General features: G+C 50.4%; 48 protein-coding genes and 1 riboswitch (2 of these 49 cut by a window edge). Of the genes, 39 read left to right on the top strand and 9 right to left on the bottom strand.

Annotated features, from left to right (window positions below; genetic code table 11):
• The 8 genes from DWX59_RS13330 to DWX59_RS13295 all read left to right on the top strand — a co-directional run.
• Positions 1-337, top strand: the final stretch of a protein-coding gene (locus DWX59_RS13330) for an energy-coupling factor ABC transporter ATP-binding protein (protein ID WP_117559710.1). The gene continues 473 nt to the left of window position 1, outside the view; the window shows 337 of its 810 coding nt (coding positions 474-810); the start codon falls outside the window, past its left edge; the stop codon is at positions 335-337.
• A 42-nt stretch (positions 338-379) separates the two neighbouring features.
• Positions 380-1,078, top strand: a complete 699-nt coding sequence (locus tag DWX59_RS13325) for a phosphoribosylanthranilate isomerase (RefSeq protein ID WP_117559709.1) — start codon at positions 380-382, stop codon at positions 1,076-1,078.
• On the top strand, positions 1,071-2,036 hold the full coding sequence (locus tag DWX59_RS13320; protein ID WP_117559708.1) for a carbohydrate kinase family protein: 966 nt from the start codon (positions 1,071-1,073) through the stop codon (positions 2,034-2,036). Before DWX59_RS13325 ends, DWX59_RS13320 begins: the two co-directional genes overlap by 8 nt.
• The gene (locus tag DWX59_RS13315; RefSeq protein WP_117559707.1) at positions 2,033-3,013 is read left to right on the top strand and encodes a nucleoside hydrolase; all 981 of its coding nucleotides are present in this window, start codon (positions 2,033-2,035) and stop codon (positions 3,011-3,013) included. Before DWX59_RS13320 ends, DWX59_RS13315 begins: the two co-directional genes overlap by 4 nt.
• A gap of 42 nt (positions 3,014-3,055) precedes the next feature.
• Entirely contained in the window at positions 3,056-3,973 is a 918-nt protein-coding gene (locus DWX59_RS13310) for an EamA family transporter (protein ID WP_117559706.1), read from the top strand.
• The gene (locus tag DWX59_RS13305; RefSeq protein WP_117559705.1) at positions 3,970-4,656 is read left to right on the top strand and encodes an HAD family hydrolase; all 687 of its coding nucleotides are present in this window, start codon (positions 3,970-3,972) and stop codon (positions 4,654-4,656) included. The genes DWX59_RS13310 and DWX59_RS13305 overlap by 4 nt, the downstream gene beginning before the upstream one ends.
• 27 nt (positions 4,657-4,683) lie before the next feature.
• Positions 4,684-5,865, top strand: coding sequence for an iron-containing alcohol dehydrogenase (locus DWX59_RS13300; RefSeq protein WP_117559704.1), 1,182 nt, complete (start codon positions 4,684-4,686; stop codon positions 5,863-5,865).
• A gap of 135 nt (positions 5,866-6,000) precedes the next feature.
• Complete coding sequence (locus DWX59_RS13295) at positions 6,001-7,830, top strand: bifunctional metallophosphatase/5'-nucleotidase (protein WP_117559703.1); 1,830 nt, start codon at positions 6,001-6,003, stop codon at positions 7,828-7,830.
• A gap of 350 nt (positions 7,831-8,180) precedes the next feature.
• Here the strand turns inward: DWX59_RS13295 and DWX59_RS13290 are convergent, their stop codons facing one another.
• Complete coding sequence (locus tag DWX59_RS13290) at positions 8,181-9,107, bottom strand: LysR family transcriptional regulator (RefSeq protein WP_117559702.1); 927 nt, start codon at positions 9,105-9,107, stop codon at positions 8,181-8,183.
• A gap of 228 nt (positions 9,108-9,335) precedes the next feature.
• Between DWX59_RS13290 and DWX59_RS13285 the strand changes: the two genes are divergently transcribed.
• From DWX59_RS13285 to DWX59_RS13260, 6 genes are all read left to right on the top strand, one after another.
• Positions 9,336-10,169: an ABC transporter permease gene (locus tag DWX59_RS13285; RefSeq protein ID WP_117559701.1), complete on the top strand. Its 834-nt coding sequence runs from the start codon at positions 9,336-9,338 to the stop codon at positions 10,167-10,169.
• The gene (locus tag DWX59_RS13280) at positions 10,162-10,944 is read left to right on the top strand and encodes an ABC transporter permease (protein ID WP_117559700.1); all 783 of its coding nucleotides are present in this window, start codon (positions 10,162-10,164) and stop codon (positions 10,942-10,944) included. The genes DWX59_RS13285 and DWX59_RS13280 overlap by 8 nt, the downstream gene beginning before the upstream one ends.
• 13 nt (positions 10,945-10,957) lie before the next feature.
• Entirely contained in the window at positions 10,958-11,998 is a 1,041-nt protein-coding gene (locus DWX59_RS13275; RefSeq protein WP_117559699.1) for an ABC transporter ATP-binding protein, read from the top strand.
• Positions 11,999-12,040: 42 nt separating this feature from the next.
• Positions 12,041-13,099 (top strand): ABC transporter substrate-binding protein, encoded by a 1,059-nt coding sequence (locus tag DWX59_RS13270; protein ID WP_117559698.1) that lies wholly within the window; start codon positions 12,041-12,043, stop codon positions 13,097-13,099.
• 63 nt (positions 13,100-13,162) lie between these two features.
• Complete coding sequence (locus tag DWX59_RS13265; protein ID WP_117559697.1) at positions 13,163-14,989, top strand: adenine deaminase C-terminal domain-containing protein; 1,827 nt, start codon at positions 13,163-13,165, stop codon at positions 14,987-14,989.
• A 15-nt stretch (positions 14,990-15,004) separates the two neighbouring features.
• The gene (locus DWX59_RS13260) at positions 15,005-16,354 is read left to right on the top strand and encodes an amidohydrolase (RefSeq protein WP_117559696.1); all 1,350 of its coding nucleotides are present in this window, start codon (positions 15,005-15,007) and stop codon (positions 16,352-16,354) included.
• Here the strand turns inward: DWX59_RS13260 and DWX59_RS13255 are convergent.
• Together DWX59_RS13255 and DWX59_RS13250 are read right to left on the bottom strand one after the other, a co-directional pair.
• Positions 16,351-18,261 (bottom strand): hypothetical protein, encoded by a 1,911-nt coding sequence (locus DWX59_RS13255; protein WP_166460220.1) that lies wholly within the window; start codon positions 18,259-18,261, stop codon positions 16,351-16,353. The genes DWX59_RS13260 and DWX59_RS13255 overlap by 4 nt on opposite strands.
• On the bottom strand, positions 18,258-19,952 hold the full coding sequence (locus DWX59_RS13250) for a molecular chaperone HscC (protein ID WP_117559694.1): 1,695 nt from the start codon (positions 19,950-19,952) through the stop codon (positions 18,258-18,260). The genes DWX59_RS13255 and DWX59_RS13250 overlap by 4 nt, the downstream gene beginning before the upstream one ends.
• Before the next feature lie 175 nt (positions 19,953-20,127).
• A riboswitch (SAM riboswitch) is annotated at positions 20,128-20,279 on the top strand.
• Positions 20,280-20,406: 127 nt separating this feature from the next.
• On the opposite strand from DWX59_RS13250, the gene metK reads away from it, so the two are divergent.
• From metK to adhE, 15 genes are all read left to right on the top strand, one after another.
• Entirely contained in the window at positions 20,407-21,600 is a 1,194-nt protein-coding gene (gene metK, locus DWX59_RS13245) for a methionine adenosyltransferase (protein ID WP_117559747.1), read from the top strand.
• A 234-nt stretch (positions 21,601-21,834) separates the two neighbouring features.
• Positions 21,835-23,622 (top strand): cache domain-containing sensor histidine kinase, encoded by a 1,788-nt coding sequence (locus DWX59_RS13240; protein ID WP_227117034.1) that lies wholly within the window; start codon positions 21,835-21,837, stop codon positions 23,620-23,622.
• A 19-nt stretch (positions 23,623-23,641) separates the two neighbouring features.
• The gene (locus DWX59_RS13235; RefSeq protein WP_227117033.1) at positions 23,642-25,147 is read left to right on the top strand and encodes a response regulator transcription factor; all 1,506 of its coding nucleotides are present in this window, start codon (positions 23,642-23,644) and stop codon (positions 25,145-25,147) included.
• Between the two features lie 95 nt (positions 25,148-25,242).
• On the top strand, positions 25,243-26,529 hold the full coding sequence (locus DWX59_RS13230; protein ID WP_227117032.1) for a sugar ABC transporter substrate-binding protein: 1,287 nt from the start codon (positions 25,243-25,245) through the stop codon (positions 26,527-26,529).
• Positions 26,530-26,770: 241 nt separating this feature from the next.
• Positions 26,771-27,556: a carbohydrate ABC transporter permease gene (locus DWX59_RS13225; RefSeq protein WP_235845046.1), complete on the top strand. Its 786-nt coding sequence runs from the start codon at positions 26,771-26,773 to the stop codon at positions 27,554-27,556.
• A 1-nt stretch (position 27,557) separates the two neighbouring features.
• Positions 27,558-28,400 (top strand): carbohydrate ABC transporter permease, encoded by an 843-nt coding sequence (locus DWX59_RS13220; RefSeq protein WP_117559691.1) that lies wholly within the window; start codon positions 27,558-27,560, stop codon positions 28,398-28,400.
• Between the two features lie 30 nt (positions 28,401-28,430).
• A complete protein-coding gene (locus tag DWX59_RS13215; RefSeq protein WP_117559690.1) occupies positions 28,431-30,536 on the top strand; it encodes a glycoside hydrolase family 127 protein in 2,106 nt (701 codons plus the stop codon).
• Entirely contained in the window at positions 30,533-31,555 is a 1,023-nt protein-coding gene (locus DWX59_RS13210) for a zinc-dependent alcohol dehydrogenase (protein ID WP_117559689.1), read from the top strand. Before DWX59_RS13215 ends, DWX59_RS13210 begins: the two co-directional genes overlap by 4 nt.
• 17 nt (positions 31,556-31,572) lie before the next feature.
• The gene (locus DWX59_RS13205) at positions 31,573-32,457 is read left to right on the top strand and encodes a transketolase (protein ID WP_117559688.1); all 885 of its coding nucleotides are present in this window, start codon (positions 31,573-31,575) and stop codon (positions 32,455-32,457) included.
• On the top strand, positions 32,454-33,380 hold the full coding sequence (locus DWX59_RS13200; protein WP_117559687.1) for a transketolase family protein: 927 nt from the start codon (positions 32,454-32,456) through the stop codon (positions 33,378-33,380). The genes DWX59_RS13205 and DWX59_RS13200 overlap by 4 nt, the downstream gene beginning before the upstream one ends.
• Before the next feature lie 242 nt (positions 33,381-33,622).
• A complete protein-coding gene (locus DWX59_RS13195) occupies positions 33,623-34,381 on the top strand; it encodes an SDR family NAD(P)-dependent oxidoreductase (RefSeq protein WP_117559686.1) in 759 nt (252 codons plus the stop codon).
• A gap of 39 nt (positions 34,382-34,420) precedes the next feature.
• Positions 34,421-34,975 (top strand): DUF6783 domain-containing protein, encoded by a 555-nt coding sequence (locus DWX59_RS30350; RefSeq protein WP_117559685.1) that lies wholly within the window; start codon positions 34,421-34,423, stop codon positions 34,973-34,975.
• 631 nt (positions 34,976-35,606) lie between these two features.
• Positions 35,607-36,764: an iron-containing alcohol dehydrogenase gene (locus DWX59_RS13185; RefSeq protein ID WP_117559684.1), complete on the top strand. Its 1,158-nt coding sequence runs from the start codon at positions 35,607-35,609 to the stop codon at positions 36,762-36,764.
• A gap of 253 nt (positions 36,765-37,017) precedes the next feature.
• The gene (locus DWX59_RS13180; RefSeq protein ID WP_117559683.1) at positions 37,018-38,505 is read left to right on the top strand and encodes an aldehyde dehydrogenase family protein; all 1,488 of its coding nucleotides are present in this window, start codon (positions 37,018-37,020) and stop codon (positions 38,503-38,505) included.
• A gap of 290 nt (positions 38,506-38,795) precedes the next feature.
• Positions 38,796-41,408, top strand: a complete 2,613-nt coding sequence (adhE, locus tag DWX59_RS13175) for a bifunctional acetaldehyde-CoA/alcohol dehydrogenase (protein WP_117559744.1) — start codon at positions 38,796-38,798, stop codon at positions 41,406-41,408.
• Positions 41,409-41,504: 96 nt separating this feature from the next.
• Here adhE and DWX59_RS13170 read toward each other — a convergent pair whose 3' ends face one another.
• Positions 41,505-41,762, bottom strand: a complete 258-nt coding sequence (locus tag DWX59_RS13170; protein ID WP_117559682.1) for a helix-turn-helix domain-containing protein — start codon at positions 41,760-41,762, stop codon at positions 41,505-41,507.
• Positions 41,763-41,897: 135 nt separating this feature from the next.
• Between DWX59_RS13170 and DWX59_RS13165 the strand changes: the two genes are divergently transcribed.
• Positions 41,898-42,149, top strand: coding sequence for a hypothetical protein (locus DWX59_RS13165; protein WP_117559681.1), 252 nt, complete (start codon positions 41,898-41,900; stop codon positions 42,147-42,149).
• Between the two features lie 1,155 nt (positions 42,150-43,304).
• Here the strand turns inward: DWX59_RS13165 and DWX59_RS13155 are convergent.
• Positions 43,305-44,330, bottom strand: a complete 1,026-nt coding sequence (locus tag DWX59_RS13155; protein ID WP_117559679.1) for a WYL domain-containing protein — start codon at positions 44,328-44,330, stop codon at positions 43,305-43,307.
• A 45-nt stretch (positions 44,331-44,375) separates the two neighbouring features.
• The gene (locus DWX59_RS13150) at positions 44,376-45,623 is read right to left on the bottom strand and encodes a WYL domain-containing protein (RefSeq protein WP_117559678.1); all 1,248 of its coding nucleotides are present in this window, start codon (positions 45,621-45,623) and stop codon (positions 44,376-44,378) included.
• 236 nt (positions 45,624-45,859) lie between these two features.
• Here DWX59_RS13150 and DWX59_RS13145 point away from each other — a divergent pair, with 236 nt between their 5' ends.
• From DWX59_RS13145 to DWX59_RS13130, 4 genes are all read left to right on the top strand, one after another.
• Positions 45,860-47,095: an RtcB family protein gene (locus DWX59_RS13145; protein WP_117559677.1), complete on the top strand. Its 1,236-nt coding sequence runs from the start codon at positions 45,860-45,862 to the stop codon at positions 47,093-47,095.
• 535 nt (positions 47,096-47,630) lie between these two features.
• Complete coding sequence (locus tag DWX59_RS13140) at positions 47,631-48,749, top strand: slipin family protein (RefSeq protein ID WP_117559676.1); 1,119 nt, start codon at positions 47,631-47,633, stop codon at positions 48,747-48,749.
• 97 nt (positions 48,750-48,846) lie between these two features.
• Entirely contained in the window at positions 48,847-50,181 is a 1,335-nt protein-coding gene (gene gdhA, locus DWX59_RS13135; RefSeq protein WP_117559675.1) for an NADP-specific glutamate dehydrogenase, read from the top strand.
• Between the two features lie 162 nt (positions 50,182-50,343).
• On the top strand, positions 50,344-51,429 hold the full coding sequence (locus DWX59_RS13130; RefSeq protein WP_165641334.1) for an S-methyl thiohydantoin desulfurase domain-containing protein: 1,086 nt from the start codon (positions 50,344-50,346) through the stop codon (positions 51,427-51,429).
• 118 nt (positions 51,430-51,547) lie between these two features.
• On the opposite strand, the gene DWX59_RS13125 is transcribed toward DWX59_RS13130, so the two are convergent.
• The 3 genes from DWX59_RS13125 to DWX59_RS13115 are packed head-to-tail and all read right to left on the bottom strand — an operon-like array spanning position 51,548 to position 54,040.
• The gene (locus tag DWX59_RS13125; RefSeq protein ID WP_117559673.1) at positions 51,548-51,817 is read right to left on the bottom strand and encodes a DUF6092 family protein; all 270 of its coding nucleotides are present in this window, start codon (positions 51,815-51,817) and stop codon (positions 51,548-51,550) included.
• Positions 51,818-51,830: 13 nt separating this feature from the next.
• A complete protein-coding gene (locus DWX59_RS13120; RefSeq protein ID WP_117559672.1) occupies positions 51,831-52,346 on the bottom strand; it encodes a nitroreductase family protein in 516 nt (171 codons plus the stop codon).
• Positions 52,347-52,366: 20 nt separating this feature from the next.
• A complete protein-coding gene (locus DWX59_RS13115; protein WP_117559671.1) occupies positions 52,367-54,040 on the bottom strand; it encodes an OPT/YSL family transporter in 1,674 nt (557 codons plus the stop codon).
• Between the two features lie 216 nt (positions 54,041-54,256).
• Between DWX59_RS13115 and DWX59_RS13110 the strand changes: the two genes are divergently transcribed.
• The 5 genes from DWX59_RS13110 to DWX59_RS13090 all read left to right on the top strand — a co-directional run.
• Positions 54,257-55,198, top strand: a complete 942-nt coding sequence (locus tag DWX59_RS13110) for a DUF1177 domain-containing protein (protein ID WP_117559670.1) — start codon at positions 54,257-54,259, stop codon at positions 55,196-55,198.
• Between the two features lie 28 nt (positions 55,199-55,226).
• A complete protein-coding gene (locus DWX59_RS13105) occupies positions 55,227-55,367 on the top strand; it encodes a hypothetical protein (protein ID WP_166460219.1) in 141 nt (46 codons plus the stop codon).
• Positions 55,368-55,407: 40 nt separating this feature from the next.
• Entirely contained in the window at positions 55,408-56,085 is a 678-nt protein-coding gene (locus tag DWX59_RS13100; RefSeq protein ID WP_330665851.1) for an AroM family protein, read from the top strand.
• A 10-nt stretch (positions 56,086-56,095) separates the two neighbouring features.
• Entirely contained in the window at positions 56,096-57,037 is a 942-nt protein-coding gene (locus DWX59_RS13095) for an aminopeptidase (RefSeq protein ID WP_117559668.1), read from the top strand.
• 71 nt (positions 57,038-57,108) lie between these two features.
• Positions 57,109-57,671, top strand: the 5' portion of a protein-coding gene (locus tag DWX59_RS13090; RefSeq protein ID WP_117559667.1) for an aspartate/glutamate racemase family protein. It continues 109 nt past the right edge of the window; 563 of the gene's 672 nt are visible here — the first part of the coding sequence; it begins with the start codon at positions 57,109-57,111; the stop codon falls past the right edge of the window.

The raw sequence follows: 57,671 nt of genomic DNA, 5'->3' as shown, positions 1-57,671 counted from the left end.
GGTATTTGACGAACCCACCTGCGGACAGGACGTGGAGGGTAATAAACGGCTCCGGGACATTGTAACCGCCCTTAAGGAACGGGGTAAGCTGTGCATCACCATTTCCCATGACATGAAATTCGTGGTTGAGAACTTTGAACGGGTGGTCGTGATGTGCAGGGGCCGGGTTCTGGTGGACGGGCCTGCGGCAGAGGTATTTGCACAGACAGAGCTGTTAAAGCAGAGTTTTGTCTCCCCGCCTCCCATTGCCCGTGTGGCCCAGGGAGCGGGACTGGATACCGTGTTTACCGTGGATGTATTCATGAAGAGTTTTGAAAAGGCCGTAAAAAGGGCATAGAAGCATAGAGACATAAGACTGAGATTATGGAGGAGAATGAAAATGGCAGATGTAAAGATTCAGATTTATGGAATCCGTACGGTTGAGGATGCAAGGATGGTGATTGATATGGGAGCCCATCATATCGGCGTTTCCTATGGCAGGATTAAACGGACCCCGGGACAGCTGACGCTGGAAAAGGCAAAGGAAATCTTTATGGGGGTACAGCCGGAGGCGGTTAAGATTGGATTGACCATTGCAGAGGATATTGATGAGATAACAGAGAACCTGAAGGAAGTCCTTCCGGATGTCCTTCACCTGTCAGGCAATATTGAAGGCATCAGCCCGGATGAGGTGATGGAGCTGAAACGGCGTTTCCCGGGCCTTAAGATCATGCAGGCCATCCCTGTCCTTCAGAATGTACCCATTGAGGAGCAGAAAGCCCTGGAATACATAAAGCAGTATGAGGCGGTTTCCGATTTCTTCCTGATTGATACAAAGGCAGATACTGCCAACGATATAGGGGCAACCGGACTGACCCATGACAGAAGCATTGACCGGGCCATCATTGAGAGCACATCCGTGCCGTGTATCATTGCAGGCGGCCTGGACACGTCCAATGTGGCGGAGGCCATCCATGAAACCCATCCTTATGGGGTGGACTCCTTCAGCCTCACTAATTTCGACCAGGTGGAAGAAGGAAAGGGGTGCAAGGACCCTGAAAAAGTAAAAGCATTTATCGAGGCATCCCTCAATGCCTAAGGTTCTGGTGGCAGGGGACGCCAATGTGGACCTGATTGTTCCCTTTCCGCGCTTTTTAAATGACAGGAGGACATTGGTGGAATATCCCAATCCCTGTCTTGTGGGAGGGGGGACCTGTGCCAATACGGCTGTGGCTCTCAGCCGTCTGGGGGTCAGGACAGGTTTTGCAGGGACCATTGGATGCGACCAGTACGGCGCGTATATAAAAAAGGACTTTGAGAAGGAGGGCGTTGACACGGCCTGCCTGATTGAAGATGCCAGAAAAAATACCGTGTGTGTGTTTGCATTTATTGATGAACAGGGGGAGCGCTACCTGTGGGGATGGCCCAGGGTGGACCAGGCATTTAAGGAAATGGATCTGGAGCGGATGGGCAGCGCCTGGATAAAGGATACGGCCTGGCTCCACTCTTCCGGAATGGCGATTGTGGATGATACCTCGGCAAGGTCATCCATCATCCGCATGTTCCGGACTGCTTATGAAAATGGGATTCCCACCTCCTTTGACCTGAACCTGCGGGTGGATAACGGGGTACTGGATCCTTCCTACAGGGACGCTGTCATGGAAATCATTCAGTATTCAAACTATGTCCTTGGATCCGGCGCAGAGGAATTTTACTATCTGAATCCCCGGGACAGCTGGGAGGACAGTGTCCGCGGGCTGGTGCGGGCCGGCCATGTCATGGTAGCGCGCATGGGCAGGAACGGCTCAAAGGCATTTTCCATGGACGAAGAAGTGGAGCGCCCGGCGTTCCATGTTACGGTGGAGGACACCGTGGGGGCCGGGGACGTATACAACGCCGGTTTTATAGCAAAAAGACTGGAGGGCGGCACCTTGTCCCAATGCCTGGAATATGGCAATGCGGTCTCAGGTTATACCGTGGAGCGCAAGGGAGCCAGGTCCTGCCCATACAGGAATGACGTGGAAACATTTTTGGAAAGACACAGGGAGGAATCATGAGCGATAAAAGAAAAGTAATACTGGACTGCGACCCTGGACATGACGACGCGTTTGCCATCATGCTGGCCGCGGCCCATCTGAATCTGCTGGGTATCACCACGATTGGTGGGAACTGCAGCCTTCAAAACGTCACAAAGAATGCGCTGAAGGTCCTGGAGGTAATTGGACGGCAGGACATAAAAGTTTATCCAGGCCATAGCTGCCCGCTGGTAGCGCCCCTGGTGACAGCGCCCCAGTTCCACGGGCCCTCAGGCATGGACGGACCGGTGCTGCCTGAGCCGTCCATAAAAGCCCAGGAAAAACATGGGGTGGACTTTATCATTGATACGGTGATGGGTACAGACGATGTGACGCTGATTGCAACCGGTCCCCTGACCAATATCGCGGCGGCCATTAACAAAGAACCCGGGATTGTGGGACGCGTAAAGGAACTGAGCATCATGGGCGGGTCTGTTACATACGGGAACTGGACCCCGGCAGCGGAGTTTAATATATTCGTGGACCCGGAAGCAGCATACCGTGTGTTTAATTCCGGCATGCATGTGAAGATGTGCGGGGTGAACCTGACGCGCCAGTGTTTCCTGGTACAAAAGCATGTGGACCAGTTCTACCGGATCGGCACGCGCAGCGCGGTGTTTGCAGCCCAGCTGGTGGAGTATTTCATGGATGCCACGGAGAAGAACGCAAGCCTTGCAGGCGCCAACATCCATGACGCCTGCGCTGTGGCATGGCTGATTGATGAAAAGCTGATCCAGGCGGTTCCCATGCATATTACGGTGGAGCTGAAGGGGGAGTTTACAAGAGGGATGACTGTGTGCGATTACAGGCATCTGCGGGGACCGGAACCGGATATAGACCTGCACCGGAAACCCACCATGGATTTCAGGGGGGAAGAACCCAATGCAGAGGCTGCGCTGGAACTGGATTTTGAAGGTTTTACAGAATTGCTGGATAAAACCCTGGCCTGTTATCCGTAATAAGGCATGGTTGATTCTATAAAAGGATAATGAGGTGTGGGGATGGAGTCTAATAAATATACACTGCTTGGGATCATAACCATCATCATATGGGGCACAAGCGCAGCATTTACAAAAAATCTCAGCACGGGACTTGGGCCGTATACGGCGGCGGCAGTGGTGAACCTGATTGGAGGCGCGGTTGTGATTGTCCACCAGTTAGTGACCAACCACGGCATCAGACAGTACAGGGGGGCTCCCCCAAAGTATTGGATTATCTGCGGAAGCCTGTTTGTAATCTACACCGCTGCTTCTTATATCTCCATGGAAATGGTGAGCACCGAGGCAGAAATCATGACCATGGTCTTAATCCGTTTCCTATGGCCGCTGTTTACGCTTGTCCTTACCATCCCCATCTTAAAAAAGAGAGCCAGCGCATGGCTGACAGCCAGTGTGGCTGTCAGCCTGTGCGGCATCATCATTGCCAAAATGGGAGGAAGCATCCATAACGTGCAGGCTTTTTTCGGGGACATCCTGAGCGGGAACTGGATGGCATATATGATGGGATTCATTGTCTCCCTGTCCTGGGCCTTTTACACAAACCTGACAAAGAAGTATCTTGGGCAGAAACCAGTGGACGGAGTGGGAATCTACATGATAGTATCATCCGTCATCCTGGGCAGCATATCCCTGTTCCTGCCCGAACCCAGGAACTTTACCCCAAGACTGGTGGGGGAAATGCTGTATCAGGCCATTGCCGTGTCATGTATTGCCAATGTGCTGTGGACTGTTTCCATTAAGAAAGGAAATATGCTGGTGGTGGTCCTGGCTTCCAACTTCCTGCCAATCATATCCACGGTCATCACGGCCTGGATGCTGGGGCTTAATATTACGCTGCCGGTGATTGCGGGCGCATTACTGGTGGTAGCCGGGACCATGTGGAGCAAATGGTGTTTTGCTAAGAAGGAGAAGGTAAGATGATGGGAAAGGCAGATGCGGTAATCTTTGACTTTGACGGGGTCATAGCGGACACAAGGGAGGATGTGTGGGATTCCGTGGAATATGCGGCCAATGCAGTGGGAGGAGCCGTGGACAAGGAATTCATGGAGGATACATCCCATGTGGCCCTGCCTGAGGAGGAACTGTTCCGGCATATTAACCCCCTGCCGCCAGGGCATCTGTTTGATGTGTTCTGCTCCCATATAAAGACCCATTACAGGACCATGAATCAGTTTCATAAGACAAGGATGTATCCCGGGCTGGAGGAGATATTCAGATACCTGGCAGGGCAGGGTACGGTATGGGTTGTGGTCAGCTCCAAGCCGGAACCCGCCTTAAGGCGGCTGATGAAAGTGAAAGGCTGGGAGGGATTGATGCCGGTCTGTTATTCCCTGGACTCTGTTGCGGGTGCGGACACAAAACAGGCCGTCTATGGCTACCTTATGGAGCATGAGCTGAAAAACAGGCGTCCTGTCTGTATCGGGGATACATGGAGCGATATCGCGGCTGCCAGGATGTGCGGGTTTCCGGCCATTGCGGTTTTATATGGGGATGGGGACAGGAGGCTGCTGCTTCGGGAAAAGCCGGATTATACGGCTTCTGATGGATGGGAGCTGTTTGGGATCATAAAGGATTTGATAATGGATCAGGCTGTCCCGTGCTGATAAAGCAGAAAGGAATGCAGGATAATTATGATGAGGGATTTTGAGTTATGGCTGAATACAAGATTTTTATTTGGCAGGGATGTGCATAAGAAAGCAGGAAGCGTATTAAGGCAGATGGGGGTAAGCCGTGTACTGATCCATCATGACAGCGGGGCCTATCTGTATGACACAGGGCTTCTGGAGTCGGTCAGGCGTGATTTGGAAGACAATGGGATGGCTGTCCGGGAACTGCCGGGCGTAAAGCCAAATCCGCGCCTGGACCTGGTTTATGAGGGCATCCGCTGTGTAAAGGAGAACCAGATTGATTTCATACTTGCCATTGGGGGAGGGAGCGTCATTGACTCGTCAAAGGCCATTGGGGCAGGCGCCCTTTATGACGGGGATGTGTGGGATTTCTTCACAAAAGGAATCCGCGTCAGCCAATCCGTTCCGGTGGGAGTGATCCTTACGTGTCCTGCAACGGGCAGCGAGTCAGGGGATGTGAGCGTGATTAACAACACCCGGACAGGGCAGAAGCTTTTGACCAGTTCCCAGGCATTAAGGCCGGTGCTGGCCTTCATGAACCCGGAGCTTACCGTGTCCCTGCCTGCCTCCGTAACCGCATGTTCGGTGGCGGATATGTTTTCACATGTGTGCGAGCGGTATTTTACACCGGATGATGAAATCAGGGTAATTGACCGCATGGCGGAGGGCATCCTTAAAACCCTGGTGGAAATAGGACCAGCCCTTATAAAGGACCCGCACAACTACGGATACAGGGCACAGGTCATGTGGATTGCCTCCATTGCCCACAATGATACCGTGGGAATCGGCAGGATCCAGGACTGGGCCACCCATGAAATCGGCAATGAATTAAGCGCGCTTTATGATACGCCCCATGGCATGACACTGAGCGCGGTCATGGGTTCATGGATGAGATATGTGTACAGGAACCATATGGAACGGTTTGCCAGATACGCATATGAGGTATTTGGCGTATCAAGGCAAACAGGACCCGGGCAGGCTGCCCTTGAAGGGATTGCTGCCACCGAGGATTTCTTCCGGTCCATGGGACTTCCTGTCAGCATAAAGGAAGCAGGTATTACTGACTGCGATTTTGAAACAATGCTGGACCACATTAACTTCCGCAATGGGAACCAGACCATTGGAGGCATCACTGCGCTGGACCGCGAAGATGTGAGGAATATATTAATGATGTCAGCAGGCTGAACACAGAGCCGGCCCGGGAAGCGTTCCCGGGCCGGCTTTTCAGGAAAATATTTCCTGTTACCAGTGGCATGTACCAATGGTTTATGTTATAGTAAAATTAACTGTTAAAGGGTCAAATATGAGAGGAGGAAACCCATGAAAGAAAGAATGAAACAAAGGCTGCTGTCATTGCTGCTTGCCATGGCAATGGTATGTTCGCTGACAGCGGGGATGCCGGTCACTGCCTTTGGGGCGGACCAGGACATTGTGGTGCTTTATACCAATGATGTCCACTGCGGGGTAGATGACAACATCGGTTATGCCGGACTTGCCCTGTACAAGAAGCAGATGCAGCAGCAGACGCCGTATGTCACCCTTGTGGATGCCGGGGACGCCATACAGGGCGCGCCCATCGGTACGCTGTCAGAGGGCGGGTATCTGATTGATATCATGAACTACGTGGGGTATGACGTGGCTGTTCCGGGCAACCATGAATTTGACTATGGCATGTCCCGGTTCCTGGAACTGGCAGGCAGGCTCAACTGCGGTTACTATGCATGTAACTTCATGGATAAGGCAACAGGCGCCACTGTTTTTGCGCCCTATAAGATGATTGCATACGGCGATACGAAGATTGCCTATGTAGGCGTTTCCACGCCGGAGAGCTTTACCAAGTCCACACCCGCGTATTTCCAGGACAGTGCGGGCAATTATATCTATACGTTCTGTGAAGATGAGAGCGGACAGGGCCTTTACAACCAAATCCAGGCAAGCGTGGACGCGGCCAGGAATGAGGGCGCTGATTATGTGATACTGGTGGGCCATCTGGGGGAGACAGGGGTTACGGACAGATGGAGTTCCGTGAACGTCATTCAGAATACCACCGGGATTGACGTGTGCATTGACGGCCATTCCCATGAGACAACCCCATCCATGACAGTTAAGAGCAGGGATGGAAGGGATGTGATCATTACCCAGACAGGTACAAAACTAAATAATATCGGAAAGCTGACCATCAGGACCGATGGGACCATAGCGTCGGAACTGGTTTCAGAGGTACCGGCCGTGGGTACCGCAAGGGAATATGTGGTACAGAAAAATGACAGCCTCAGCCGGATTGCCAAGAGGGAGCTGGGTTCCTATGACAGATGGATTGATATCTACAACAACAACCTGGATAAGATAAAGGATGCCAATGTGCTGCAGCCAGGCATGCGCCTTGTGATTCCGGGAGACAGCCTGATAAATGAGGACGGCAGGGCAATGGATTACAATACGGACCGGTTCATCAAGGGCATCCAGGATCAGTACAACGAGACACTTAAGGTGGTTCTCGGTACCACCCCGTATCTTCTGACGGTCAATAACCCGGCTGACGGAAAGCGCAGGGTGAGAAGCGGGGAAACCAACCTGGGAGACCTGACAGCTGACGCTTACCGGGTACAGCTTGGAGCCGATATCGGCCTGAGTAACGGCGGCGGCATCAGGACCGACATACAGCCTGGCAGCATCACTTACAATGATACCCTGGCAGTATTCCCGTTCGGCAACATGGGCTGTGTCATCGAGGCCACAGGCCAGAAGATTAAGGACGCGCTGGAGATGGGGGCCAGGGATTATCCGGAGGAATGCGGCGGATTCCTTCAGGTGTCCGGGCTTACCTATACCATTGACACTTCTGTTAAGACCAGTGTGAAGCTGGATGATAAGGGGAATTTCATAAGCGTGGACGGACCATACAGGGTAAAGGATATCATGGTAAATGGCGGGCCCATTGACCTGAACAGGACCTATATGGTTGCATCCCATAACTATATGTTAAAGTCCGGCGGAGACGGCATGACCATGTTTAATGGATGCAATGTGATTAAAGATGATGTGATGGTGGATGTGGATGTCCTTTCCTCCTACATAAGGAGCCTGGGCGGCGCAGTGACCGCGGATTATGCGGACCCGCTGGGGCAGGGGAGGATTCAGGTTCAGTAGTGTGCGGGGAATCCTTTTCCATTTTTTAAAGAATGACCTTGACAAAAACAGGCGGCAGATATATCATAAGAATAGCAGAAAAAGGAAATTATGTGCATTGCGCCACATAAGGGGAATCCCCGGAGAGCCACTACTCTCCGGGGATTCTTTTTTCCTTAATGGGTAGAATAACCCAGGCTGACTGTTGTCCGTTATTTTCTGTCCAGCCATTTACTGATGTAATAGCATATCACACCAGCCATAACAGAAATAAAAAAGGAAATTATGTATTGCATTGCTCCACCTCCTCCCTACTGGAAAGAGTCAACAGCAATTCCATTATATCTTATATAACCCTATCCGCCTATAGTCTACAGTTTCCGCGCGCAATATTCCCGTATGATTTCCATATAATCCCGTGCATGCTGCGGCAGATACCGCCCCTTTGGATAGGCAGCAATGGTTGTTGTGACAATGGGGCATTTTCCTATGGACAGGCAGAGGGAGGGATGGCTGCCATGGGATGCGGCCATATGATAGTAGCTTTCCGGCGTAAATGCAATCCCAAGCCCTTCCATGGCCAGTTTGATGGACATCTCGCTGTTGCGTGTGTGCAGCAGCACGGGAGGGTCCATACCGTAATCCTTAAACAATTTAAGGGCAATGCCGCCTGTGTTCTGGTCCGGATAAAGCAGGATGAAGTTCTCCCTGGAAAACAGGCTTAAATCTATCCAGGGGTGTTTAAAGCCAGGTTTATCCACTGCCTTGGAGGCCAGAGGATGCCCTGCGGATAAAATTAATACAATTTCTTCCCTTTGCATGACCTCATAGTCCAATAATTTGGGGAATACATGGACATTATAAAAGGTGAGGTCAATGGAATTGTCTTTTAAGCTTGTCTCGGCTATGAAGTTAACGGCTTCCATCACATTGATGGTCACATGAGGGTAGCGGCTGTGAAATTCCATCAGGGTGGGCTGGATGATGGTGCTTCCCATCATGATGGGGATGGCTATATTGAGACGTCCGTATTTCCTGTGGCTGATGTCCTCGTACTCCCGGTCCCACTGCTCCCCGTAAGCAGCAATCTGCTCCGCATAGTGAAGATATCGTTCGCCCATATAGGTTGGGGTGTAGCAGTTGTCCCTGCGGTAAAAAAGCGGACCGCCCAGCTGGTTTTCCAGGTTCTTAAGATACTTGCTTAAGGAGGGCTGGGAAATGAACAGGGATTCGGCGGCCTTTCCAATGCTTCCTTGCCTGGCAATGGCCAGAATATAGCGTGCTTCTTTTAGTTCCATAAAAATCCTCCTGACAGGGCATTTCTGTAAATAAACGGAAATGATTTGTAAAAAAACAGGTGAATATAGCTTTACTGCATAAAAAATATAGGATTTATATATTTGACGTATATTATATTACTTTTTATAATAAACGTAAAGTCTAAAATAAGTAACCTTAATAAATCTATTGATTCAGCATAACAGTCCGGACGGAACTGTTGTGATTCATCATGGAGCGTGAAAATCATGAAAAAGAGCAGTGCATTAATCATGCTGGTACCCGGCCTTGTCATCCTGCTGGTGTGCCTTGCCATCCCCTTGCTGCGGGTATTGGCGCCAAGTATTTTCTCAGGAGATTATCCGTTCAGTTTTTACACGGATTTTTTTCGGGACGGGTATTATATGAAAATATTCCTGCGCACGGTTAAGATTGCCGTGATTACCACTGCTTTCTGTATGGCGGGAGGTATCCCTACGGCATATTTTATCAGCCGCTGCCCTAAAAAGTACAGGGGGCTGCTGCTGGCGTTATCCATTTTTCCCATGATGACCAACTCCGTAATCAGGAGCTTTGCGTGGATAAACATACTGGGAAGCAATGGAATTGTGAATAAGTTTCTTCTGGCAGCTGGTTTTGTGGATAAACCAGCCAAGCTTCTGTACACGGACTTTGCAATCATCATCGGTTCCATCTATCTGTTCCTGCCGCTGATGATTGTGACGGTTACAGGCGTCATGGAAAATATTGACGACGATATGATGGAAGCAGCACAGAGCCTGGGCGCTGCCCGGATGGAGGCGTTCATGAAGGTCATCTTCCCCATGAGCCTTCCGGGAATCATTGTGGGCGGCATCCTGGTATTCACAGGGACGCTGACAGCCTACACCACGCCCCAGCTTCTGGGAGGCAACAGCAACATGGTGATGGCTACCCTGATATACCAGAGGGCCATGTCCGTGGGAGACTGGACCGGGGCGTCTGTAATCGCATTCATAATGATCATAGTTACACTGGGCGTCATCAAGGGCTTTAATGCCCTGGCATTACGGCTGGACAGGAGGGGAGGGAATTATGCGTAAGAATAAACTGCTCACCGTATATGCGGTCCTGGTATTTGCATTTCTGGTGATTCCGCTTGTAATCATTACCATTACGGCTTTTGGCGGCGGCAGCGCCATTACCTTTCCCATTGAATCATTTTCCTTTAAATGGTTTGCCAATGTGTTCGCGCTGAAATCCTTCCGCCGTTCCTTCCTTACAAGCCTGGAGGTGGCGCTTTTGGCAACCCTTATCGCGCTGCTTGTGGGTATCCCGGCAGCCTATGCCCTGGCCCGCTCCAATGTAAAGGGGAAACAGATGCTTAAGTCCATTTTCCTGTCGCCCACCATTGTGCCGGGAATCGTGATTGGCTTCATCCTGTACCAGTTTTTAATCCTTACACTGAGGATACCGGTGTTTGTAAGCCTTCTGGCCGGACATTTCATGGTAACGCTTCCCTATGTCATCCGCGTGGTGGGGTCTTCTATGGAACAGTTTGATTTCTCCATTGAGGAAGCGGCCTGGAGTCTGGGATGCCCCAAGCAGGCGGCATTTTTCAAGGTGGTTCTTCCCAATGTGACTTCGGGAATCTCATCCGCCTTCATGCTTGCATTTATCAACTCCTTTAATAACATACCTGTATCCATGTTCCTGTCAGGGCCGGGAGTCAGCACCTTCCCCTCCACCCTCATGAACTATATTGAATATAATTATGACCCTACTGTTTCTGCCGTATCCGTGCTTCTCATGGCAGCAACCGTAATCATCATGGTAATTATTGACAGGACACTGGGCATCGCGGCCCTGGCTAAATAGGAGGATGACGAAAATGGCATTTATGACCCTTAATCAGATTGATGTCAGCTACGATAAAAAGAAGCAGATTTTAAAAGGCCTTGACCTTAAGGTGGAAAAGGGGGAACTGGTATCCCTTCTGGGGCCAAGCGGCTGCGGCAAGTCCACGACCCTCAGGGTGGTGGCGGGATTCATTGACCCTCAGGGCGGGACTTTTACCCTGGACGGGGAAGACATGACCAGGGTGGCTGTGCACAAGAGGAATTTTGGCCTGGTATTCCAGAGCTATGCCCTGTTTCCCCATCTGAGCGTGTATGATAATGTGGCCTTCGGGCTGCGTACCAGGAAAATGGACAAGGAAACCATTGATAAAAAGGTAAAGGATATTCTGGAGGTCTGCGGACTGACTGAGCTTGCACAGAGATTTCCAAAGCAGATGTCAGGCGGACAGAGGCAGAGGGTGGCCCTGGCCAGGGCGCTTGTGATTGAGCCCAAGCTCCTGCTGCTGGATGAGCCTTTAAGCAACCTGGACGCAAAGCTTAGGCTCAGCATGAGGGTGGAGATAAAACGCCTTCAGAAAAAGCTTGGTATCACAACCCTGTTCGTCACCCATGACCAGGAGGAATGTTTCTCCATATCCGATAAGGTGGCTGTCATGAACAACGGCGTCATAGAGCAGTTTGACACACCTGAGAATATTTACAGAAGACCTGCAACCGAGTTCGTGGCAAGGTTCATCGGGTTTGAGAATTTCCTTGAGATGGAACGGGACGGTGTACACGTCTACCGAGTGCCGGACGGCAGCCGGTTCGAGGTGGACATGGACTGCGAAGAAGAGGCATTTGCAGGCACCATCCGTCCGGATGATATATGTCTGGCAGAGCAGGGACAGCAGGAAAATGTCCTCACAGGGGCAGTGGGCGTGCGCACCTTCCTGGGAAAGAGTTATCAGTATGAGGTGAATACGGCGGCCGGGGTGCTGAAGGTCAATATGGATACTTCCAACCTGTTCAGGGAAGGCCAGGAAATCAGGCTGTATCTGCCAAAGGATAAACTGGTCCTGGTACGCAGATAGTATATAAATAAACCCTATGTAGGGAAGTAAAAGGAGATTATTATGAAAAAGACAATTGCAATGGTACTTTGCGCGGCATTGACCCTGACCGCCTGCGGAGGCGGCGCATCCACAGGGGATACGAAGGCGGCTTCGGACGGAAAGCAGAAGCTGGTGCTTTCCACCTATGGACTGAGCGAGGATATTTCCGCGGAAGAGGTCTATGCTCCCTTTGAGCAGGAATTTAACTGTGAAATCGTTACAGAGACAGGCGGGACCAATGACCGTTATACCAAGCTGGCTGCTGACAGTGAGTCCAGCATTGATGTGATTGAACTGTCACAGGCCATGACCGCAAAGGGGATTGAGGAAGGGCTGTTCGAGGATATTGATTTAAGTAAGATTGAGAATGCGGCCGATATGATTACGGCTGCCAAAACCATGGCGGATGCAGGACAGGGCGTGGCTTACACCATTAACAGCATCGGCATCATGTACAATCCGGATGCAGTTGATTTTGAGATAAAGGGCTTTGATGACCTGTGGGATTCCAGACTGGAAGGCATGGTTTCCATTCCGGAAATCACCACCACCTTCGGACCGGCCATGGTATATATGGCAAGCGACCATGCAGGTGTGGATATTAAGAGCGACAACGCAGAGGCTGCATTTAAGGCCCTGGAAGAGTTAAAGCCGAATCTGGTTAAGACATACGCCAAGTCCGCCGACCTGATTAATATGTTTACTTCCGGTGAAGTGGCGGTAGCGGTTGTGGGTGATTTTGGTGTTCCTACCATCCAGGCAGCTAACCCGGACCTTGTCTATGTGACGCCGGACATTACGTATGCTAACTTTAATACCATCAGCATTACCAAGAACTGTAAGAATAAGGATCTGGCCTATGAATATCTCAACTACCGTTTAAGTCCTGAGCTTCAGGCCAAGACAGGCAAGGCCCTGAACGAGGCGCCCACCAACAAAAAGGTTGAATTCACGGAAGAAGAGTCTAAGAACATGACATACGGCCCCAAGGCCGCCAATGCAAAGGTGCTGGATTACTCCTTTGTGAATCCGCAGTTAAACAGCTGGATTGACCAGTGGAACCGTATCATTAATAATTAGCTCCATGCTATAAACATACAGCAGGTATTAGGTTAGAAGAATAAGGATCCCTGGAGAGTGGCTATGAAGGTTGATTTCGTGGTAAAGGACGCCTGGGTTTTCATGACATACAGGCAGTGCTTTGAGAAAAGGGATGTTGCGGTTGCAGGGGAAAAGATTTACGCGGTTTCCCCTGCAATCTGCTATCCGGACGTGACAATGGTTGACGGCAGCGGAATGTATATGATTCCGGGGCTGGTTGATATCCATATGCATATTGAAAGTTCCATGACTTACCCGGCAGAATTTTCCCGCATCACCCTGCCTTACGGCGTTACAACCGTTGTGGCTGATGCCCATGAGATTGCCAATGTATTTGGGATGGACGGCATTCAGTGGTTCATGGGGCAGGAGACAAAGCTGGATATATTTTATGCCATCCCTTCCAGCGTGCCGGCCACCAATGACAGCCTGGAGACATCGGGCGCAGGGATTGGGGAGGAGCAAGTCAGGGAGCTGTTGCGTGACGGCAGGGTGCTGTGTCTTGGGGAAGTCATGAATTTTAAGGACCTGACATCGGATGGTGATACGTTAATCAAACGGCTGGTGGGTATCTGCAGGGGCAGGGATATCCGGGACAGCATACGGATTGAGGGCCATTGTCCCAAAATCAGCGGTGAGGACCTTTGCCGTTTTATCTATGAAGGGGTGGACGCGGACCATACCCAGCAGACGCCTGGGGGCGTGCTGGAAAAAACAGATATGGGAATGTTCATGGAATTGCAGCATAAGTCCCTGACGCCGGAGGTGGTGGACACGGTATGCCGCCATGGTCTTTATGAAAATGTAGCCCTCATCACGGATGATACCATGCCGGACCAGCTTTTAAAGGGACAGTTAAACCAGATAGTGGGCCATGCGGTTAAGAATGGAATGCCTGTGGAAAAGGCAATCTACTGCGCAACATTTACCCCGGCAAGGCGGATGCACCTGGATGACCGGGGGATGATCGGGCCTGGAAAGCTGGCGGACTTTGTGCTGCTTCGGGATTTGGAACGCTTTCAGCCGGCGGCGGTGTTTAAGCGGGGGGAATTGGTGTATGGGGAACGCTGGGGAGCGGGATATGGAGCCCATAGGGCAGGAGAGGCGGATGAGGCAGGAGCGGCGGATGCGGCAGGAGCGGCAGATGCGGCAGGAGCGGTAGGTGCATCAGTGGGAAATGCAGAAAAGCCCGCCGGAAAAAGAGATGCATCCATACCTGAAGCATTTTACCATTCCGTAAACTGTAACAGGGCCATGGCAGAGGACTTCCTCCTGAAGACGGATAAACCATGTTCCAGAGTCAAAGTAAATGTGATGAAAATCCAGACCCATGGCACATTCACCTCCAGGGTAGTCAGGGAGCTGGATGTGAAAGACGGCGTCATATGCTGGAAGGCGGCAGGTCTGTCCCTGGCAGTGATGTTTGAGCGTTATGGGAAGAACGGGAACATTTCCTTTGGACTGGCGGAGGGCGCGTTAAAGAAGCCGGGAGCCATTGCAACGACCTGGTCCCACGACAGCCACAACCTGCTGGTACTGGGAACCTGTGAGCAGGATATGGCGGCGGCACAGAACCGGATCATAGAGCTGCAGGGCGGTTATGCGGCTGCTGAACATGGGCTTGTGACGGCTGAGGCCAGGCTTCCGGTGGGCGGCATCCTATATGACGGCCCGGTGGAAGAACTGGCGTCTGATTTGGGCAGGGTCAGGCAGGTAATGAGGAACCTGGGATATGAAAACAATAATGAAATCATGTCCATGTCCACCCTTGGGCTTCCGGTATCCCCGGAACTGAAGCTGACCGATTACGGGCTGCTGGACGTAAGGACCCAGGAACCGGTTCCCCTCATTGAGGAGTATATTGAATAAGGGAGTTGTTATCAGATGAAGACAGTCATCACCAATGGCATCATTATTACCATGAACCGGGATATGGATATGTATCCGGAGGGATATGTAGTCCTGGAGGACAGCAGGATATCAGAGGTCGGCCCCATGGAGGCGCTGGAGCACCGTATGACAGGGTGGGGAGGCAGCAGGCAGGAGGGCATTTCCATCATAGATGCAGAACATGGCATTGTCATGCCTGGCATGGTGAATACACACTGCCATATGGGAATGATCCCCTTCCGGGGATTGGGGGATGACTGTAAGGACAGGCTTCGGGTTTTCCTCCTGCCCATGGAGTCCAGGGCAATGGACAGGGAGCTGGCCGGCCTTTCCAGCAGATATGCTGTCTGCGAGCTTCTTTTAAGCGGTGTCACCACGGTCATGGATATGTATTATTTTGAGGATGCGGTGGCAGAGGTCTTGGATCAGATGGGAATCAGGGGGATTGCCGGAGAGACCGTGATGGAGGAAGCATCCTGTGATGCAAGGACGCCCCGGGAAGCCATTATGCTGGGGCAGGAGCTGATTAAGCGTTACAGGAACCACCCGCGGATAAAGGGCTGTATTGCGCCCCACGGAACAACAACGTGCGGCAGCAGCACGCTTCAGGAAATCCATGAGGTGAATCATAAATACGGCGTGCCATTTACCCTTCATGTGGCTGAGATGGATTATGAAATGACGTACCTGAAGGAACAATATGGATGTACGCCCATAGAATATCTGGACCGGCTGGGGGTCCTTGACAGCCATACCCTGTGCGCGCACAGCATACGCCTTACGGAGCAGGATATAAGCCTGATGGCAAAGTCCGGCAGCAGCGTGGCCCACTGCATCGGCTCCAATACTAAGGCGGCCAAAGGTGTGGCGCCGGTAAGTTCCATGCTGGAACATGGGATGACCGTGGGGCTTGGCACGGATGGACCGGCCAGCGGCAATACCTTGGACTTATTTACACAGATGAGGTTCTGCGCAAATTTCCACAAAAATGAGACCGGGGACAGGAGTGCATTTCCTGCAAAGGACATAGTCTCAATGGCAACCATATGGGGAGCCGGGGCTTTGGGCCTGGACCCGCTGACCGGATCCCTGGAACCGGGAAAAGAGGCGGACCTGGTGGTGGTGGAAACGGATTCGCCCAACATGTTTCCTGTGTATGACCCTTATTCGGCCCTTGTGTACAGTGCGCGTGCAGATAATGTAAGGCATGTGTTCGTGGCAGGCCGGTGCCTGGTAAAGGACAAGCAATTGGTGTCCCAGGATTTCCGGCAGATAAGGGAAGACCTGCAGCAGAAAATGAACCAGACTGCTTTTGGCGGAATGGGCAATGCTGTATTAGCTTAGGTATCCTTAATTTCATACCGGGACAGCACCCAGTCCAGGCCATTGATATGATTGAATATCTGGTCCAGCGCTTCCTGGCTGGTCAGTCCGGGATGGAATCCTTCATTGGTTCCATCCTTTTCCATGCGCATCCGCACGACCCAGCGCACGGAACTGTCATAGAGGGGAAGGTCATGGGAAATGCTGCCGTCCGCTGTCATGGGAACCGGACCTGCCCCGCACCGGGTAAGCTGTTCATCTTCTGTGATTGTTACAGAGGTAAGCTCTTCCTCTAAAGGCGCAGTGACTGCCTGCAGCTGTCTTATGGCCGTATCTGCATCCGGTCCGATGATGATGGTCAGATTCATGTCTGGGGATTGTCCTCCTATGTATCCATAGTAACTGTCACATGTCTTTAGAAGGCGTTGCGCCAGTTCAGGCAGGGTGCCCACAGAGTCCCATTTGAGAACCAGATGGGACGCGTAATCCTGGTCGTACCATGTGAACCCTGAAATCCCCTGCCCTGATGCGGCGTATAAAAGGGCTTCGGCCCAATATCCGCATCCTCCTACGGTATAGCGGGTGACGTCATCCGAGGAGGATTGGACAGGAATTACCCATAGCGGAAACGGTATATCAGCTTCACCTAAGGACTTCATATTGTAGAAATAAACCCCGTCAGTCTCATCCTCCTGATCGAAGTAAGAGCTGTCCACATGAATATCTACAATACCGGACATGACTGCGGTCAGCGGGGATGCGGATGGATAGGTATGGATGCTGGAGAAGCTTCCCTTATAGACCGTTGTAAGGTTATTCTTACCGTAAAATGCGTACTCTTCAGGAATTATAGGGAGATTCTCCGGGCGTGTGATGGGGCCGAAACCATCGTATATCCATTTTTTAGGAGATGAAGGTTGGGACATGTTTTGGGAGGTTTCACCGCTGTACGAAAGGATATTACCGGCAGGGCGCATGTCGGAGGCTTTTGTTTCCGTCAGTATCTTGTCAATCTCCCTGACCAGTTCCGATGAATCAGGGCCTGACAGGGGCTGGGGAGGATTTTTCTTTATTTCGTTTATTATTTTCTGTACATCGGAAGGATTGCTGGTGCGGCTGGGGGCCATGGAAATCCCCTTTATAAGGATGACCACGAATAAAAGTATCAGGCTGGACAGTATCCGCTGGGAACGGGACCAGGGCTGCCGGCGGGACCTGGCTTCCTGGTTATCTGCTTTGGGCAGCGGCGGCATGTCCGCCATGGCAGCCATATCCTTTTCATAGCGGTATGCATGCTGCATTATTTCCCAATGGACATTATCCATATGGGGAACGACGGGATAGGAGGGGGATTTATACTGCCTGAACCGGTAGGCCCTGTACAAAGCAACCGCCTCCGCCCGGTTGATATTGCTCCTGTTGGCACTGAGCCACTGGTCCAGCTGTTTAAGGAAATCAGGTTCCCATCCAGCCAGTTTGAAACGTGGGGATTCATACCATTCTTCCAGACGCATCAGGGCTTTTGTGAAATCCTCCCCATTGGTGTCAACGGATTTGGGAAAGGAGTCATGGAGTTTTTTTAGGCTTTCTAAAAGCTTACTGCATGAGGCGTTTAACTCCTGCTCCATGCCCTGCTCCACCAGCAGGGAGATATCTGGGATGGCCGCCTGTTCCCTGGCAGGAGCCGTAGTGGGCGTGTCCGCTGGGGTGGCTGTCCGTTCCCTGGCAGGAGCCATAGTAGGCGTGTCCGCCGGAATCCGCGCCGCCGCCTTAACCGCCGCCGTATAAGCCTTATGAAGCCGGTCAAATTCTTCCGGATGTTCTTCCGGGTGGCAGGCGGCGCATTTGGCAGCGTATGCTTTTTTGATTGCCCGTTTATCAGATGTGGGAGAAATGCCGAGTATGTCCCATATTGTGTCTGCCATCATACGCCTCCGTATAGTTTGCTTTCCAGGTAGTTAAATGTGTCGTCTGTCTTTTTGCGGGCGGCAGCAATGGCTGCGGGACTGCCTGCTGCCAGGACGCCTGAGAACCAGTTTAACAGGTTCAGGATTACCTGGCGGTCATCACCCAGCAGTTCCATGTAGAGCCGTTCTCCCCTGGAGAATACAAGCTGGTTGACGGCCTGTTCCCTGGCAGGACGTTTCAGCTGTTCCAGTTCCTGCATTTTTTCATCCAGTTCCTGGCTGTCCATCCGGATACGTTCATTCATGATCAGTTTTTTCACCACATCCCCATGCCTGTTTTCAGCCTCCACATCCAGAATACCGTTGATGTCATACGTGAAACGGACCACCACGCCTTCCTGGCCATTGGGGGCAGGCGGAACCGTCAGGTTTAATTCGCCTAAAAACAGGTTTTCACTGCAATGCATGGATTCGCCCTGGAACACAAGGATGCCGATATCTGTCTGCAGGTCCCTGGTGGTGACATAAAAACCGCTTTTACTGGTGGGCAGGGGCGAATTCCGTTCAATGATGGGTGACATGATATGGTCCCTGCCATTATTTCTGTCAATGATTCCGATCCCCAGGGTAAAGGGGCAGATATCCGTGAGGATGATATCTTTTATATCAGATCTGCGCTCCTTAATCCCCCCATAGATACCGGCCCCCAGAGCAATGATTTCATCTGGCTGTCCGGCAAGGAACGGCTCCCTGTGAAGGAAATGTCCGATATACTGTTGGACCGCTGGCATTTTACAGGTCCCGCCCACAAGGACAATCTGGTCAATATCCTCCACGGTCTTTCCGGCATCAGACAGGGCGTGGAATACCACCTTTTCCAGACGTTTAAAGAGGGGAGCGCAAATCCGTACCAGGTCCGCTGTTGTCAGGAAAAGCCCAAGCTCATTCTCCCTGTACAGGTAATTCATCATGGCCGCCTGGCTGGCCGTAAGTTCCCGTTTGCATTGCTCCGCCTTTTTAAGCAGAAGGTTTTGTTCAGACATGGTCATGGATTCATAATCCAGTCCATGCTGTCCGCAGAAATATTCAGCAATTAACATATCAAAATCATTGCCGCCCAGATGGTTGTCGCCAGCCACGGCCTGTATCTCGATGATCTGCTCAAAGCACTCCACCACGGATACGTCCAGGGTGCCGCCGCCAAAGTCAATTACCAGAAACTGGGAGTCATCTTCCCCGGTCTGGTTCCGGCAGGCCAGGGCTGCTGCAGATGGTTCATTGACCAGACGTTCCACCTTAAGTCCGGCCAGCTGTCCGGCCTGTTTGGTTGCAAAGCGCTGCTCGTCATTAAAATAAGCAGGCACACTGATGACAGCTTCCTCCACCGGTTCCCCCAGATATGCTTCCGCATCCAGTTTAAGCTGCTTCAATATGAGGGAAGAGAGTTGGGCAGCCTTAAATATGTGGTTCCCAAGCCGGAAATCGTGGGCAGTGCCCATCTGCCTCTTAAAGGAGGCAGCGCTGCGTTCCGGCTGGGTATGCATCTTTTCCCTGGCAACCGTGCCTGTCCACAGAGTGCCGTCCTTATCCATGCTGACCACGCTGGGGGTCAGGAATGTTCCCAGGGAATTGGGAATCAGCTCTGCCTTTCCGTGTCTCCAGATTGATACCAGGCTGTTGGTGGTTCCAAGATCAATACCGATAATTGCCATATGACTTCTCCTGCTTGGATTATTTTTGATATATGTATATTTTAGTTCAGTTTCCTATATTTTTCCACCATATTTAAATTGATTTATTTTATCACAAATAGGTGTTGACATGCATGTATAAATGGATTAATATATGGAGGGTAACATGATTTACAATTATATAGTTCGTATATATCCCTTATTCAGAGTGATGGAGGTACAAAGGACCTGTGAAGTCACGGCAACCCCGGTTGAGTATGTCAGTATTGATGTGCAAAAGGGCCGGAAGGTGCCAGCCTGAGCGAGGAGTGTGCACTGTTTCATGCATGCTTAATCGAGCAATAAGAGGATTTGAAGATTTTTTGTTATTTTCAAGTCCGCAATTGCTGCGGACTTTATTTTTTGTAAAGGATATGTGTTGCAGGAACCAGGTAACAGAATGATTTATTTCAGAGAAAAGGAGAACATGAATAATATGGAGAGAAGACTTTTTACATCTGAATCCGTAACCGAGGGACATCCGGATAAAATGTGCGATGCCATTTCCGACGCCATCCTGGACGCTCTTATGGCCCAGGACCCCATGAGCCGCGTGGCTTGTGAGACAGCTGCCACAACAGGCTTAGTACTTGTAATGGGTGAGATTACGACCAATGCATATGTGGATATCCAGAAGATTGTCCGGGAGACAATACGGGGGATTGGATATGACCGTGCAAAATACGGATTTGACTGCGATACCTGCGGCGTGATAACCGCCATTGACGAGCAGTCCCAGGATATTGCCCTTGGGGTGAACAAGGCCCTGGAAGCAAAGGAAAACAGGATGTCCGACCAGGAGCTGGATGCCATCGGCGCAGGCGACCAGGGAATGATGTTCGGTTTTGCCACCAATGAGACTGAAGAGTACATGCCATATGCCATTTCCCTGGCCCACAAGCTGGTCAGACGGCTGACAGAGGTGCGCAAGGACGGCACATTAAAATATCTGCGTCCGGACGGCAAGTCCCAGGTTACGGTGGAGTATGATGAGAATGACAGGCCGGTGCGCCTGGATGCAGTGGTACTTTCCACCCAGCATGATGAGAGCGTGTCCCAGGAGCAGATTCATGCGGATGTTAAGAAATACATCTTTGACGAAATCCTTCCTCAGGACATGGTGGATGGGAACACCAAGTTCTTCATTAATCCCACCGGACGTTTTGTGATTGGCGGACCCCAGGGAGACAGCGGCCTGACCGGACGTAAGATTATTGTGGATACCTACGGCGGTTATGCACGTCACGGCGGCGGCGCGTTTTCCGGCAAGGACTGCACCAAGGTGGACCGTTCCGCTGCCTATGCAGCCCGTTATGTGGCGAAGAATATCGTGGCAGCCGGACTGGCCGACAAGTGTGAAATCCAGCTGTCCTATGCAATCGGCGTGGCCCACCCAACCTCCATCATGGTAGATACTTTCGGCACAGGAAAGCTGAGCAATGAACAGCTGGTGGAAATCATCCGTTCCAATTTTGACCTCCGCCCGGCCGGTATCATCAAGATGCTGGATCTCCGCCGCCCGATTTATAAGCAGACAGCTGCCTATGGACATTTTGGCCGCAATGATCTGGACCTTCCCTGGGAGAAGCTTGATAAGGTGGAGCTGCTGAAGTCATTGGCAGGGATATAGGAAGACGTGTAGTAAGTATCTTTATTACACAGCACATATAAATATAGATGAAAGCCCAGTGCCGGCGCACTGGGCTTTTCATATTCTTTGGTGCCTGTCAGCGGCCCGGATTTCCATAAATCCTCCCCGCCCTCTTTTATCTTATGCATATAAATGTTATCCTGGGGATATATCCGGATTTAAAATATTCGGCAAGATATACATCATATACAGTTGGGAAAAGGTGGGGGACATATGAAGGGGATACGGAAATACTGGAGCAGACAATCATTTACAAAACAGATATCCGTTGTGTTTATATTGCTGTTTACCGCCCAGATCGTGTTTCTGGCAGGTATAAGCAATACATACTTAACGGATATTATTGAGAAGAAAATCATCGGGTTTTTCCGCATAGCAGTGGAGCAGGCAGCATCCAATATTGCAGCAACCCTGAATGGGTATGAGGAAGCTGTTAACCAGATGACCATAGATGAAAAATTCCTTGATTACATGCAGCAATTTGAAGAAGCCCAGGGACAGGATGAAGTGGGCGTGAAGCAGGAACTGAGGAAGCAGATGCGGACCTTTATGTCTTACCGCCCTCAGGTGTGGTGCATGGCTGTGGAGACTGAAAATGGAAAGGTATTCAGCTCGGACAGGCTTCAGATTGATTCTCTATACCAGAAAAGCCCGGAGTTATATGACCTGTATTTTTCACAGGTGGAAAAGCAGGAAATCCTTCAGGGGGAGTGGATACCGGCCGAGTATTATGACAGGCAGGGGACCTCGGATTATTATCTTTTCACGTACCGGAAACGGCTGATGGATTTCTATACGGCCAGGTATGTGGGAACCTTCCTCATGGGCGTGAATGAACTGGTACTCTCCGATATCTGCCAGGAGGCCCAGATTACGCCGGACAGGAACACGAATTATAATTTCATTGTGGATCAGGAAAACCGGATTGTTTCACATTATGACAAATCCATGATAGGTACGGATATCGCTGACATGGACGGATGGGAGCAGGTGGCTCCAGGAGGCGGCCAGGATGTGCACCTGGTGAAAGAGAACCACGAGGACAAGGCGGTGGTGCTGGTGGATATTCCCAAGACATCCTGGCGCCTGGCCGGCGTCCTGGATAATGATTATATACTAAAGGAAATACGGAATTTCCAAAAGATAATATGGATGATAACCATGTGCCTGATGGTGCTGGGCGGTTTCTTTATATGGATTCTGTCCCGCAGGCTGTCCGCATCTGTTAAGCAGGTGGTAAATACCATGAAGGAGGTAAGGTCCGGGGAAATGTCCGCCCACATGGAAATGGAAGGCAAGAATGAGATATCCATCATAGCCAGCCAGTTTAATAAGATGATGAGACAGATTAATAACCAGATGGACGAGATTAAGCAGGTCAGTGAAATGAAGAAGGATGCGGAAATCAGGGCGCTTGAGGCCCAGATTAACCCTCACTTCATCTACAACACCCTGGATTCCATCCATTGGCTGGCAATAGAGAACGGGGAAGATGAAATCAGTGAAATGCTTAGCGAATTTGCCCAGATCCTCAGGTATCAGATAAGTAAAAGCAATGACGTTGTTGAAATAAAGGATGAGATGGAATACCTGAAAAAGTATCTGTTCCTTCAGAAAATCCGTTTCATGGATAACTTTGAATATGCCATTGATTGTGAGGAAGGAATCCTGGACTGCCATATCCATAAGATGATATTCCAGCCCTTGATTGAAAATGCAATCATTCATGGATATGCGCATATCCGCCACGGAGGATTCCTCCGCATCAAGATTTACCATATAGATGAAAGCAGGATCTGTTTTTCCATAACGGATAACGGGCGGGGGATGTCACAGGAGAAAGTGGGGGAAGTTTTTGGTGAAGGTGGGAGCACGCCATCCATCGGCGTGTCAAATGTATTAGCCAGGCTGAAGCTTTATTATGGGGACAGCTACAGGCTGGAAGTACATTCGGAGGAAAACAGGGGAACCTCCATTAAGATTACCATACCAAAGATGTGATGTAAAAGAGGGTGAAAAGATGAAAATCATAATTGTGGAGGATGAAAGAAAGTCATTAATGGGGCTCACTGCCTTGATTGGACAGCTGGAAGAAAGATGGGACATTGTGGGGACGGCCGGTAATGGGGAAGAAGGCGTCCGGCTGATTGCCAGGGAACAGCCGGATGTGGTCATAACAGATGTGATGATGGAGCAGATGGACGGCCTGGAAATGATGGAGGCAATAAGGAACCAGGGCAACGAGTGCAAATTCATTGTGTTAAGTGGATATGCCGACTTCAAATTTGCCCAGAAAGCAATTCAGCTGGGGAGCGTGGATTATCTTTTGAAACCAGTGACAAAAAAGACATTGAGGGAAGTACTGGAACGGGTGGAGCAGAAAATCAGGGAAGAAAAATACCAGATAAGACCATCAACCTTTTCTGAACAGGAATTATGGGAAAGGCTGTACTCAGTCCCGGAGAACGCGGCTGAAAGCTATCTGAAGGAGCTGGAATCCAGGATGGCAGGCAAGGGGATATACCTGCTGATGCTTAAAGGAGATGCCGGTTTTACGGTTTCAGAAGAAACAAAGTGGAAGGAAATCATGAAATATTATCTGTCAGGCGTGGCATTCCATTTTTTCTCCGGAGGCAGGCATAAACTGTTTTTTGCAATTGAATCAGGGGAAACCGCATGCCTTGAAGGGCGGGTACGGGAAGGGCTGAAACGCGGGAAAAGCCTGTTCCACAAACCGGTTGCGGCGGTATCCTACTTCCTTGGAGGGTTAAAAGAATTTTACAGGGCGCTTAAAGTGATGGAGGACAACAGCAATTGGGGGCTGTCTGTCATACAGATGGACATAATAAACGAGGAAAAACTTAAGGCGGTAGAATGTAATAAATTCATCTATCCCATGGAGACTGAAAGGAATATGATCCGCCACATCGGGGAACTGGATATGGCGGCGGTCCGGGAGGATCTGAGGGAATTTGAAGCATATCTGAAAAAGCAGGTTTACCATTATGGGGATATCCGTGAGGCAATGCTGTGCATGACCGTTGCCATCCTGTATGAAATCCGTAAGACAAGTTATGGGATATATGAGGAAATCAGCCATCTGAATGTCCTGGAATGGGTAAAAACAAGAATTTCCACAGATGCCTATGCAACCATGATGCTGAATATCCTGGGTGAATTCAAACGTTATAAAGATAATATACGCCACTGTAATAATCCGGTCATTAATGAGGTATTAAATATCATTGAAAAGGAATACAGGGAGAATATCCTTGTGGAAGAAATGGCGCGCCGCTTTAATATTACCCCCGAGTATTTAAGCACGCTGTTTGTGCGGGAACTGGGGATTAAGTACACTGCATACTGTACCCAGGTTAAGATTGAACACGCAAAAAAGCTTCTCAGAAACAGTGACATGAAGATTTATGAAGTGGCTGAACAGAGCGGGTACATGGATGTAAAATACTTCTGCAAGGTGTTTAAGAAGTATACGGGAAAAAGCCCTAAGGAATATATCCAGATGTAACGTTTGTTTTGGACACCTTTCTTAGAAATGTAGAATGGGAAATGAGATACGCAGGTGGTATCCTTGAATCAGAAAACAAACAGGGAGGGATTTCAATGAGAAAGGAACACAAATGGTTATGGTCAGCAGCAGCAATTGCAATGGCGGCAGGAATCTGTATGGGGTGCGGTGCAAAGTCTGACGGGGGGACGGCACAGACCGCTGAACAGGATGTGAAAGCCCAGGAGGAAAGCACAGGACAGACCGATGCATCCCAGACCGAAGGGGATAAAAAGATTACATTGCTTTTAACGTATCCCAAGGAAAAAACAGTCCTCTATCAATGCATTGAGGATTTTACAGCTGAAACCGGAATACAGGTGGAGATCCAGTACATGCCCCTGGCGGATTCCAGAAAGCAGATTAATATCATGGTGGCCAGCGACAGCCTTCCGGATGTGATGGATGTGGACAACACAGACACGGCCACTTACGCAAAGATGGGAATCCTGGCGGATATCACGGACCGCGTTAATTCAGAACTGGAACTGGACCAGTATTATGACAGCATTCTGGGGCAGAACCAGTATGAAGGAAAGTATTACGGCCTTCCGTTCACATCCAACAACCTGTGCCTTTATTACAATAAGGAATTACTTGATAAGGCAGGCGTCACAGAGGTTCCGGCAACCTGGGACGGGCTTCTTGAGGCATGTGGGAAACTGAAGTCAACCGGGGTCAATGGCTTCGGTGTGGCGGGGAGCCAGACAACCGATACCACCTTCCAGATGTGGCCGTTTATCTGGGGGGCAGGATCGGATGTGGACCGTATTGATTCGCCTGAGACCGTTGAGATGCTTAAATTCTATCAGACAATGGTGCAAAACCAGTACATGAGCACGGAAGTGGTAAACTATAATTCCGGTGACAATGCAAACCAGTTTATTGCAGGTAAGACAGCAATGATCATAGACGGTCCATGGCGTCTTAGCTCCATTCAGGCTGATGCGGGCTTTGAATTTGGAGTGGCCAAGGTTCCTGAGGGAAGCGCTGGGTTTAAGACAGTGCTGGGCGGCCATAATTTTGCGATTTCCAATACGGGTAATGTGGATTTAAGCTGGGAATTTGTGAAATATATGAACAGGCCCGAAGTTATGGTTAAGTATAGCGAAGCAGAGAATTATATTCCATCCAGAAAAGACGTGGCTGCAGGATCTGAGTATTTCGGCCAGGAACCCATAAGCACATTTGTGGAAATGCAGGAGTATGCAGTGGCAATGCCGGTGGAGAATTATAATAAAATCAGTGATATCCTGATTGAAATGTGGCAGTCAGTTGTTCTTGGAGCCAAGGATCCGGAGCAGGCGGCCAAGGATGCAGGCGCATCCATAGCAGGATTATAATCAAACAAGATATGGGACAAAGCGCTGCAAACACATGGCAATTGTGCTTTGCAGCACTTTTTATGCCCAAAATCAGGTGAAATGAGTTGGAAAGCGGTGATGATTGATGAAAAGAAAGAATAAAAATCCAATGCACAACAGGTATACAAAAAGGGAAATCATGGCCGGATATTGTTTTATACTTCCTGCTGCAGTGTTTCTGGCGCTGATTGTAATATATCCGTTGATATACAACCTGAGTATGAGCTTTCATGAAGTGACGCTGGAAACCTTCCGTGGGGAGCAGCCCTTTATCGGACTGGAAAACTACAGGGAAGTACTGGCCATGCCCATGGTCAGGAAATCTATATGGAACACGGTTTATTTTACGGTAATGTCCATCATGTTCCAGTTCGTCATAGGATTTGCCCTTGCCCTTCTGTTTTCCAAGGCATTCAGGCTCAGCAAGATATCCAGGGGGCTTTTGATGGTGTGCTGGCTGGTTCCCGTCATTGTATTTGCCTCTGTATGGAAATGGATATTTGCAGGGGATGGTTCCGGTATCTTAAATTATTTCCTGACCCAGCTGCATATTGTGAAGGCGCCGGTTTCCTGGCTGACCACGGAACGGGGGGCCATGACAGCTCTTATCATTACGAATATCTGGAGAGGCGTTCCCTTTAACATGCTGTTGCTGGCAACCGGGCTGACTACGCTGCCCGAGGAACTGTTTGAAGCGGCTGCCATTGATGGGGCCAACCGCATCCAGCGGTTCTGCCACATTACACTTCCGCTGCTTAAGCCCACCATCCTCAGCGTGGTGACACTTGGGTTCATCTATACATTTAAGGCATTCGACCTGATTTATATAATGACAAACGGAGGGCCCCTGGATTCCACGCAGATACTGGCAACAGCCTCTTACAAACTGACGTTTTCCAATTTTGAATTCGGACAGGGGGCTGCGGTAGCTAATATCATGCTGATCCTTTTGCTGGTGGTTGCCATATTTAATCTTAAGTTAATGGAGAAAGAAGAGGTGATGTGAGATGGATAAACGGAAAAAAAGGGAACAGATATTGTTTAACCTGATTGCTGCTGCTGTGCTGCTGTTATTTTTGTTTCCCATCTACTGGATGGTAATTACCTCCCTTAAATCATCAAAGGAGATCTTTGCCGAAGTCCCAACCTTTTTTCCTGAAAAGATTGAACTGGAAGGATACATATCACAGTTATTTATCAGAGGAAGCGTGCCTATCTGGATCAGTTTCAGGAACAGTTTTGTCATAGCGGCAGCCACCACAATCATCTCTACCTTGCTGGCCACCTTGTCCGCGTACGGGCTGGCACGCTTTAAGCTGAGTATCAACCGGGCGGTGCTGTTGGCAATCCTGATAACACAGATGCTGCCCACGGTGCTGTTCCTCTCCCCGCTATTCATGACATTTAAAAAAATTGCTATTTTAGATACCCTGGCAGCGCCTGTTATTTTTACCTGCCTGCACAGCATTCCTTTCTGTATCATTACACTCCGGCCATATTTTCTGGATATTCCCAAGGAACTGGAGGACGCTGCCATTATTGACGGGTGCGGCCGTTTCCAGGTGTTCTGGCGGGTAATGGTCCCCATTACTTATCCGGGTATTGTGGTTTCAGCTGCATTTACCTTTCTCTGGGGATGGGGGGACCTGATGGGGGCCCTGACCTTTATCAAGACCGACCGCCTATATCCCCTGACGGTTAATATGTATAAGGCTATCGGTGAATATGGGATTGAATGGAACAGCCTGATGGCATTTGCGGTAATCCTGACCATACCCGTGCTTCTGATATTCATATGTCTTCAGAAGTATCTTATTACGGGTATTACGGCCGGCGCAGTCAAAGGCTGATGTTGAAAAGGTGTCTGAAAGGATGGAATTATGGATGAGAGATGGCAGAAGTCCCTTCCTGTAAGCTGGAAAAATGTAAGGTTTACAGGCGGGTTCTGGAAGAAGAGACAGGAAATAAATGAACAGGTAACCCTTCCGGCTGAGTATGAGCAGTGCAAAAGCTCCGGCAGGGTGGATTCCGTAAAATGTATTTATAAGCCCCGGGAGAACAGCGGACCCGGAAAGGGAGTGTTTACCATAGACGGTGTCCTGGAGGAGAATCTGGCGGATGGGGAAACAATACCCAGGCCCCATCATTACTGGGATTCCGATCTGGCAAAATGGATTGAGGGGGCATCTTATGCCCTCTGGTATCAAAGAAATCCGGAAACAGAGGCAGTGATTGATGGAATCATAGATGATTTCGGGAAGCTGCAGATGCCGGACGGGTATGTGAATACCTACTATACAGTGGTTGAACCCGGAAAACGCTGGACCAATGTACACCGCATGCATGAACTGTACTGCGCCGGACATCTGATAGAGGCAGCGGTTGCATACTATGAAGCCACGGGGAAGGCAAAATTACTGGAAATCGTGGAACGGTATGCCGACCACATTGACCGTGTGTTCGGCCCGGCAGATTATCAGATCCACGGGTATCCGGGCCATCAGGAGATAGAGCTGGCCCTGGTGAAGCTGTACCGTCTGACGGGTAAACAGAATTATCTGGAACTGGCAGCCTATTTCCTGAACGAGAGGGGAAAGCAGCCATATTTCTTTGAAGAAGAGGCAAGAAAACAGGGAAGGGACCCGGAGGACGGGGGCCCCAAGGGAATTTTAGGAAAAAGCTTTTTGTCCCAGGGACCATATGCCCTGTTCCAGGCACATCTGCCTGTCAGGGAACAGGTGACGGCGGAAGGCCATGCGGTCCGGCTGGCTTATATGGGAGGAAGCATGGCGGATGTGGCGGCAGAGACAGGGGATAAAAGTCTTTGGCAGGCATGTGTCCGTCTTTGGGACAATGTTACGTCAAAGAGGATGTATATTACCGGAGGTATCGGCTCCCAGGATGGGTGTGAGAGGTTCAACTTTGATTACCATCTTCCCAACGAGGAGTCCTACCATGAGACATGCGCTTCTGTTGCCATGGTCATGTGGGGATTCAGGATGCTTCAGGTGTCACCGGACCGGAGATATGGCGATGTGATGGAAAGGGCGCTTTATAACGGGGTGCTCAGCGGGGTATCCCTTGGCGGGGACCGTTTCTTTTATGCCAATCATCTGGCTTCCCATCCGGAAATGTTCCAGGACAGGATCATCCGCAACCCGCGCATGTTCCCGCAGCGCCAGCGCTGGTTTGCAGTGTCCTGCTGTCCCATGAATCTGGCAAGGCTGCTGGAATCCCTTGGCGGTTATCAATATACCCAGGGAAAACTGGATAATGGGGGACAGGCCGTGTACGTGCATCTCTATCAGGAGGGAACGGCTGATATCAGGGTCAGGGATAAAAACGTAGTCATCCGTCAGGAGACAGCCTATCCATGGCAGGGGGATATAAAGATTACGGTAGTGACTGACCTGGATGAGGAGTGGACACTGGCCCTTCGGATACCGGAATGGAGCGGGCAGCCGGTACTTGAGGCAGGGGATGCAGAAATCTGGGAAGACAGGGGATATCTCTATGTGAGGAAGAAATGGAACGCCAACGGACACCTGGATTTAAGCCTGCCCATGAAACCTGTATTAATGGAGGCCCACCCGGGAGTCAGGATGGATTGCGGGAAAGCAGCCATACAATATGGCCCGCTGGTTTACTGTGTGGAGGAAGAGGACAATGATGGGGATTTATTCGACTGCATCCTGACCGGCAACAGCCGGTTGGAGGCGGGCTTTGAAGAAAACCTCCTGGGAGGAATCTGTACCATTCAGGTACAGGGCATAAGAAGGAACCGGGAACAGTGGAAGGGAAGATTATACCAGCCTGTGTCCAGGCGTTACTTTGAACCGGTCAAGCTGAAGGCTGTCCCGTATTATGCCTGGGCCAACCGGGGGGCTGGGAAGATGAACGTGTGGATGAACCATATTCCCGATATGGAGCACAGGGAGAATGAGGGAACAGATAAGGATAAGGCGGACAGGGGGAAAATAAGGTGAAGGGAATTGTTTATGAAGGGCCGGATACCCTTACATACCGGGATGTACCGGATGTGACGCCGCGGCGGGGAGAAGTGAAAATCAGGGTAAGGGCCTGTGGGATATGTGGCAGTGATGTCCACGGCTATATGGGAATCACAGGAAGAAGGACAGCGCCCATGATAATGGGGCATGAATTTGCAGGGGAAATTGCAGGACTGGGGCAAGATGTGGAAGGGTGGAAGCCTGGGGACAGGGTATCTGTCTATCCGGTGGATTTTTGCGGGAACTGTGAAATGTGCAAAAAGGGCCAGGTCCATCTGTGTCTGAATAAAAGGGCTTTTGGTGTGCTGGATGTGGATGGGGCGTTTGCAGAGTATATCTGTGTACCGGCAAAATGCTGTTTTTCCTTATCTGATAAGGTTTCCTTTTCAATGGGTTCCCTGTTTGAGCCGTTGGCGGTCGCGTACAGGAGTGTGGAACATGCAGGGGAACTGGAAGGAAAAACCGTGTTGATTGTGGGTGCGGGAACCATTGGGCTGCTGGCCCTGGCATGTGTAAAAATGAAGAAGGCAGGCAAGATCCTTATCTCAGATTTAAGCTGCCACCGTTTAAGGGTTGCCGGGGAGATGGGCGCAGATGCTGTCATAGATCCGAAGAGCCAGGATTTTAAAGCCAGAATCCTGGAAGAGACAGGAGGCAAGGGGGTGGATGCTGCCATTGAGGCCGTGGGTGCGGGGCCTTCGGTACAGCAGGCCATGACTGCATTGCGGTTTGGGGGCCGGGCTGTATGGATAGGCAATAACAGACCGATGATAGAGGTTAACATGCAGGAAATCGTCACAAGGGAGCTTTCCGTGCAGGGGTCGTTCCTTTATGGTTATGATGAGTTTGAAGTTGTGGCAGGAATGGTCAACCGGGGAGAAATCCATGCAGAACCTTTAATTAGTAAGACCATCAGCCTGAAAGAGGCGCCCGCCTATTTTGAGAAACTGGCAAAGACGCCCGGGGATTTAATAAAAGTGGTTGCTGTCAATTGAGAGGGGAGGATAGGAAAATGGAATATGATGATAAATTAATAGAAAGCTTAAAATGCCAGGCCCAAAGGCTGAGAAGGGATGTGGTCATCAGCATGGGCGTTGGGGTGGCCGGACATATAGGAGGATCCAATTCATCTGCAGATATCGTGGCGGCCCTCTATTTTTACAAGATGAAGCACAAGCCGGAAAACCCCGGATGGAGGGAAAGGGACAGGTTCTTATTAAGCAAGGGGCATGTGGGAATCCTTCAATATGCGGCGCTGGCGGAATGCGGTTATTTCCCGGTGGAGGATTTGAAGCACACAAAGGAAATCGGCTCATATCTGCAAGGACATCCGGATGTACAGAAGACCCCGGGAATCGAGGCGGGTACGGGTTCGCTGGGGCAGGGGCTTTCCATTGGACTGGGTATGGCCCTGGGTCAGAGGCTGGATAAGATTGAAAGCAAGACGTATGTGCTGGTGGGCGACGGAGAGATTGCGGAAGGGCAGATATGGGAGGCGGCAATGGCAGCCAGCGCGTTTAGGGCAGACAATCTGGTGGCTATTGTGGATAGGAACGGTCTCCAGGCCAATGGAAGGACCAAAGAACGTTTTGATACCGGGGATATCATTGCAAAATTTTTGAGCTTTGGCTGGCATGTGATAGAAATAGACGGACATGATATGAGACAGATTCTTGACGCCCTTAATCAGGCCGATTATGTAAAAGGCATGCCCACGGTGATTGTTGCCAATACGGTTAAGGGAAAAGGGGTCAGCTTTGCAGAGAATGTGGTGGGCTACCACAACGGCATGCTGACGGAAGAAACCTATAGACAGGCCCTGGAGGAGTTAGCGGTGCAGGACCATGCCGCGGAGCAGGACTGGTCAGGAGTGCAAAGGCAGGAGGCGCACAGATGAGCGATACGAATCAGAGAATGGTTTATGGCAATACATTGGTGGAGCTGGGAAGACAGGATCAACGGATTGTGGTATTGGATGCGGACCTGGGCGGCTCTACCATGGGAAAACTGTTTGAAGCAGAGTTTCCGGAGCGGCACTTTGAAATGGGGATTGCTGAAGCCAACATGACAAGCGTTGCGGCAGGACTGGCCCAGACCGGTAAAATCCCGTTCACAAATTCATTTGCCGTATTTGCAGGCGGCCGTGCCTATGACCAGATACGCCAGACCATTGCAATTGGAAAACTGAATGTGAAGATATGCGGTTCATCGTCAGGCCTGTCTGATTTTGGGGACGGCGCCACGCACCAGTGCGTGGAGGATATGGCTATCTTCCGTGCCGTGCCGAACATGACGGTCATCTGTCCTGCGGATGCAAATGAAACAAGGGAAGCAGTAAAGGCAATTGCACAAATGAAGGGACCATGTTATCTCCGCCTGAACCGCAATGACTATCCCAATGTGACAAAAGAGGGGGCGCGGTTTGAAATCGGTGTGCCGAGGATACTGAAGCATGGAACCGACGTTGCCCTGTTTGCAGCGGGATATATGACAGGAGTGGCCCTGGAGGCAGCCAAAGAACTGGAAGGCAGTATCTCCGTAAGGGTAATCAATGTATCTACAATCAAGCCAATGAATAAAGAGGTAATGAGGAAAATGGCCGAGGGCTGCAGGGCCGTGGTTACGGCCGAGGAGCATAATGTGGCAGGAGGGCTGGGAAGCGCTGTGGCCGAGGCTTTATGTGAAGACCCCCTGCCCATGAAGATGGTGGGGATTAAAGATACATTTGGCTGCAGCGGCCATAATTATCAGGAAGTCCTGGCTTATCACGGGCTGACGAAGGAAGCTGTGGCAGAGGCTGTCAGGGAGATGGCGGGTTAGGATGTGTACGAAACACCAGGCTGCCCTTATAAGATACAGATCAGTAATTGGCATGAGGAGACAGGCGCATATAGTGATTGATACAGGGAGACAGTGATATGCGCGTATAACGGCATAAGGCCGCTTGCATTGGCAGGCGGTCTTTTGTATAATTATGTCAAAATGTAATTTGAGAATCCGTTCATGATCTGTAATGACGGGGTGTTTCATCCAGTGATTCAATTTTTTTTATAGGAGGCGCCATGAAATCATATATCGACATATTTAACCTGGAGGGAAAGGTTGCCGTCATCACAGGCGGGGCAACCGGTCTTGGTTTTTCCATGGCCCAGTGCCTGGCCGGTGCCAATGCCACCGTGGTCCTGGTTGGGAGAAGGGAAGAGGAACTGGAACATGCGTGCCGGGAAATTGGGGAGCGCGCCCATTATATCCGCTGTGACATTACTGATTTTGAGGGGATTCCCGTGCTGGTGGATTCCATTGTACACAGGTTTGGCGGGATGGATGTCCTTATCAACAATGCAGGCATACAGATAAAAAAGCCTGCGCTTTCCTTTGAGGCAGAAGACCTTGACCGCCTTTTTGACGTGCACTTAAAGGCGGGTTACCTTCTGACAAAGGCATCCGTACCCCACATGAAGGGCGGCAGCGTTATATTCCTTTCCTCAGAGACAGGGTTCATCGGTGTAACCGGCGTGCTGGGATACTCCATGGCCAAGTCCGGTACGCTGGGCATGATGCGTTCCTTTGCATCAGAACTGTCAGGCACAGGCATCCGGTTTAATGCGATTGTCCCGGGATGGACCGATACGCCGATGTTGAGGTATTCCAATGCAGACGACCCCGGGAGGGCGCAACGGATTATCGGGAGGACCCCCATGAAGAAGTTCGGACAGCCCGAGGATATTGGATGGGCTGCCTTATACCTTGCCTCAGACGCATCCAGGTTTGTCACGGGGACAAGCCTTGTGGTGGACGGCGGGGCCATGATTGGGTTTTAAAAATATCTGGTATCGGTCCCCTTTGGAAATGGGGGATATATGAAGTTATTCGACTATCTGGACAAATCGGATCAGAAACTTCCGGTTCTTGTCAACCTTGTTACCCCCCAGGGGCCGGAAGGATGGATTTATAAGCAGACAGGGAAGGTAGACCGGCAGTTTGAGGAATACAGGCATGTGCTGGGACCTAGGGTCTGTTTGAAAATTCATTCCCGCCATCTGCGCGCCCCACTTCGCGGCATATTTGGTCCCAATTCGGTCAACGTAGCCCGCTACGCCTCCCTCATCGGGACCAAATCTCCCACAAAGTGGGACGCACAGCTGACGGAAAGCAATTTTCAAACAGACCCTAGCATCCTCTTCTTTGAATACAGAGGGTTCCCTTGGCTGTGGGAGGATACGGATACCCTGGGCGCGCTTCTGCGAGGAGAATCTGTCTTGATAAGAGGCAGCCTGTTTGAGGATAGGTTATATTCGGATACAGCCCTGCCAGGGTGGAACTATGTCTTCAGTGACAGCTGTCTGGAAAAACCGGATACATCCTATGAAGGCACATGGATTACGGCATATGGATTGCGATGGAGATTTACATAAAAGCTAAAAGCACGGGTACTGGCCGGTATCTGGAAGCAGAAATAGTTGTTAATTGATTCACATGTATCTGGTTTTTATGGATTTATTGTTTATCTGATGCTGATATCTTAAAATAATAACATGCTTTTTCAAAAATGAAGCTGTAGAATTTTGTATTATTGTTAAATAATATGCAAAATCCTATGGCCTTTTAATCGTTTTATGAGCACAAACTGGAAAAATTTATCAGAAAAATTGTTAAAAGCATATCAAACATCCGTGCTAATTTTATTGGCCATTGTGTAAGTTTTTTATATTTGCCTATTTATACAGAATATTATGTTTTAATTCCCTTCACACCCCCTCATTATTTTCCATATTTACCCAAATCGAAAACAGAAGATTTTTATCCATCTAATGTAGTCATTTTGTTCTGCATTTTATAATTACAGAAAAATTATTAAGAAAACTTAACAAGCAGGACTATAAGTATAATGTTAATAAAAAATCGATATTAATCAAAATATTATCAAATAAATGTTAAAATAATATTTTAATTGACAGATTAAAAAGCCTGGATATAATCAGTTTTAGGCACCTGCCCTGGCCCGGACAGCTGGGGCGGGATGCAAAAATATAAGGGGGTAGCAGTATGTCTACATATTATTTTTTGCCTACACGCAATGTATTTGGTGAAGGTGCGGTTCAGGAAGCTGGGGATCTTGTAAAGAGTTTAGGCGCAAAGAAGTGCCTGATTGTAACGGACCGGTATCTGGGGCAGATAGGAATGGCTGACAGGGTACAGGGGATTCTTAAAAAGGCAGGTATTGAGGCCTGTATTTTTGCAGGAGCAGAACCCAACCCAACGGATAAGAACGTGGAGGCCGGGGCAAGGTTTTATCAGGAAAATGAATGCAATTCCATCATTTCCCTGGGCGGCGGTTCTTCCCATGACTGTGCAAAAGGTATCGGACTGGTTGCTGCCAATGGCGGGCAGATTGCTGATTTTGAGGGGGTTGATAAGTCTTCAAAACCAATGATTCCGCTTATGGCCATCAATACCACCGCAGGGACCGCGTCAGAGATAACCAGGTTCTGCATCATCACAGATACTTCCCGCAAGGTAAAAATGGCCATTGTTGACTGGCGTGTCACACCTCAGATTGCCATCAACGATCCTGAGCTTATGAAGGATATGCCGCCGTCACTGACAGCATCCACGGGCATGGATGCGCTGACCCATGCCATTGAAGCTTATGTGTCCACGGATGCCAATCCGCTGACAGACGCTGCGGCCATCATGGCCATTAAGATGATTGCCCACTACCTTCCCAAGGCAGTTGCCAATGGAAATTACATGAAAGCCAGGGATAAGATGGCTTATGCCCAGTACCTGGCGGGAATTGCATTTAACAATGCATCCCTTGGTTATGTCCATGCCATGGCGCATCAGCTGGGCGGCTTTTATAACCTGCCCCACGGCGTATGCAATGCAATCCTGCTGCCATATGTTGAGAGCTACAACCTGATTGGCAATATGAACCGGTTCAGGGATGTGGCTCAGGCAATGGGTGTCCAGGTAGAAGGCATTTCCGTAACATGCGCAGCTGAAAAGGCAATTGAGGCCATTAAGAAGCTGAGCAGGCAGCTGGAAATCCCTACGGATTTAAAGCAGCTGGGAGTAAGGGAGGAGGACTTTGGAATCATGGCTGACAATGCCAAGAAGGATGTATGCCAGCTGACAAACCCAAGGACTGCAACCAGGGAACAGGTAATTGAGATTTACCGTCAGGCTTATGTTGGGGAGTAAAGAAGCATGGTGTTAATGCAATATTAACAAAATTGGTTTGTTAAATAAAAGATTTTTGTTGACTATTGCCTGTCTTATGATATATCATAGTGGCCAGAGGGGTAACACAACCGTATTAATCTTCCAAAGTGGAGGGTTTTTCTGGAAACATGGTGTTTTAGGGCAGTCATGGGCTGGCTTTAAGATACATGTTTTTTTTGTACCCTAAAAGCCTGTCCGTATGCTGTACCAAGTGTGGAGAGGAGAATTTACAATGCATAATGTAGAACTTAAGGCCAGATACCAGTTGTTTATCGGAGGCCGGTGGAAGGATTCTTCTGACGGCAGGACCTTTAAGACATACTGCCCCGCGGACAGCAGCGTGCTGGCTGAGTGTGCGGAGGCGACAAAGGAGGATGTGGATGAGGCTGTAAAGGCAGCCTGGAAAGCTTTTGAGTCCTGGAAACACGTGACAGTCAATGAAAGAGCCGCTATTTTAAACAAGATTGCGGATATCATTGACGCCAACCGGGAACACCTGGCAATGGTGGAATCCCTGGACAACGGCAAGCCAATCAGGGAGACCATGACCGTGGATATACCTATGTCCGCCCAGCATTTCCGTTACTTTGCGGGCTGCATCATGGCGGATGAGGGAAGCGCCAACATGCTTGGGGAAAGTACGTTAAGCCTGATCCTCAGGGAGCCCATCGGCGTGGTTGGGCAGATCGTGCCCTGGAACTTCCCATTCCTCATGGCTGCCTGGAAACTGGCGCCGGTGCTGGCAAGCGGCTGCTGCACTGTATTTAAGTCCTCCAGCGCCACCCCATTAAGCGTGCTGGAACTTGCAGGGCTGATTCAGGATGTGCTTCCGGCGGGCGTGTTTAACGTGCTGACCGGTTCCGGCTCCAGGTCCGGCCAATATATGCTGGAGCATAAGGGCTTCAGGAAGCTGGCCTTTACCGGGTCCACGGAAGTGGGCAGGAATGTTGCGCTGGCAGCTGCACAGAAACTGATACCGTCCACCCTGGAATTGGGGGGAAAGTCGGCTAATATCTTCTTTGAGGACTGTGATTGGGAAATGGCCATGGACGGCCTGCAGATGGGCATCCTCTTTAACCAGGGCCAGGTGTGCTGCGCGGGTTCCAGGGTATTTGTCCAGGAAAGCATTTATGACAGGTTCGTGAAAGAGGCAGTGAAGCGGTTTAACCAGGTCAAGGTGGGGCTTCCCTGGGAGGCAGACACCCAGATGGGCAGCCAGATTAACAAGGGCCAGATGGAAAAAATCCTTCAGTACATAGAAATCGGAAAGGCGGAGGGCGCAGAACTTCTCTGCGGAGGTGAACAGCTAAAGTCAGAGGGACTGGAAAACGGCTGCTTCCTTAAGCCCACCCTCCTTGGAAATGTCACAAACCACATGAGGGTTGCCCAGGAAGAAATCTTCGGGCCGGTTGCCTGCATCCTTAAGTTCAGGACAGAGGATGAGGTGATTGACATGGCCAATGACAGCGAATACGGCCTGGGAGGAGCCGTATGGACCAGGGATATCAACAGGGCCCTGCGGGTGTCACGGGCCGTTGAAACAGGACGCATGTGGGTGAACACCTACAATGCCATTCCGGAGGGAGCGCCATTTGGCGGCTATAAGGCATCCGGCATTGGACGTGAAACCCATAAGGTAATGCTGGAGCATTATACCCAGATGAAGAACATCATGATCAATCTCAGCGAGTCCCCAACAGGATTTTATCCTGTAAAATAAAACAGGGTATAATCATATAGAAGGAAACGGTTTTGGAACGGGAAGTTCCGGGGCCGTTTCCTTTTCAGCCTTTTCCTGATTTGTTTTTAACAATCAAGCCTGTCCAAATATGAAAAAACAAAAATATTTTAAAATACATATTGACATATTTTTAACGAAGGGTTATAATGCAAACAGTGAGATTGTTAATTAATTATCAATAAGAATAATACCCCAACCCAAACAGGCTGATGCAGCCCCAATGCATCACAAACACAAGGAAAAATGAAGGAAAAATGGAGGAAAAGGAAATGGCAAAGAAAATCGAGCAGGTTGTTCCGGAAATCATCGACAGCGTGGACGGACTGAATGCAAAAATGAATGCAATGCGCGAAGCACAGAAAATTTTTGCTACTTACACACAGGAGCAGGTAGACAAAATATTCTTTGCAGCTGCCAGCGCGGCTGATAAGATGCGTCTTCCTCTTGCAAAGATGGCAGTGGAAGAGACCGGCATGGGTATTGTGGAAGACAAGGTCATCAAAAACAACTATGCGGCCGAGTATATTTACAATGCATATAAGGATACCAAGACAGTTGGCGTGATTGAGGAAGATAAGGAGTACGGTATCAAGAAGATTGCAGAGCCGATTGGCCTGATTGCAGCTGTCATCCCCACCACCAACCCGACTTCAACCGCTATCTTCAAGACACTGATTGCCCTGAAAACACGCAACGCAATCATCATTTCCCCACATCCGCGTGCAAAGGGATGCACTATTGCGGCTGCTAAGATTGTCCTGGACGCAGCGGTAAAGGCCGGAGCACCGGAAGGAATCATTGGCTGGATTGACGTGCCTTCACTGGAACTGACCAACGAGGTCATGAGGGATGCGGATTTAATCCTGGCAACAGGCGGACCTGGAATGGTTAAGGCTGCTTATTCCTCAGGAAAGCCAGCACTGGGCGTTGGCGCCGGCAACACACCGGTCATCATTGATGAGACCGCTGAAATCAAGATGGCAGTAAACTCCATCATCCATTCCAAGACATTTGACAATGGTATGATCTGTGCTTCCGAGCAGTCCGTGACTGTCCTGGAATCCATTTACAATGAAGTCAGAAAAGAATTTGAATATAGAGGCTGTTATTTCTTAAAGCCAGGCGAGATTGAGAAGGTCCGCAAGACCATCCTGGTTAACGGCGCGCTGAATGCCAAGATTGTCGGACAGAAGGCAGCTGCCATTGCCAGGCTTGCAGGCGTGGAAGTTCCGGAAGATACCAAGATCCTGATTGGCGAGGTTGAGTCCGTGGATATCAGCGAAGAGTTCGCACATGAGAAGCTGTCTCCCGTACTGGCCATGTACAAGGCCAAGACATTTGACGAGGCGCTGGATAAGGCAGAGCGCCTGGTGGCTGACGGCGGATACGGACACACTGCTTCCCTGTATGTGAATGTAAATGAAGAAGAAAAAATCATGAAGCATGCTTTAAGGATGAAGACCTGCCGTATTGTAATCAATACACCTTCCTCCCACGGCGGCATCGGTGACCTGTACAACTTCAAGCTGGCCCCATCCTTAACACTGGGCTGCGGTTCCTGGGGCGGAAACTCCGTGTCTGAGAACGTTGGGGTGAAGCATTTACTGAATATCAAGACCGTTGCTGAAAGGAGAGAGAACATGCTGTGGTTCCGTGCACCTGAGAAGGTATACTTTAAGAAGGGCTGTCTGCCTGTGGCATTAAATGAATTAAAGGATGTAATGGGCAAGAAGAGGGCATTCATCGTAACCGACTCCTTCCTGTATAAGAATGGATATACCCATGTTATCACAGACCGTCTCAACGAGATGGGACTTACCTATACCGTGTTCTCCGATGTACAGCCAGACCCGACCCTTGCCAATGCACAGGCTGGCGCAAAGCTTATGAGGGACTTTGAGCCGGACGTAATCATTGCAATGGGCGGCGGTTCCGCAATGGATGCGGCCAAGATTATGTGGGTCCTTTATGAGCATCCGGAAGTGGACTTCATGGATATGGCAATGCGTTTCATCGATATCCGGAAACGTGTATATACATTCCCGAAAATGGGTGAGAAGGCATATTTCATTGCAGTTCCAACTTCCTCAGGTACTGGTTCCGAGGTTACGCCTTTCGCAGTCATCACAGACCAGGAGACCGGCATCAAATATCCGCTGGCTGACTATGCCCTCCTGCCAAACATGGCAATTGTGGACACTGATAATATGATGAGCCAGCCAAGAGGACTGACAAGCGCATCCGGCGTTGACGTCCTGACCCATGCACTTGAGGCATATGCTTCTGTCATGGCTACCGATTACACGGACGGCCTTGCACTTAAGGCCATGAAGAATGTGTTTGACTACCTGCCAACTGCTTACAATGAGCCGACTAACGTAGAGGCACGTCAGAAGATGGCTGATGCTTCCTGCATGGCCGGTATGGCATTCGCCAATGCGTTCCTGGGAGTATGCCACTCCATGGCGCATAAGCTGGGCGCTTTCCACCACCTGCCACACGGTGTTGCAAATGCACTGTTAATCTCCCTGGTCATTGATTTCAATGCCGCTGAGAATCCACGCAAGATGGGTACCTTCTCACAGTACCAGTATCCGCATACACAGGCAAGGTATGCAGAGTGTGCAAGGTTCTGCGGAATCCAGGCCAAGGACGATGCTGAGGCAGTTAAGAAGCTGATTGAGAAGACAGAGGAACTTAAGAGAGCCGTTGGAATCAAGTCCTGTATTAAGGATTACGGCATTGATGAGAAAGATTTCTTAGACAGGCTGGATGAAATGGTTGAGCAGGCATTTGATGACCAGTGTACCGGCGCCAACCCAAGATATCCTCTTATGAGCGAGATTAAAGAAATGTATTTAAAAGCTTACTACGGTAAATAATTCGTACCCATTATGGGTAAATACCTTTATCCTTTGTGTTTGGAACAGGCCGTCTGTCATATGACAGGCGGCCTGTTCATGTATTTATTTAAGTCTTTATAATTCCTGCGTATTCACGGAGATTCCTTCGAAAAAAGATTCATAATTTATGTTAAATATTTCCTTCATGGCGGCCAGCTCGGAAACCCGGATATTATAAGTACCGCCCTCTATCTGTGAGTATATGCTGCGTGAAATGTTAATGCCCATGAGCTGCATTTTGGCTGTTACCTGCTCCTGGGTCATGTGGGACTGCAGGCGGTATTTACGGATGTTTGGTCCGATTCTGAAATCCTGCTTTATTTTTTGTTCCATGGCACCCTCCATAATATGCAAGAAATAGGTTGCACTTCCTTGATTTTACGATAAATGTCGTATATAATTGCAATGTATAGGTTGCACAAGAGAAAATGAAAATATAGATGCTGAAATGCGGAATAGGAGTTATGAATGAAGCCGGAGAAAAACCAGGGGGGTCTGTTAATCAGACTGCAGGAATTAGCGGGCTGTCAGTATTTATCGGACCTCCATAATAGTTTTTACATAGAGGATGTGCTGTATGCACTCCGCAGGATTAATATAGCTTCTTATTCCCTGGATGAGTGGAGGGAAGCCATCCGGTATATCCTGGGGGAGGATTTGGAATGCGGGTCTGGGGTTGAGGCGGTGGAGATGTTGATTAAGAAGTTGAGGGATGTTTAGCTTTGAGTTTTTTTGTGAAGGGTACGCCCGGGGAGCGGGGCAGGACGGGCAGCGGCGGATAGGACGCTGAGTTCCGGAGGATGTGGCTTCTAAGGGGCTGACAGGCAGAAAGACGGGGAATCGGTGCTATTCGCTGAGAAACTCTGAAGAGCTTTCTCAGCTCAAACCACCTTGAGTTCTGGCTTTGATGCCAGAACTCACCCCCGCCTTTCTGCCTGCCACCCCCTAAGAAGCTACATCCTCCGGAACTATACGTCCTATCCGCCGCCGCCCGCCCTGCCCCGCTCCCCGGACTGTATATCCCAACCGCTAGATGAGCTAAACAACCCTGTGGAAAAATAAAATATCTAAAGCTGTATTTACTTACTCTGGCCTATTCTAAAAACCATATCTTAGTAAACTTAGGAAAATATATCCCCCAATTCTGTTTGTCCTGTTGTGTATTCATATTTGGATAAATAGCATAATAAGACTATTGGTAAATATGCAGTAAAAGTATAAATCATTATGTAAAATAAAGGATTAAAACTGAAAATAGAAGTCAAAAGATAGTAAAGTAAATCTTGGCGGACTGTTTAAGCTATTTTGGTAACTTGATAATTAATATTTCACAGTAAAGATAAAAACTAAAATAGGGACTAAAAAACAGGAACTAAAAATAAAGGTTTAAAAGATAAGGAACTAAAGGGTAAGAACTAAAAGATAAGAACTAATAGATAAGAACCCAAAGGCTAAGAGTGAAAAAATAAGGATTTAAAAGGCAAGAGATGATAAATAAACATTAAATATGACCTAAAAACAATGAAAAAAAATCATGGACACCAGTAAGAAATCCAAGAACACCCAAGCCGGCGGCCAATCCTACCCACCCGGATTCAAGAGATGCGGAACAGATGGGATACGTAGCGGGTGAGTGGAAGGGGGATGGGGGATTCGGATGCTTCTGTAGGGCTGTGCTGGTCTTAGCCTGCGGGAAGCGGTGCTAAGAGGCTGGCGCCAATGTTTGAGCCCGATATCAAAACAGTTGGAAGAGACTGGGCGCGAGTTTTGGCAGCCAGCCTCTTGTCCAGCGCCGCTTCCCGCGGGCTTAGAGCAGCTAAGCCCAAAGCCGTATCCGAATCCCCCATCCCCCTTCCACTCACCAACGGATGCACCTCACCCCCCGCAACCTTCAATCCCCACCACCCCATAAAGCAATTCATGCTGTCTCACCACCCTGTCCCGCACCTGCCGCACAAAGGATTTTGGCCCCAGTACCTGTACCACCGGGCCGAAGGAAAGGATGTCGATAAGAAGTTCTGTTTCATCTGCCAGGTCATAGTAAATGGAGCAGAGCCAGCATTTGCAGTCCTCGTCATATTCCGTGTGCTTTTCATAGTTGGCAAAGTGGAGCATGCACCGCTCCAGGGAGTTGCGCTCGCCTCTGATTTTAAGAAGGACTGGTTCCGGGGCTTTCTGCACAGGCTTAAAACGGAATGATTCAAGTGTATGTACGCCGTCAGTGACAGTGACAGGCGGTTCGGGTGACAGGCGGCAATGTTTGATGCGGCTCAGGTTTAACAGTGTGTTGCGGCAGAAACGGCCGCGGCTGTGCCGGAGACAGCATAGGCGGAACTTGTCATCCTTGGAAGAATACTGAAGCTGGTAAGGGAGTACCTCGAAGGTGTGGGTGCGCCCTTTTTTGCCCTCATAGGCAGTTAGCAGGATCCGGTGTTCCCTTAGTGCGGTCAGGATTATGTGAAAATGTTCCCTGTATTCCGGTGAGTCGTAAGGGTCCCCGTCCTTATATCTGTCAAAATAATAGAAGTCCCTTTCATTATATAGGGGCTGGGTGTCCGCAAGGAGCTGTTCCAGGCCGGCTTGTTCCGTTTCGTCTAAAAACAGATGGATCCTGGGGTCTGACAGAAGGGAACGCAGCCAGGCTTTCTGTAGGCTGGTCAGGGGCAGGGGACAGGGCGGGGTGTGAAGCCGGGACGTGTAGGTGCGGAGGCCATTTTCCTGGAATAAGGGCCATGTGCCGTCCTTTATCTTGGGAAGGATGGCAAGGGCGCTTTCCTGAAATCCCAGGGTCCTGCATATGTCCTCCATATCCTGTCTGGTAAGGGGATGATCCGCGGCCTGGTTCAGCATGCGGCGGATGATATGGTAATAGCAGCCGTATATTTTATCAAATAATTCCAAGTCTTTCACCTTCCTTCTGATGGATTGGAGCCTGTTAGGGCATCTTTACGGCTGGACATCTGCACCGCAATACATCTGATACATCTTTTCCCAGTCATGGGTTATCTTTGCAATGGAGAACTGGTCCGTTCCCTGTATGTCCAGGATCCTTCCTGTAAATGTCTTGATCCAGGACAGCATTTCATTGGTATCAAAAAACATACCGCTGTACAGGTATTCGTTTTCCCGTATTTTCATGACCTGGCCGCCCCGGCCCTCGCGGTAGAGGCGGTTCAGGATATAAGGTTCTTTTTCTTCGTCAATGCGGAGTTTGATGCAGACCTCCTGCAGGCGGTTCCGCCCGTTTCCAAAGGATACGCCCCAGCATTTTCCCTGATTCTGCTCCAGGTCACTCAGTACCTTGCTGTATGCTTCATATGGTTCACCGGAGACCACCTTCTGTATGGAGTCCAGGCGGGCATTGCTGAACCTGCGCAGCTCAGGATGGTAGAGGCACAGGTACCTGCGGCCCGTCTGGGTGCTGACAAGGATTTTGAGGGGAACGCAGGTGTGGGTGCTTACTGCGTTGCTGCGGCTGCTTTTATTTTCATATGTAATCATGCGCCGGTCGTGGATGGCGGTCAGGATATGGGCCAGGACACCGTCTTCCAGGGTATGGACGATGAAGTGGTGCTTGAACTGGAACAGGCTGTTGCAGCGGTCTTCCCGGTCCAGGATGGTGCTTCCGATAAAACCAAAGGGCGCTGCCTCCTGGAAGAATTCCATGGCGTCCATAAGATGGGACCACGCCGCGTCATCCACGGGAAGCCGGGGGGACAGGGCGTAGACCAGGTTCCTGCCTGATTTCCCGGAGCGCAGGATGCCCAGGTTTTCATACTCCTTTAACTTAAGGCGGACGGTCTGGCTGTCAAACACCACCCCGTAGGACCTGGAAATCTCATCACAAAGCGAGGCAGCCGTCATGCCATCAGGGACAGCGTGAAGCAGGTCCAGGATGAAAAAATGCAGCATCAGGTCATTGTCTGTAAAGCTTTTGGACTTCCAGGCAGCGTAAAGGGGATTCTGGGAAATGGTCTTGCTGTCCACATTGATATACACATGCTTGCCTTTTGGCGTGTAGTCTGACTGGGTATAATCTGCCAGCCAGCTTTCAATCCTGCGCCGTTCATTATCATATGTCCTGGGACTTTTATCCTGGAAATCGTTCCTGACCTTAAAACCATAGATGTAGAACTGCCGCATATAATCACGTATCCTGTCAAAATTCTTGATTAATTCCTGAAATTCAGCCATAGTGCCCCTTCTGCCCGGGATGCGCTGGAATTTCTGCCGGGATTTCTGCCGGAACTTCCGCCCATGCGCCGCGGGCCTGAACCATTTTATAAATATGATTATAAATGGTAAAACTGGAAGTTCGCAACTTTTTTTAAATGATTTCCGGGCCTGGACCGGATATCATATGGGTGTAAGCAAAATACATACGCAAATATATGAGGATTACAAATAGGAACTGAAAGGAAGTGAGATATATGTTTGTGATGTATGAGAAAGAAAATATGAGGTTTCCGGTAAGGGTATGGTTAAAGGAACGCGGTTCGCTGGAAAAGAGCTGCATGGAACAGGCATATCATCTGTCAAGGCTTCCGTTCCTTCATAAATGGGTCAGCCTGATGCCGGACACCCATGCGGGTATGGGAATGCCCATAGGAGGCGTCATTGCCGCCGAGGGAGTGGTGATACCCAATGCGGTGGGCGTGGATATCGGCTGCGGTATGGCCTATATGCAGACCAACATAAGGGTGGCTGATATAAAGGAAATCATGACCGGCAACGGATCCCTAATACAGGCCATGATAGGGGATATCATGAGAAATGTTCCGGTGGGATTTGCCCACCATAAGACGGAGATGCCCTGCTATACCATGGAGAATGCATACAATGAGCTGGAACGCTATGAGGAGGACGGGGAGCTGCTTGGACAGTTGGAAGCAGGATTTTACCAGATTGGGACGTTAGGCGGCGGAAACCACTTCATAGAGCTTCAGGAGGATGAGGAGGGATACCTCTGTGTGATGATTCATTCGGGAAGCCGCCATATAGGCAAGTCGGTGTGCGATTATTTCCACAACAAGGCAAGGGAGCTGAACCGGAGATGGTACAGCGATGTGCCGGATGAATACCGCCTGGCATTCCTGCCCACGGACAGCCATGAGGGAAAGCAGTACCTGAACTGGATGCAGCTGTCCATGGATTTTGCAAGGGAGAACCGGGAAAAGATGATGCTGGCCGTAAAGGCGGTGCTGGAGAAATACATTGGTAAGTATACGGATTTTAATCTGGAGTTTTCCGGGGATATCAACTGCCATCACAACTATGCAGCCCTTGAACACCATTATGATAAGGATGTATGGGTGCACAGGAAAGGGGCTGTCCGGGCAGGGAACGGGGAATTGGCAGTGATTCCGGGAGCCATGGGTTCCTACAGCTATGTGGTCATGGGAAAAGGGAATCCTGAGAGCTTCTGCTCTTCCTCCCATGGAGCCGGACGCCGCTACTCCAGAAAAGGCGCCATGGCGGCATTTTCCTGTGAGGAGGTAATACTGGATCTGCAGAAACAGGGCGTCATCCTGGGAAAGAAAGGTAAGGCGGACGTAGCGGAAGAGAGCCGTTTTGCCTATAAGGACATAGAAGAGGTCATGGACTGCCAGCAGGATTTGGTGGTTCCGGTCAAACGGCTTAAGACCATTGGAGTTGTTAAAGGGTAGGCAGGCTGATATCAGGCAGGGCATTCCGTTGGGCAGCGAACCTGCCCCGGCGCCCGCCGGTGCCCGCGCCCCTGGCGCAGGGTATGCCGTCAATCTGCTTTTGTTCATGATGGAATGATGTGACGCGGGTTCGAATCCTGCTGCACCGGGGCAGAACTGTTCCGCTGCATAGCTAAGTGGTATAGCAATCATTAGGAAAACACAAAAAATGTGTTTCTCACCCAAAGGGAAAAGGAAGGCCTGGGCTTTGCCCCACCCGTGGGCTGCATGTGGATGCACATGCAGGCACCGGGAAAGGCAGTCCATGTCCGGCCAGTGTCTGTCCGGATACCGGAGGCAGCCCCTTAAGGACCAGGCAGGGAGATTAGTTCCATCCTGCCCTGCCTGCCCTTAGCCGGCTTCCTGCTTAAGGACAGACCCGCACGACATGGATATGGGACCAGGCACGGCCTTTTCTTTTACTAATTAGGATAAACTGTCATGTTAAATGACATTTTTGCATGATAATCAGCGTCTGAAGGGAGGATAAAACAAGATGGGTATTGTCAGACACTATATAATTAAGGACCAGGAATGCGGTTACCTTACAAAGAATGGAAAGTTCATAAAGCTTCTGACCGCGGGCAGATATTCCTTTGTAAAAGCCCTGGGGTATGAGGTGGATATAGTTCCCATGACCGGCGAGGTCAGGACCTGCGGTATTCCCGAGGAAATACTGATGGGGGATAAGGGGTTTGCGGACCGGGTGGTGAAGAATGTGCTGCCGGATGAGTGCATTGCCCTGCGGTTTGTGAATAAGGCGTACAGGGAGGTCCTGACAAAGCCTGAGTCCTTATTCTGGAATGTATTTGAGGAAAATGAATTCCGGAACATAGACATCACCAGGCCGTGCATGGAGGAGAGCCTGCCCAGGTTCTATATGGATCTGATGCCTGCCAGGTACTATAAGAAAATCATTGTCAAGGACGGGGAGATAGGGCTGCTTTATTATGATAACCGGTATGAAAAACGTCTGGAGACAGGAACTTATTATTTCTGGAATTATGGGAAAGAGGTGACCTGTAAGATATTCAATATGAAGATCCAGCAGCTGGATATCTCCGGCCAGGAAATCCTTACTGCGGATAAGGTGGCGGTCCGCCTGAATGTCATCTGCAATTACAGGATTGTGAACCCGGAAAAGCTGGTCCGTCAGGTGGAGGGCGCGGCGTCCCAGATCTATACCTGCGTGCAGCTAAAGCTGAGGGAGTATGTGGGAAGATACCGTTTAGATGAGCTTCTGGCACAGAAGGAGGAAATCGGGGCCTATGTGCTGGAGCGTCTGAAGGAGTATCAGGAGGAGTACTGTGTGGAGATTACCGGCGCAGGCATCAAGGATATCATCCTTCCCGGGGAAATACGGGAAATCATGAACACGGTACTGGTTGCAGAAAAAAAGGCCCAGGCAAATGTAATCATGAGAAGGGAGGAGGTGGCTTCCACCAGAAGCCTTTTAAACACGGCGAAACTCATGGATGAGAACAGGACATTGTTCAAACTCAAGGAGATGGAATATCTGGAGCGCATCTGCGATAAGGTGGGGAACATTACCCTGAACGGCGGAAAGGGAGTGCTGGAGCAGCTTGCGGAGCTGGCCGGAACAGAAAAACATTGACTTTAACAAATTAACTTGTTATACTTTTTGTTAAAGTGTTTGTCTGGTAAAAAAGGCATCCCCAACACTTCATACATAAACCTAGGAGGGCGAATTAATGTCATATGTTGATGAGATTTACGAGAGAGTAGTATCGCAGAACCCGGGCGAGCCCGAGTTCCATCAGGCAGTCAAGGAAGTTCTGGATTCCCTGAGGCTGGTTATTGACGCCAACGAGGAGAAGTACCGCAAGGCCGGTATCCTGGAGCGTTTTGTTGAACCGGAGAGGATTATTTCCTTCAGGGTACCTTGGGTGGACGATAACGGCAAGGTACAGGTGAACAAGGGCTACAGGGTACAGTTCAACAGCGCCATTGGTTCCTACAAGGGCGGATTACGTTTCCATCCATCTGTAAACCAGAGCATCCTTAAGTTTCTGGGATTTGAGCAGACCCTTAAGAACTCCTTAACCGGCCTTCCCATGGGCGGCGGCAAGGGCGGTTCCAATTTTGACCCCAAGGGTAAATCTGACCGCGAGGTAATGGCGTTCTGCCAGAGCTTCATGACAGAGCTGTACCGTCATATCGGCAAGGATACGGACATCCCTGCAGGCGATATCGGCGTAGGCGGAAGAGAAGTGGGATACCTGTTCGGACAGTATAAGAGGATTACGGGATTATACGAAGGCGTGCTTACCGGTAAGGGCCTGACCTTTGGCGGCTCCCTGGCCAGGACACAGGCAACAGGTTACGGCCTGGTATATATCCTGGATGAGATGTTAAAGCACAACGGCAAGGAGCTGGCAGGCAGGACCGTGCTGGTATCCGGTTCCGGCAACGTGGCAATCTATGCAACCGAGAAGGCACAGCAGTTAGGCGCCAAGGTAGTTGCTTTAAGCGATTCCAACGGTTATATCTATGATAAGGACGGCATTCAGCTGGATGTTGTCAAGGAAATCAAGGAAGTGCGCAGAGGACGCATCAAGGATTATGTGGATGCTGTTCCCACCGCTGTCTATACAGAGGGCAAGGGTATCTGGACCATTCCATGTGATATCGCCCTTCCGTGTGCAACCCAGAACGAGCTGAACCTGGAGGATGCCAGGACACTTCTGGCCAACGGATGTTTTGCAGTGGCAGAAGGCGCCAACATGCCATCCACCCTGGAAGCAACCGAACTGTTCGTGGAGAAGAAAATCCTGTTCATGCCAGGCAAGGCAGCCAATGCAGGCGGCGTGGCCACCTCCGGCCTGGAGCAGAGCCAGAACGCCCTCAGGATGTCCTGGTCCTTTGAGGAAGTGGATGAGAAGCTTCATACCATCATGGTCAATATCTTTGCAAAGGCAGCTGATGCAGCTGAAAGATACGGGGTTGCAGGCAATTATGTGGCAGGCGCCAACATCGCCGGATTTGAGAAGGTGGTTGAGGCCATGCTTGGACAGGGGATTGTGTAGGATATATTGATACTACACAGGACCATATATGGATAACAACAGAACCCAACACGCCTCTCAGCGATGCGCACCACGTTGGGTTTTTTATTGACAAAAACCATGATTCCCACTAGACTGATTACAGGATGTTTTTTAATAATTCATACAAATGGAGGGTTACGCATGATTAAATTAACAAAAGACGACTGTATCCAGGCGCTTTACGGCGGTCTCCTGTTAGGCGGGGGCGGAGGCGGCAGCATGAAGATGGGGCTTGATGCCGTGGAAGAAGCATTCCGGCATACGGATGCCATCACCATGCTGGATATCACGGAGCTTAAGCCGGAGCAGACCATTGTCAATGTATCCATGGTAGGCGCGCCGTCAGCCAAGGATACCTGCTGTACGGTTAATCACTGGAAGACAGTGCTTAAGAACTTTGAGAACAGCAGCGGCGCTAAAATTTCAGGCTTCACTACCTGTGAGAACGGCGGCGTGTCCACATCCAACGGCTGGGTCATCTCGGCCCTTACCGGCATACCTATGGTGGATGCGCCCAGCAATGGCCGCGCCCATCCCACGGGCCCCATGGGAAGCATCGGGCTGAACCTGTGCCCGGATTATAGGACCGTCCAGGCGGCCTGCGGCGGCAAGGGGGATAAGTATGTGGAAACCATTGCGAAAGGCTCCATGAATGCCACCTCCCACCTAATCCGCCAGACCGCGGTTGCGGCAGGCGGACTGTGCTGCGTGCTCCGTAATCCTGTGACAGCAGAATACGCGGAGGAGAAGGCGGCTGTGGGCGCAATCGCCCAGGCCCTGGATATCGGCAGAGGATATCTGGATAATAAGGATGACGTGGAAGGTTACCTTGAATTCCTTAAGAAGAATTATGACGCCCAGGTAATCTGCCGTGGGACAACCTGTGATTATACCTTGTGCATGGATGGGGGATATGATGTTGGTTCCGTCCACATTAAGGCGGATGGGGATGATTATGAACTGACCTACTGGAATGAGTATATGACCTTGGAAAAGAACGGCCAGAGAGCCGGGACCTTCCCGGATCTTCTCTGTACCCTGGACGCTGCAACAGGACTTGCCCTTTCCAGCGCTGAGATTGACAATGACATGGATGTGATCATGCTGAAGATTCCAAAAGCACGCCTGATACTGGGGGCGGGAATGTATCAGAAGGGCCTTCTGGAAGAGGTGGAGGGTATCCTTAAAAAGGAGCTTGTACCATATAACGAGGATCTGTTCCGCTGATGGGACTGTAATCCATGTGTTTGACCCACACTAAATACCTTGCTGTTTAGCCAGGCATTTAATGTGGGTCATTTTAGAATTATCTTTTTGTGATTTTCACGGGATTTAGTAACGCAATCTATAAAAGGTCAACTAACTTAGCGGCCGCATCCTGAAGCATCTGGTAGAAACCATCTTCATCCGAGGCGGTTTTGTGTTTGCCGGCTTCGATGATTTCAGCCAGTTCCTTTAAGTCCTGATTATCAGGATTTTCCTCCAGCATAAGCATGCACAGGCGCCCGGATGCTTCTATCATCCTTAGGGGGCCATAGATACGGGGTTCGCCTTTAAGTCCGGCTGCGCTGGTAATCATGTAAACCAGAAGTTCGAAGTATTTATCCTGTTTCATTGCGGGCCTCCGTTTAATCCGTATTGTAGTGAAGCATTTCCTCCATGGGCCGCAGGCGGCGCTGCCTGGGCGCGCCCTGGGGGTATCCGATGGATATGAGCAGCTCCATGCGGTAATGGGGAGGAAGCTTCAGAAGCTTTCTCACCGCAGCTTCATTGTATGATTTGACCGCACAGGTGCCCAGCCCCAGCTCCGCTGCCCTCAGCATGATGTTTTCCGCTGCCATGGAAGCATCCATGATGCAGCCGTAGACTTCAGAGTTGGGGGAGCCGTGTATGGAGGCATATTCCATGTCGGAGCAGATTGCCATGATGACCGGGGGATTGCCGCTTAGTCCGGGGCTGAACAGGTCTATCTTGCGTACAAGGACAGGATCTGTCAGCAGATAGAACTGCCAGGCCTGAAGGTTGCTGGCGCTGGGGGCCAGCGCACCCGCCCTTACCAGCTCCCTCAGCATTTCGTCAGGTACCATCCGGCTGCTGAAAGACCGGGTGCTCCGTCTCTGCCTGATGGCTTCAATAACATCCATATGTAATGACTCCTTTTACGCTACTTTTTCTTTGCCAGGCCAAGGGTTGCGGTAAAGAAGCTGTATACCGCTGCTCCCGCCAATGCGCCGGCGCCCAGGATATTGAGGATCTGCTCGTTGGCCTTGTTGCGTTTTACCGCGATGAAACGGATGATGAGTCCGGTAATGATGGTGACGCCGTTCATGGTGGTCCCCACCAACAGGCCGGTTGCAAAAAGGATACCGATCTGGCGGTTGCCGCCGATTAACTGGATGATGGCGCCTGGGATGGCCCAGATGAACAGCCATTTGGCAACTTCGGAGTTGGTGCCGGCATCAATGGTGGTTGCAAATGTCTTGCTGACAGGTGCGAACAGGTCCTGGCTGAAGTATTTGTTGGCCAGAAGGGCAACCATGATGAAGGCTATGATAAAGGAAAGCATTTCGGAATAATACTGCTGTTTTCTTCCTTCTTTTTCCAGTTCCGGATACTGTCCTGAACCTCTTAAGATATAACCGCACTTTAGGTCATAGGCCATGTCGGAGAAGGCCGGACCCGTTGCAGAGGTAAATCCTACCATGACGGCAAGGGCCATGGGCGGGAAGCCAAGAAGCATACCCACCAGCAGGAAGATAAGGGCAGTTGCAAAGCCCGGGAACCATCCGGAGTACATGGCGGAGATACCTACGATCAGTTCAGAGGAAATTGCTGCAAATGCAGAGAAAACCAGCCATATGATAAGGGTGACAAAGCTCATGTTGCTTATGATGCCGCAGAGCAGCGCCAGGATGAAGGCTGTTACAAAGTAGGCCACATAACCCCAGCCCAGGGTCCTCTTTAAGGTCTTCATGCTGCTAGAGAACTTGCCTGCGGCTGTGTCTTCATCACTGCCCTTTTTAAAGAGCATGCGGGCGCACTGAATCAGTGAGACGGCCCCTGCCCCGATCATGACGCCGTGAGGCATGTAGTTGATCATGGCATAATCACTGAACACAAAATCAGTGCCAAACATGTTGGATACAAAGGCTGCGCTGTGCCCGAACAGGGACAGGATGATACCGTTGTTCTTGATGACGCCGATGACGATAGAGCCGATGCCCAGAGCCAGCATGGCAAAGAAATCGCCGAACCAGGAAACGCCCAGAAGGTCTGTGGGGATACCTGCAATCTTGCCTACCCAGCCAATGGCAATACCAATGATTAAAAGGAATGCCTTACGGCCCTTTTCCACAACCGCAAGGATGGATTCAGCGGCAGCAACGCCCGGAGGCCAGGCGCCTTCCGCCGGATACATTTCCGAGTCAAAGGTTTTGTAAAGGATGGTTGCATCGATACAGGTGGCCAGGAAAACGCCGATCAGCATTGGAAACATTAATTCGGGACGCCCCATGACAACCGGGATACCGATGGGCAGGATCAGACAGTTGGCAGCGGAGAAGGTTGCGCCTGATATAGAGGTCTGGATTAGGTTCTGGCGGTGTACGCTGCGGTACTTCTGAAGGAACGCAATGGGTATGCGGGATATGAGGATGGCAAACAGCGCACCCACAATGGAGGTGTTAGGCGTAACACCGGTACGCACAATCAGTTCCAGGCCGATGATGGCGCCCAGGCAGCACATGACAATGTTGAGTATCAATACAGCTGGTTCAAATGCTTTTGGGTGTTCAGATGCGGGAATGATTAATTCCTGCGGGATTTTTTCTTTTTCCATAAATCCACTCTCCTTTGTGTGTTTATTAAGATAATAAATAAGATGGCCCCAGAAACTGCACGGCCATCCGCAACTCTTATTAAGATTTTATACATAAAGATAAAAAATGTCAAATATAAATAAAAATTCTATTAAATATTTCGATTTAAAAACGGGTTGCACCTAAAAGGTAAACACATTATAATCAAATTAAATAAAAATTTGGAGGTAAACCTTATGTTGATTAAACAGATTATCGAAACGTTCGACGTGCTGGACAGCAGTACGGTAACAGGAAAAGACGTGGAAAATTACCTGAGGGGAATTAAGGCAGATGCTGATATTGAGGTATATGAGCTGAAAGGTCCTAAGGGAAGCACGGACATGGTTAAAGTGCGCATTCCCGGGACAAGGGGAAAGACAAATGGAGGCGATGCGCCAACCATCGGCCTTCTGGGCCGCCTTGGCGGAATCGGGGCAAGGCCTGAGATGATTGGCTTTGTGTCTGACGGGGACGGCGCGCTGGCAGCCATTGCGGCTGCGGCCAAGCTTCTGGATATGCAGAACAAGGGGGATTATCTGGAAGGCGATGTGTTTATCTCCACCCAGATCTGCCCCCATGCGCCCACGGCGCCCCATAAGCCGGTTCCATTCATGGGGTCGCCTGTGGAGATGTCCCAGGTGAACCGGGAAGAGGTGTCACCGGAGCTGGATGCAATCCTGTCCGTGGATACCACCAAGGGAAACAGGGTCATCAACACAAGGGGATTTGCCATTTCCCCCACCGTGAAAGAGGGATACATACTGCGCACTTCCGAGGATCTCCTGGAGCAGATGCAGATTACCACCGGACGTCTCCCCTATGTGTTCCCCCTGGCTACCCAGGACATCACGCCCTATGGCAATAATGTGCACCATCTTAACAGCGTGCTTCAGCCATGTACGGCCACGGACGCCCCGGTTGTGGGTGTGGCCATCACCACCGAGGTCATGGTTCCCGGCTGTGCCACCGGCGCCAGCCATTTTGCCGATGTGGAGGAAGCTGCCAGGTTCATGCTGGAGGTTGCCAAGTACTTCGGCAAGGGCGACCTTAAGTTTTATGATGAAGAGGAGTATGAGCTTCTGAAGAAACTGTACGGGCCAATGAATCACCTTCAGACACTGGGAAAGGCGGATTAGGGCAGCTGGTAAAACGCATATACGGCGAATGCAGACAGGAAAGCGAATGCAGGCAGGAAAGCGGATGCAGGCAGGAAAGCGGATGCAGGCAGGAAAGCGGATGCAGGCAGGAAAGCGGATGCAGGCAGGAAAGCGGATGCAGGCAGGAAAGCAGGTGCAGGCAGGATAGCCAGACGCAGGCAGGAAAGCAGACGCCGGAAAGGGGACTTATGATGAAGATAGGAGCAGTAACCATTGGACAGGCGCCCAGGACCGATGTGACATCGGATATTATGCATATTTTTGACGGTAGGGTGGAGCTGTCCCAGAGAGGCGGTTTGGACGGCCTGACCGTGGAGCAGATAGCTGGATTTAAACCGGAAAGGGACGATTATGTGCTGGTGTCCCGGCTTACAGACGGCACGTCGGTGACATTTGCGGAGCGGTATATCCTTCCAAGGCTGCAGGAGTGCATCAATGAGCTGGAGGCCGAAGGCGCAAGGCTGATCATGTTTTTCTGCACAGGGGATTTCCCGGAAAGCCTTACGTCCAATGTCCCGTTGGTCTATCCGTGCCACATCCTTAACAAGGTAGTGCCGCTGCTGACCAAGAAGTCAAGCATTGTCACAGTGACCCCTTCGCCCCTTCAGGTAGGGCAGTGTGAGAAGAAATGGTCCAATTTCGTGGACCATGTAAAGGCCGTGCCGGCCTCCCCCTACGGACCGTGGGAAGACCTGGCCTCGGCTGCCAGGGAGATTAAGGATATGGATGCGGACCTGGTTGTACTGGACTGTATCGGATTTACCCAGGAAATGAAAGATATGTTCGCAAAGGAGACCGGCAAGCTGGTCGTCCTTCCAAGGACATTGCTGGCCAGGGTCATTTCCGAACTGACCGATGTGAAATAGGAGATGGAAGATGGATTTAATAGATATTGCCCAGAATATCCTGAGGGACTGTATGGGTGCAAAGCAGGGCGAGGAAGTATTGATTGTAACAGATGACAGCAGGGTGAACATTGCCCAGGCCCTGTATAAAGGGGCCGTGAACCTTGGCTGCGAGGCCATGATGATGGTCATGAAGGAGCGGGAACTGAATGGTGAGGAGCCGCCAAAGGCAGTGGCAGAAGCCATGAAGGCAGCAGACATTGTAATCTGCCCCACCGCCAAGTCCCTGACCCACACCAATGCCAGGATACGCGCGGCTGAGACAGGCACAAGGGTGGCTACCATGCCCGGGATTACGGAGAAGATGTTCAGCCAGGGCGCCATGACCGCGGATTACGCCGCAGTGGAACAGCTGACGGCCCGGATAACAGGGATGCTGACCGCCAGTAAGACGGCCCGGATTGAAAAGGACGGCTGCGTCCTTACACTGAACCTGGATGGAAGGAAAGGAGTGCCCAGCCCTGGCGTTTACAGGAAACCCGGACAGTGCGGCAACCTTCCTTCCGGCGAAGCATACATTGCCCCGCTGGAGGACGGCGCTGACGGGGAAATGATAATCGATGGTTCCATGGTGGGAATCGGCAGGCTTGGGTCACCCCTGCGCGTGGTGGTGAAGAAGGGAAAGCTTCAGGAAGTCACCGGGGATAAGAGTGAGAAGCTGGATATACTGCTGGCCAATGAGCGCAATGCCACCATCGGCGAACTGGGAATCGGCACCAATGAAGCAGCTGTGCTGAATGGCGTCATCCTGGAGGATGAAAAGGTTTACGGTACGGTACACATTGCTTTTGGCACCAATACTTCATTTGGCGGCGTTAATAAGGCGGAATGCCATATGGACGGCATCATATTGGAGCCGACCCTGTATCTGGATGATGAGATGGTTATTGATAAGGGAAGGTTTGTTGTGTGATCTTACCGGACGGCCGCGGCTATGGGAGCGGCTGCTGATATTGGTTTTATGCCGCGTACGCTGGCGGCGGAATGGAGATGGATATGGAGAAGGGGAAGGAATTCCGGGTAGGGGTCATCCGGGTACTGACATCAGAGGACCAGGATTTTGTGGACATGCACGGCAATATCATTGAACAGTATTATCCGGGAATCAGGTGCATATCAAAGTGTATCCCGGACCAGCCGGAGGGAATCCACAGCCATGAACTGGAGCAGATTGCAGTGCCTAAGATCGTGGAGACAGCCAAATCCTTTGAGGATGTGGACATGATTATTGTCAGCTGTGCCGACGATCCCGGGGTGGAGGAGGTCCGCAGGGCCCTTCCGGGGATGAAGGTCACAGGAGGCGGGGAGACAACGGTTTCCCTGGCCATGAGGTATGGGCAGAAGATTGCTGTCCTTGGGATTGTGGACTATGCCCCCAAGGCGTATCTGCGGATGATCCCGGAAAGAATCGTTGCCCTGGGCAAGCCGGAAGGCGTGGACAGCACCCTGGATCTGATGACCCCGGAGGGAAGGGCTTCCTGTCTTAAGACGGCCCGTGAGCTGAAGGAAAAGGGCGCTGACGTCATTGCGCTGGGATGCACCGGACT

The sequence above is a fragment of the Enterocloster aldenensis genome, from assembly GCF_003434055.1.
GTDB lineage: Bacteria > Bacillota > Clostridia > Lachnospirales > Lachnospiraceae > Enterocloster > Enterocloster aldenensis.
Note: the sequence above shows the minus strand (reverse complement) of the source record. Positions and strands in the feature narration are given on the sequence as shown.

Excerpts from the sequence above, each read along its gene's own strand:
- metK (WP_117559747.1), top strand. The coding sequence starts at position 20,407 with ATGGAGAGAAGACTTTTTACATCTGAATCCGTAACCGAGGGACATCCG.
- DWX59_RS13115 (WP_117559671.1), bottom strand. The coding sequence starts at position 54,040 with ATGGAAAAAGAAAAAATCCCGCAGGAATTAATCATTCCCGCATCTGAA.
- DWX59_RS13240 (WP_227117034.1), top strand. The coding sequence starts at position 21,835 with ATGAAGGGGATACGGAAATACTGGAGCAGACAATCATTTACAAAACAG.
- DWX59_RS13305 (WP_117559705.1), top strand. The coding sequence starts at position 3,970 with ATGATGGGAAAGGCAGATGCGGTAATCTTTGACTTTGACGGGGTCATA.
- DWX59_RS13195 (WP_117559686.1), top strand. The coding sequence starts at position 33,623 with ATGAAATCATATATCGACATATTTAACCTGGAGGGAAAGGTTGCCGTC.
- DWX59_RS13255 (WP_166460220.1), bottom strand. The coding sequence starts at position 18,261 with ATGATGGCAGACACAATATGGGACATACTCGGCATTTCTCCCACATCT.
- DWX59_RS13320 (WP_117559708.1), top strand. The coding sequence starts at position 1,071 with ATGCCTAAGGTTCTGGTGGCAGGGGACGCCAATGTGGACCTGATTGTT.
- DWX59_RS13285 (WP_117559701.1), top strand. The coding sequence starts at position 9,336 with ATGAAAAAGAGCAGTGCATTAATCATGCTGGTACCCGGCCTTGTCATC.
- DWX59_RS13110 (WP_117559670.1), top strand. The coding sequence starts at position 54,257 with ATGTTGATTAAACAGATTATCGAAACGTTCGACGTGCTGGACAGCAGT.
- DWX59_RS13260 (WP_117559696.1), top strand. The coding sequence starts at position 15,005 with ATGAAGACAGTCATCACCAATGGCATCATTATTACCATGAACCGGGAT.
- DWX59_RS13105 (WP_166460219.1), top strand. The coding sequence starts at position 55,227 with ATGCAGACAGGAAAGCGAATGCAGGCAGGAAAGCGGATGCAGGCAGGA.
- DWX59_RS13200 (WP_117559687.1), top strand. The coding sequence starts at position 32,454 with ATGAGCGATACGAATCAGAGAATGGTTTATGGCAATACATTGGTGGAG.
- DWX59_RS13130 (WP_165641334.1), top strand. The coding sequence starts at position 50,344 with ATGATTAAATTAACAAAAGACGACTGTATCCAGGCGCTTTACGGCGGT.
- DWX59_RS13170 (WP_117559682.1), bottom strand. The coding sequence starts at position 41,762 with ATGGAACAAAAAATAAAGCAGGATTTCAGAATCGGACCAAACATCCGT.
- DWX59_RS13100 (WP_330665851.1), top strand. The coding sequence starts at position 55,408 with ATGATGAAGATAGGAGCAGTAACCATTGGACAGGCGCCCAGGACCGAT.
- DWX59_RS13150 (WP_117559678.1), bottom strand. The coding sequence starts at position 45,623 with ATGGCTGAATTTCAGGAATTAATCAAGAATTTTGACAGGATACGTGAT.
- DWX59_RS13295 (WP_117559703.1), top strand. The coding sequence starts at position 6,001 with ATGAAAGAAAGAATGAAACAAAGGCTGCTGTCATTGCTGCTTGCCATG.
- DWX59_RS30350 (WP_117559685.1), top strand. The coding sequence starts at position 34,421 with ATGAAGTTATTCGACTATCTGGACAAATCGGATCAGAAACTTCCGGTT.
- DWX59_RS13095 (WP_117559668.1), top strand. The coding sequence starts at position 56,096 with ATGGATTTAATAGATATTGCCCAGAATATCCTGAGGGACTGTATGGGT.
- DWX59_RS13265 (WP_117559697.1), top strand. The coding sequence starts at position 13,163 with ATGAAGGTTGATTTCGTGGTAAAGGACGCCTGGGTTTTCATGACATAC.
- DWX59_RS13275 (WP_117559699.1), top strand. The coding sequence starts at position 10,958 with ATGGCATTTATGACCCTTAATCAGATTGATGTCAGCTACGATAAAAAG.
- DWX59_RS13300 (WP_117559704.1), top strand. The coding sequence starts at position 4,684 with ATGATGAGGGATTTTGAGTTATGGCTGAATACAAGATTTTTATTTGGC.
- DWX59_RS13215 (WP_117559690.1), top strand. The coding sequence starts at position 28,431 with ATGGATGAGAGATGGCAGAAGTCCCTTCCTGTAAGCTGGAAAAATGTA.
- DWX59_RS13310 (WP_117559706.1), top strand. The coding sequence starts at position 3,056 with ATGGAGTCTAATAAATATACACTGCTTGGGATCATAACCATCATCATA.
- DWX59_RS13270 (WP_117559698.1), top strand. The coding sequence starts at position 12,041 with ATGAAAAAGACAATTGCAATGGTACTTTGCGCGGCATTGACCCTGACC.
- DWX59_RS13325 (WP_117559709.1), top strand. The coding sequence starts at position 380 with ATGGCAGATGTAAAGATTCAGATTTATGGAATCCGTACGGTTGAGGAT.
- DWX59_RS13165 (WP_117559681.1), top strand. The coding sequence starts at position 41,898 with ATGAAGCCGGAGAAAAACCAGGGGGGTCTGTTAATCAGACTGCAGGAA.
- DWX59_RS13145 (WP_117559677.1), top strand. The coding sequence starts at position 45,860 with ATGTTTGTGATGTATGAGAAAGAAAATATGAGGTTTCCGGTAAGGGTA.
- DWX59_RS13220 (WP_117559691.1), top strand. The coding sequence starts at position 27,558 with ATGGATAAACGGAAAAAAAGGGAACAGATATTGTTTAACCTGATTGCT.
- DWX59_RS13235 (WP_227117033.1), top strand. The coding sequence starts at position 23,642 with ATGAAAATCATAATTGTGGAGGATGAAAGAAAGTCATTAATGGGGCTC.
- gdhA (WP_117559675.1), top strand. The coding sequence starts at position 48,847 with ATGTCATATGTTGATGAGATTTACGAGAGAGTAGTATCGCAGAACCCG.
- DWX59_RS13125 (WP_117559673.1), bottom strand. The coding sequence starts at position 51,817 with ATGAAACAGGATAAATACTTCGAACTTCTGGTTTACATGATTACCAGC.
- DWX59_RS13185 (WP_117559684.1), top strand. The coding sequence starts at position 35,607 with ATGTCTACATATTATTTTTTGCCTACACGCAATGTATTTGGTGAAGGT.
- DWX59_RS13205 (WP_117559688.1), top strand. The coding sequence starts at position 31,573 with ATGGAATATGATGATAAATTAATAGAAAGCTTAAAATGCCAGGCCCAA.
- DWX59_RS13290 (WP_117559702.1), bottom strand. The coding sequence starts at position 9,107 with ATGGAACTAAAAGAAGCACGCTATATTCTGGCCATTGCCAGGCAAGGA.
- DWX59_RS13315 (WP_117559707.1), top strand. The coding sequence starts at position 2,033 with ATGAGCGATAAAAGAAAAGTAATACTGGACTGCGACCCTGGACATGAC.
- DWX59_RS13230 (WP_227117032.1), top strand. The coding sequence starts at position 25,243 with ATGAGAAAGGAACACAAATGGTTATGGTCAGCAGCAGCAATTGCAATG.
- DWX59_RS13180 (WP_117559683.1), top strand. The coding sequence starts at position 37,018 with ATGCATAATGTAGAACTTAAGGCCAGATACCAGTTGTTTATCGGAGGC.
- DWX59_RS13140 (WP_117559676.1), top strand. The coding sequence starts at position 47,631 with ATGGGTATTGTCAGACACTATATAATTAAGGACCAGGAATGCGGTTAC.
- DWX59_RS13120 (WP_117559672.1), bottom strand. The coding sequence starts at position 52,346 with ATGGATGTTATTGAAGCCATCAGGCAGAGACGGAGCACCCGGTCTTTC.
- DWX59_RS13250 (WP_117559694.1), bottom strand. The coding sequence starts at position 19,952 with ATGGCAATTATCGGTATTGATCTTGGAACCACCAACAGCCTGGTATCA.
- DWX59_RS13225 (WP_235845046.1), top strand. The coding sequence starts at position 26,771 with ATGAGCTTTCATGAAGTGACGCTGGAAACCTTCCGTGGGGAGCAGCCC.
- DWX59_RS13280 (WP_117559700.1), top strand. The coding sequence starts at position 10,162 with ATGCGTAAGAATAAACTGCTCACCGTATATGCGGTCCTGGTATTTGCA.
- adhE (WP_117559744.1), top strand. The coding sequence starts at position 38,796 with ATGGCAAAGAAAATCGAGCAGGTTGTTCCGGAAATCATCGACAGCGTG.